52 protein-coding genes and 1 pseudogene (2 of these 53 running past the window's edge) are annotated in these 56,987 nt (G+C 63.4%); 30 read left to right on the forward strand and 23 right to left on the reverse strand.

Annotation, left to right across the window (positions count from 1 at the left end):
• The 4 genes from C7411_RS05475 to C7411_RS05490 all read right to left on the reverse strand — a co-directional run.
• Positions 1–273 carry the start of a hypothetical protein gene (locus tag C7411_RS05475; protein WP_243413055.1) on the reverse strand. Its footprint begins 666 nt before the window's first position, so 273 of the gene's 939 nt are visible here — the first part of the coding sequence; its start codon is at positions 271–273; the stop codon falls past the left edge of the window.
• A gap of 80 nt (positions 274–353) precedes the next feature.
• Positions 354–875 carry a (2Fe-2S)-binding protein gene (locus tag C7411_RS05480; RefSeq protein ID WP_243413056.1) on the reverse strand — a complete coding sequence of 174 codons (522 nt, stop codon included), beginning with the start codon at positions 873–875 and terminating at the stop codon, positions 354–356.
• Positions 872–3,601, reverse strand: coding sequence for a xanthine dehydrogenase family protein molybdopterin-binding subunit (locus C7411_RS05485; RefSeq protein WP_110383742.1), 2,730 nt, complete (start codon positions 3,599–3,601; stop codon positions 872–874). Before C7411_RS05485 ends, C7411_RS05480 begins: the two co-directional genes overlap by 4 nt.
• Before the next feature lie 37 nt (positions 3,602–3,638).
• A complete protein-coding gene (locus C7411_RS05490) occupies positions 3,639–5,018 on the reverse strand; it encodes a formylglycine-generating enzyme family protein (protein ID WP_110383741.1) in 1,380 nt (459 codons plus the stop codon).
• Positions 5,019–5,345: 327 nt separating this feature from the next.
• Here C7411_RS05490 and C7411_RS05495 point away from each other — a divergent pair, with 327 nt between their 5' ends.
• From C7411_RS05495 to C7411_RS05535, 9 genes are all read left to right on the forward strand, one after another.
• Positions 5,346–5,771, forward strand: coding sequence for a DUF4399 domain-containing protein (locus C7411_RS05495; protein ID WP_110383740.1), 426 nt, complete (start codon positions 5,346–5,348; stop codon positions 5,769–5,771).
• A 51-nt stretch (positions 5,772–5,822) separates the two neighbouring features.
• Positions 5,823–6,248 carry a DUF4399 domain-containing protein gene (locus C7411_RS05500; RefSeq protein ID WP_110383739.1) on the forward strand — a complete coding sequence of 142 codons (426 nt, stop codon included), beginning with the start codon at positions 5,823–5,825 and terminating at the stop codon, positions 6,246–6,248.
• 323 nt (positions 6,249–6,571) lie between these two features.
• The gene (locus C7411_RS05505) at positions 6,572–6,841 is read left to right on the forward strand and encodes a hypothetical protein (protein WP_243413057.1); all 270 of its coding nucleotides are present in this window, start codon (positions 6,572–6,574) and stop codon (positions 6,839–6,841) included.
• 171 nt (positions 6,842–7,012) lie between these two features.
• Positions 7,013–8,437, forward strand: a complete 1,425-nt coding sequence (locus C7411_RS05510) for an efflux transporter outer membrane subunit (protein WP_373682573.1) — start codon at positions 7,013–7,015, stop codon at positions 8,435–8,437.
• Between the two features lie 177 nt (positions 8,438–8,614).
• Positions 8,615–10,477 carry an FHA domain-containing protein gene (locus C7411_RS05515; protein ID WP_110383737.1) on the forward strand — a complete coding sequence of 621 codons (1,863 nt, stop codon included), beginning with the start codon at positions 8,615–8,617 and terminating at the stop codon, positions 10,475–10,477.
• 22 nt (positions 10,478–10,499) lie between these two features.
• Positions 10,500–11,885, forward strand: a complete 1,386-nt coding sequence (locus C7411_RS05520) for a beta-barrel domain-containing protein (RefSeq protein ID WP_110383918.1) — start codon at positions 10,500–10,502, stop codon at positions 11,883–11,885.
• 48 nt (positions 11,886–11,933) lie between these two features.
• Complete coding sequence (locus C7411_RS05525) at positions 11,934–12,686, forward strand: peptidylprolyl isomerase (RefSeq protein ID WP_110383736.1); 753 nt, start codon at positions 11,934–11,936, stop codon at positions 12,684–12,686.
• Positions 12,687–12,704: 18 nt separating this feature from the next.
• Positions 12,705–15,776, forward strand: coding sequence for a peptidase domain-containing ABC transporter (locus C7411_RS05530; RefSeq protein ID WP_110383735.1), 3,072 nt, complete (start codon positions 12,705–12,707; stop codon positions 15,774–15,776).
• Positions 15,773–17,092, forward strand: coding sequence for a sigma-54 interaction domain-containing protein (locus tag C7411_RS05535; RefSeq protein WP_110383734.1), 1,320 nt, complete (start codon positions 15,773–15,775; stop codon positions 17,090–17,092). The genes C7411_RS05530 and C7411_RS05535 overlap by 4 nt, the downstream gene beginning before the upstream one ends.
• A gap of 114 nt (positions 17,093–17,206) precedes the next feature.
• Here C7411_RS05535 and C7411_RS05540 read toward each other — a convergent pair whose 3' ends face one another.
• On the reverse strand, positions 17,207–17,965 hold the full coding sequence (locus C7411_RS05540; RefSeq protein WP_110383733.1) for a PP2C family protein-serine/threonine phosphatase: 759 nt from the start codon (positions 17,963–17,965) through the stop codon (positions 17,207–17,209).
• Positions 17,966–17,994: 29 nt separating this feature from the next.
• Positions 17,995–18,288 carry a hypothetical protein gene (locus C7411_RS05545; RefSeq protein ID WP_110383732.1) on the reverse strand — a complete coding sequence of 98 codons (294 nt, stop codon included), beginning with the start codon at positions 18,286–18,288 and terminating at the stop codon, positions 17,995–17,997.
• A gap of 475 nt (positions 18,289–18,763) precedes the next feature.
• Here C7411_RS05545 and C7411_RS05550 point away from each other — a divergent pair, with 475 nt between their 5' ends.
• Entirely contained in the window at positions 18,764–19,231 is a 468-nt protein-coding gene (locus C7411_RS05550) for a lecithin retinol acyltransferase family protein (RefSeq protein ID WP_110383731.1), read from the forward strand.
• Between the two features lie 56 nt (positions 19,232–19,287).
• A complete protein-coding gene (locus C7411_RS05555) occupies positions 19,288–19,530 on the forward strand; it encodes a hypothetical protein (protein WP_110383730.1) in 243 nt (80 codons plus the stop codon).
• A gap of 2 nt (positions 19,531–19,532) precedes the next feature.
• On the opposite strand, the gene C7411_RS05560 is transcribed toward C7411_RS05555, so the two are convergent.
• The 3 genes from C7411_RS05560 to C7411_RS05570 all read right to left on the reverse strand — a co-directional run bounded on the left by C7411_RS05560 (position 19,533) and on the right by C7411_RS05570 (position 20,505).
• Positions 19,533–19,748, reverse strand: a complete 216-nt coding sequence (locus C7411_RS05560) for a hypothetical protein (protein ID WP_133253616.1) — start codon at positions 19,746–19,748, stop codon at positions 19,533–19,535.
• Positions 19,749–19,875: 127 nt separating this feature from the next.
• The gene (locus C7411_RS05565) at positions 19,876–20,148 is read right to left on the reverse strand and encodes a hypothetical protein (RefSeq protein ID WP_110383728.1); all 273 of its coding nucleotides are present in this window, start codon (positions 20,146–20,148) and stop codon (positions 19,876–19,878) included.
• Positions 20,149–20,232: 84 nt separating this feature from the next.
• Positions 20,233–20,505 (reverse strand): hypothetical protein, encoded by a 273-nt coding sequence (locus C7411_RS05570; protein WP_110383727.1) that lies wholly within the window; start codon positions 20,503–20,505, stop codon positions 20,233–20,235.
• Between the two features lie 535 nt (positions 20,506–21,040).
• On the opposite strand from C7411_RS05570, the gene C7411_RS05575 reads away from it, so the two are divergent.
• Positions 21,041–23,125, forward strand: a complete 2,085-nt coding sequence (locus tag C7411_RS05575; protein ID WP_110383726.1) for a serine/threonine protein kinase — start codon at positions 21,041–21,043, stop codon at positions 23,123–23,125.
• Positions 23,126–23,256: 131 nt separating this feature from the next.
• Here the strand turns inward: C7411_RS05575 and C7411_RS05580 are convergent, their stop codons facing one another.
• The 4 genes from C7411_RS05580 to C7411_RS05595 form a co-directional block, all read right to left on the reverse strand.
• Positions 23,257–23,952, reverse strand: a complete 696-nt coding sequence (locus C7411_RS05580) for a phosphatase PAP2 family protein (RefSeq protein WP_110383725.1) — start codon at positions 23,950–23,952, stop codon at positions 23,257–23,259.
• Between the two features lie 288 nt (positions 23,953–24,240).
• Positions 24,241–24,741, reverse strand: a complete 501-nt coding sequence (locus C7411_RS05585; protein ID WP_165822745.1) for a DUF1488 family protein — start codon at positions 24,739–24,741, stop codon at positions 24,241–24,243.
• Positions 24,742–24,757: 16 nt separating this feature from the next.
• Positions 24,758–25,246, reverse strand: coding sequence for a hypothetical protein (locus tag C7411_RS05590; protein ID WP_116603281.1), 489 nt, complete (start codon positions 25,244–25,246; stop codon positions 24,758–24,760).
• 341 nt (positions 25,247–25,587) lie between these two features.
• Positions 25,588–27,261, reverse strand: coding sequence for a phospholipase C (locus C7411_RS05595; RefSeq protein ID WP_110383722.1), 1,674 nt, complete (start codon positions 27,259–27,261; stop codon positions 25,588–25,590).
• Positions 27,262–27,614: 353 nt separating this feature from the next.
• Here C7411_RS05595 and C7411_RS05605 point away from each other — a divergent pair, with 353 nt between their 5' ends.
• Positions 27,615–28,742 (forward strand): hypothetical protein, encoded by a 1,128-nt coding sequence (locus C7411_RS05605; protein ID WP_110383721.1) that lies wholly within the window; start codon positions 27,615–27,617, stop codon positions 28,740–28,742.
• 11 nt (positions 28,743–28,753) lie between these two features.
• Complete coding sequence (locus tag C7411_RS05610) at positions 28,754–29,377, forward strand: ABC transporter ATP-binding protein (RefSeq protein ID WP_110383720.1); 624 nt, start codon at positions 28,754–28,756, stop codon at positions 29,375–29,377.
• Positions 29,378–29,685: 308 nt separating this feature from the next.
• Here the strand turns inward: C7411_RS05610 and C7411_RS05615 are convergent, their stop codons facing one another.
• Positions 29,686–29,952, reverse strand: coding sequence for a hypothetical protein (locus C7411_RS05615; RefSeq protein WP_110383719.1), 267 nt, complete (start codon positions 29,950–29,952; stop codon positions 29,686–29,688).
• Between the two features lie 121 nt (positions 29,953–30,073).
• Here C7411_RS05615 and C7411_RS05620 point away from each other — a divergent pair, with 121 nt between their 5' ends.
• The gene (locus C7411_RS05620; protein ID WP_110383718.1) at positions 30,074–30,604 is read left to right on the forward strand and encodes an isochorismatase family protein; all 531 of its coding nucleotides are present in this window, start codon (positions 30,074–30,076) and stop codon (positions 30,602–30,604) included.
• Positions 30,605–30,623: 19 nt separating this feature from the next.
• On the opposite strand, the gene C7411_RS37335 is transcribed toward C7411_RS05620, so the two are convergent.
• The 3 genes from C7411_RS37335 to C7411_RS05630 form a co-directional block, all read right to left on the reverse strand.
• Positions 30,624–30,764 (reverse strand): hypothetical protein, encoded by a 141-nt coding sequence (locus tag C7411_RS37335; protein ID WP_165822746.1) that lies wholly within the window; start codon positions 30,762–30,764, stop codon positions 30,624–30,626.
• Complete coding sequence (locus C7411_RS05625; RefSeq protein WP_110383717.1) at positions 30,761–31,990, reverse strand: MFS transporter; 1,230 nt, start codon at positions 31,988–31,990, stop codon at positions 30,761–30,763. Before C7411_RS05625 ends, C7411_RS37335 begins: the two co-directional genes overlap by 4 nt.
• Positions 31,991–32,102: 112 nt before the next feature.
• Positions 32,103–33,023 (reverse strand): LysR substrate-binding domain-containing protein, encoded by a 921-nt coding sequence (locus C7411_RS05630; protein WP_110383716.1) that lies wholly within the window; start codon positions 33,021–33,023, stop codon positions 32,103–32,105.
• Positions 33,024–33,118: 95 nt separating this feature from the next.
• Here C7411_RS05630 and C7411_RS05635 point away from each other — a divergent pair, with 95 nt between their 5' ends.
• Both C7411_RS05635 and C7411_RS05640 read left to right on the forward strand, forming a co-directional pair.
• Complete coding sequence (locus tag C7411_RS05635) at positions 33,119–34,267, forward strand: alpha/beta hydrolase family protein (protein ID WP_110383715.1); 1,149 nt, start codon at positions 33,119–33,121, stop codon at positions 34,265–34,267.
• A gap of 395 nt (positions 34,268–34,662) precedes the next feature.
• Positions 34,663–34,884, forward strand: a complete 222-nt coding sequence (locus C7411_RS05640; RefSeq protein WP_110383714.1) for a hypothetical protein — start codon at positions 34,663–34,665, stop codon at positions 34,882–34,884.
• 123 nt (positions 34,885–35,007) lie between these two features.
• On the opposite strand, the gene C7411_RS38870 is transcribed toward C7411_RS05640, so the two are convergent.
• Complete coding sequence (locus tag C7411_RS38870; RefSeq protein ID WP_373682571.1) at positions 35,008–35,829, reverse strand: MFS transporter; 822 nt, start codon at positions 35,827–35,829, stop codon at positions 35,008–35,010.
• Between the two features lie 43 nt (positions 35,830–35,872).
• Positions 35,873–36,472: pseudogene (locus C7411_RS38875) on the reverse strand (MFS transporter); the annotation flags it as partial.
• 170 nt (positions 36,473–36,642) lie between these two features.
• Between C7411_RS38875 and C7411_RS05650 the strand changes: the two are divergent.
• Positions 36,643–37,521 carry a LysR family transcriptional regulator gene (locus C7411_RS05650; RefSeq protein WP_110383713.1) on the forward strand — a complete coding sequence of 293 codons (879 nt, stop codon included), beginning with the start codon at positions 36,643–36,645 and terminating at the stop codon, positions 37,519–37,521.
• Between the two features lie 30 nt (positions 37,522–37,551).
• Here the strand turns inward: C7411_RS05650 and C7411_RS05655 are convergent, their stop codons facing one another.
• From C7411_RS05655 to C7411_RS37810, 3 genes are all read right to left on the reverse strand, one after another.
• Entirely contained in the window at positions 37,552–39,678 is a 2,127-nt protein-coding gene (locus C7411_RS05655; protein WP_110383712.1) for a D-(-)-3-hydroxybutyrate oligomer hydrolase, read from the reverse strand.
• Between the two features lie 234 nt (positions 39,679–39,912).
• Entirely contained in the window at positions 39,913–41,013 is a 1,101-nt protein-coding gene (locus C7411_RS05660; protein WP_110383711.1) for a TAXI family TRAP transporter solute-binding subunit, read from the reverse strand.
• 59 nt (positions 41,014–41,072) lie between these two features.
• Positions 41,073–42,284, reverse strand: coding sequence for a zinc ribbon domain-containing protein (locus tag C7411_RS37810; protein ID WP_181431315.1), 1,212 nt, complete (start codon positions 42,282–42,284; stop codon positions 41,073–41,075).
• Between the two features lie 473 nt (positions 42,285–42,757).
• On the opposite strand from C7411_RS37810, the gene C7411_RS05670 reads away from it, so the two are divergent.
• The 5 genes from C7411_RS05670 to C7411_RS05690 all read left to right on the forward strand — a co-directional run bounded on the left by C7411_RS05670 (position 42,758) and on the right by C7411_RS05690 (position 48,038).
• Positions 42,758–42,988, forward strand: a complete 231-nt coding sequence (locus C7411_RS05670) for a hypothetical protein (protein WP_110383710.1) — start codon at positions 42,758–42,760, stop codon at positions 42,986–42,988.
• 116 nt (positions 42,989–43,104) lie between these two features.
• Positions 43,105–44,172 (forward strand): LacI family DNA-binding transcriptional regulator, encoded by a 1,068-nt coding sequence (locus tag C7411_RS05675; RefSeq protein ID WP_110383709.1) that lies wholly within the window; start codon positions 43,105–43,107, stop codon positions 44,170–44,172.
• A 71-nt stretch (positions 44,173–44,243) separates the two neighbouring features.
• The gene (locus C7411_RS05680) at positions 44,244–45,218 is read left to right on the forward strand and encodes a substrate-binding domain-containing protein (protein ID WP_110383708.1); all 975 of its coding nucleotides are present in this window, start codon (positions 44,244–44,246) and stop codon (positions 45,216–45,218) included.
• On the forward strand, positions 45,219–46,739 hold the full coding sequence (locus C7411_RS05685) for a sugar ABC transporter ATP-binding protein (protein WP_110383707.1): 1,521 nt from the start codon (positions 45,219–45,221) through the stop codon (positions 46,737–46,739). It begins immediately after the preceding gene.
• A 24-nt stretch (positions 46,740–46,763) separates the two neighbouring features.
• Complete coding sequence (locus tag C7411_RS05690) at positions 46,764–48,038, forward strand: ABC transporter permease (RefSeq protein WP_110383706.1); 1,275 nt, start codon at positions 46,764–46,766, stop codon at positions 48,036–48,038.
• A gap of 67 nt (positions 48,039–48,105) precedes the next feature.
• Here C7411_RS05690 and C7411_RS05695 read toward each other — a convergent pair whose 3' ends face one another.
• Entirely contained in the window at positions 48,106–48,399 is a 294-nt protein-coding gene (locus C7411_RS05695) for a BON domain-containing protein (RefSeq protein WP_110383705.1), read from the reverse strand.
• A gap of 862 nt (positions 48,400–49,261) precedes the next feature.
• Between C7411_RS05695 and C7411_RS05700 the strand changes: the two genes are divergently transcribed.
• From C7411_RS05700 to C7411_RS05730, 7 genes are all read left to right on the forward strand, one after another.
• Positions 49,262–50,416, forward strand: a complete 1,155-nt coding sequence (locus C7411_RS05700; protein ID WP_110383704.1) for a porin — start codon at positions 49,262–49,264, stop codon at positions 50,414–50,416.
• Between the two features lie 222 nt (positions 50,417–50,638).
• Positions 50,639–51,730: a LacI family DNA-binding transcriptional regulator gene (locus C7411_RS05705; RefSeq protein ID WP_110383703.1), complete on the forward strand. Its 1,092-nt coding sequence runs from the start codon at positions 50,639–50,641 to the stop codon at positions 51,728–51,730.
• A 168-nt stretch (positions 51,731–51,898) separates the two neighbouring features.
• A complete protein-coding gene (locus tag C7411_RS05710) occupies positions 51,899–53,146 on the forward strand; it encodes an ABC transporter substrate-binding protein (RefSeq protein ID WP_110383702.1) in 1,248 nt (415 codons plus the stop codon).
• A gap of 106 nt (positions 53,147–53,252) precedes the next feature.
• On the forward strand, positions 53,253–54,278 hold the full coding sequence (locus C7411_RS05715; protein ID WP_110383701.1) for a carbohydrate ABC transporter permease: 1,026 nt from the start codon (positions 53,253–53,255) through the stop codon (positions 54,276–54,278).
• Positions 54,275–55,105, forward strand: coding sequence for a carbohydrate ABC transporter permease (locus C7411_RS05720; protein ID WP_028204698.1), 831 nt, complete (start codon positions 54,275–54,277; stop codon positions 55,103–55,105). The genes C7411_RS05715 and C7411_RS05720 overlap by 4 nt, the downstream gene beginning before the upstream one ends.
• Before the next feature lie 68 nt (positions 55,106–55,173).
• A complete protein-coding gene (locus C7411_RS05725; protein ID WP_110383700.1) occupies positions 55,174–56,511 on the forward strand; it encodes a GH1 family beta-glucosidase in 1,338 nt (445 codons plus the stop codon).
• 93 nt (positions 56,512–56,604) lie between these two features.
• Positions 56,605–56,987, forward strand: the 5' portion of a protein-coding gene (locus C7411_RS05730) for an ABC transporter ATP-binding protein (RefSeq protein ID WP_110383699.1). Its footprint extends 748 nt past the window's final position; 383 of the gene's 1,131 nt are visible here — the first part of the coding sequence; it begins with the start codon at positions 56,605–56,607; its stop codon lies beyond the right edge, outside the window.

Here is a 56,987-nt window from a genome sequence, read left to right on the forward strand (position 1 = left end):
CGGGTCTTTATCGGGGCGCAGCACTTCGCGACGGCAGTACGCGGAGATTTGCGTGTTGCCGCGCGATAGATTCAGAATTTTCGAAAACGGTATGCATTGGCCTTTTGCTTCTGAAGCGGGGCTCAGCAATGAGGGTTTGTCGCATCGCGTAGGGGACGCATTCGGCCCGGGCGGTCTCCCATCGATCGTAATGGGAATATCGGTTCCGTCATTGCAGTTGAATGGCGGGATTGCGCCTATTTCTCTCACGCATTGATCGGCGTATTCGAGCAAGGTCTGCTCGTGTGTAAAGGCAACAAGCGGCACGGCGAAGAGGAAGCACAGAGCGAACAGGCGGGCGCGGACAAACATGGTCATCCTCCGCTTTTCATCTGCACTAGCGCGACTTTGCGAATCGCTTCGCGATACTTCACATAGCCGGTGCACCGGCACAGGTTTCCTCCCACCCAGGTGTCGATTTCCGCTTCGAGCTGGTCCGCGCTGATACGGTACGCCTTCACATGTTCGAGCATGGCGCTCGCGGCCATCAGAAAGCCGGGCGTGCAGTAGCCGCACTGAAACGCGAAAGACTCGAGGAACGTCTGCTGCAGCGGAGAAAGCCTGTTGCCGTCCGCGAGGCTCTCCACGGTATAGATATGTTGATTCGCGACCGCGCTCACGGGCGTGACGCACGCCAGGGTTTTTTCCATCAGCGCGTCGCGGCTGCTGCGCAGGCCCACGGTGCACGCGCGGCACGCGCCAATGCCGCAGCACACCTTGGTCCCCGTCAGGTCCATCCGCTCGTGAAGATATTCGGCGAGGCTCATGTCGGCATCGGCTGCCGGTACTGTGACGGCGCGCCCGTTCACGTGAATCTTGACGTTGGCTTCGCTCACTTCAGGGCCTCGCGTATCTTGTCGGGCGTGATGGGGGTTTCCCTGAAGCGATGCCCGGTTGCCATGGCCAGCGCGTTCACCAGCGCCGGCGCGATGGGGCACATCACGGCCTCGCCGATGCCGCGCGCGCTGCGATGGTCTCCATCCGGCGGCGGCAGCGCGATCAACTCCTGCTGCGGGACGTCGGTCATGCGCGTGATGAGGTAGCGGTCGAGATTCCACGTGCCGTTGCCGGGACCGTGATTGCCGAGCGGACACGCTTCGCTCAGCACATTGCTCATCGCCATGGCCACCGCACCTTGCGACTGGCCTTGCACGATCTCAGGACAGATCAGGCGGCCGGCGCTCAGCGTCGTGACGACATGTTCGACCTTCACGTGCCCGGTTTGGGGGTTCACGGACACCGCGACAAGCGCTGCCGAAGGCGCATAGTTCGTGCGCCCGTAATTGAACGTATCGTGTGGCGGAAGCAACTTGCCTTGAGGCAAGCCCTTGAGATTGCGCGTATCGGGGCCGACGGCTATGAAGTCGCAGTCCATCTCGAAGACGCCCGACGCGAACGTGTACTGGCTTCTCCAGAATCCGCCGGCATAGGTGACATGGGCGGCGGCCACGGTAGGCAACTGCTGGCGGTTGATCTCGTCGAGCAACGCGGGCCAACTGATTGCCGGGTGACCGGCGGCGGTCAGCTTGCCGCTCGTCCACTTGAGGTCTTGCCGGTCGACGTGCGGGTTGCGCCAGATTGCGCGCGCAGCAGGCAGCACGCTTTGCAGCATCAACGCCATCGCGGCGCGGTCTACGGCCTGAAAGTGATGGAACGCACCGAGGCAGGCGCTCGAAGAATTAAAGGGGCCCGAGATCGGCTTGCTTCGGCGATCGCCGAGGATGCCCAGCTTTGAGTAATCGAAACCCGGTATCTGAAACGCGTCGACTTCGTTCATGGTGATCTTTTGCGCGTTCTGCCCAAGGCAAGCGGCAGGCGCGAGGGCTAAAGTGGTCGCCGCGCCATTGCCCATGTCCGTGTAATGCGTGAGCACATGCAGACCCGCGTTCGGCTGAATCTGCACCATGGCGAATACGGCGTCCTTGCCGGTACCGTATGCCTGATTCGACATGGCGAGCCCCACGCCATATCGCAACCCGAGCGTGCTTCGTTGCGCGCGCACGCTTGCCCTGTTGCGCCATAACTCGTGCGCCTCGAGCCGGTTCAGCAGGTCGGCGAGTTGCAGATCGAACAGAATGGGTGCGCCAGTGAGCGTTTTGCCCTGCTTCTTGCGCAGCAGGTTATTGCGCCGGATGTCGAATGGACTTTTGCGCAGCGCCTGGGCAGCCTCGTCCATGAGCGTTTCGATAGCGAGGTAAGCCTGGGGACCGCCGAAGCCGCGCTGCGAGCCGCCGAATAAAGCGGGCGTATAACTCACGGCGCTTTGGGCAATGGCGCGCGGAATGTCGTAGCAACTCATGGCGCTCATGGCGGCAAGGTCGCCAACTGCGCCCGTGAGATTTTGCTTGCCGCCGCCATTGAAGCCGAAGGAACAGACGAGCGCCTGGAGCTTGCCGCTATCGTCGAGCCAGATGGACTCCGTGAAGTCCGTTTCCGCGCGCTTCAACCCGACCTGAAACTGTTCATGGCGCGACTGCTGCCAGCGCAACGCCCCCTTCGCGAAAGGCGCAGCGAGGGCGAGATAAACGGGAAAATTCGATTCGTCGCGGCCGCCGAACCCGCCGCCTGGGTAGCAGCTGATCACGTGAACGTGCTTGACGCTGATATTGCTGTCCTTGAACACCTTGCCTGCGGATGTGCAGTCGGCGCGCGGCGACTGTGTGCCGAGCACCAGATTCAGACAACCGGAATCCGCCTGAAACCACGCCAGTCCCGACTCCGGTTCCATGAAAACGGGATCGATTGCGGGCGTTTTGAAGGCGCCGTCGAACTGTTGCCAGGCTCCGCTGCCGACCCTGGCGCTGGCCAGATTGAGAATGTCTTTACCTATGTCGTTGCATTGAGCGGTGAATGTCTTGTCGGCGTGGCCGACGCTCTGGAGGTTCGAAAACGACCTGGCGTCGTCGCGCACATAAAGCTTGGATGCGGACGCATACAAGGTGGTCGTGGCGCTTTCCGGCACCGTTGTTCCGTAACGGATCACCGACTCGTTGAAATCGAGCCGTTTCTTTGCGCGGCGATACGTATCGAAGTCTTCGAAGATCAATAAGGCGACGGGCTGACCGTAGCAATTGGCGGGTTTGCCCTTCTGCGCGAAAAGATAGATATCTTCGTTGGCTAGCGGATCCTTCTCGGCAGCTAGAGAGATGCGATTGTCGTTCAACGTCTGGTTCGATACCACGGCGATCGGCCGAAGATCATGCGGCAGTACGCTCAGGTCGAAGTCTTCGAAATTCTTGTCGACGCAATTGCATCTCAGGGCGTAAAGCCAGTTTTCCTCTTTCGGCCAGCCGTCGAAGTCGCGCGCTTTGTAATCGCGCGCGTAGAGCTTCGCGCCGGTGACCTTGCTCACACCCTCGATGCGCCAGCGCGCCTTGCCAGGCTCCGGCGCCCAGTCGGGTGCGCCAGTCGGTGCCGGTGGCGCGGAGTGGGCGTCCGTCGCTGCACCCGCGGCTGGGCTGGCGGCCGAAAATGCGGTAATGGAGCTGACCGACATCGTGAACGCGCCGCTCCCCATGGCCTTGAGGAATGTCCGGCGAGTGATCGGAACATCGCAAGCCATGTTGCCTCTCCAGGCGAGACCCGCAGCGTAATCTGCGTTATTTCATGTCGCGCGCGACGCGAAATCCATTGGCTTCGTAGCGTACGCTGCTGTCGTATTTGAAGCGCGTGGCGGCGAGCATATAGCCCGCGCCGTCGCGCCACGATCCGCCGCGGATCACGCGCGTCTGGCAGTTGGGCTCGTCCCACGAATGGCCATCGGTCGGCGCGTTCTTGTACGAGTTGTGCCAGCAGTCGCTCACCCATTCCCAAACGCCGCCGGCCATGTCGTAGAAGCCGAACGCATTGGCCGGAAAGGAGCCGACGTCGTCGGGCGCCTCGACGTGCCACGGCGGGCCGCAGTCCTTGCAGTTCGCCGTGCCCTTGCGCATGTCGTTGCCCCACCAGTAGCGCGTTTCGGTGCCGGCGCGCGCGGCATATTCCCATTCCGCCTCGGTCGGCAGGCGGTAGGGCTTGCCGCTGACTTTCGAAAGCCATTTCACGTATTGCTGCGCGTCGTCCCAGCTCACGTCGCGCACGGGGGCGTTCGGCGAGGCGTTGTTCTCGTTCGACAGGCGCGGGCAGGCGCCGGCGGCCACGCACGCGTTCCACTGCGCCACCGTCACCGCATATTTCGCGAGCGCATAGCTATGGCTGATCGTCACGCGGTGCGCGGGCCGCTCCGAGGCGTCGTCGGTGTCGATGCCCATGGTGAAGTTGCCGGGCGTCACCGCGACCAGCACGGGACAAGATGGGCAGTCCTGAATGTCGTGCGGACCCGGCTTCGCAATGGCAGGGTTGCCTTTCGCGGCAACAGCCGCAGCTGCTGCTGCGGCCGCCGTTGCGGCGGCCGGCGGTGCGGAGGCGGGCGCTGCCTTGGTCTGCGCGGCTGGCGGCGTGGATGGCGGGGCCTCGGGGGCGGGCGGAGTCTTCGCCTGAGGCGCCGGCGCGGGAGCCGGTGCAGGTGCGGCGGCAGCGGGACTGCTAGCCGGGTGCAGGGCGGGCGTAGCGGGCGCGGCGGACGCGGCGGACGCCGCAGCGGGTTTCGATGCCTCCGCACGCAAACGCGTCAGGCGGGCCTGCGCGAGCGGCGCGAAGCGCCCATTCGGATAGGCCTTGAGATACGCCTCGTAGTCGCTCGCGTATTGACTGTCCTTGATCGAATTCCAGAACGTGATTTCGTATTCCTGGGAAGTGTCTTTCGGCATCAGGCCGACTCGCACGATCGCCACGCCATAGCGTTGCCGCGCTGCGCTGGCCGCGGCGAGGCGCTCATGTGCGGCGTGGGCGGTTGCGTCCCGGCCACGGTCTTGCTGCCCGACACGCGGCTGTTCGCGTGCCGAAGCCGGACGGTCATGCGCTGCCGGCGCGGCCGGGCGTAGCGTCGAGGTCAGGCCTGGCGAGATCAAGAGGCACACAGGCAACACTAGTCGCCACATGTTCGTTCTCCCTATCAGGTGCCACCCAAGGTGCCGGCCCAAGGCGCCAACCCGGGTGTCATGCCTTTCAATGCCGACGGTGCGCTACCCCTCAGCAGTCGCCAGCCGCGCTCGCGTGAAACGCGGGCGCACCGCCGACACAGGCATTGCTTGCGCACAACTACAAAATAGCACGCACGCCGCGCGATGCAGTAACTGGGTGGCATCCACACGCGCCGCGCCGATTTATCTCCATCCGCTTGAATCCGTCCTAAGCTGTAGAACACGCACCGAACTCCAAAGCCGCCTGCTGTCTGCCGAACAGTCTGCCGAACAAGGAGCACGAAGATGCAACGAAGAGCAACCCTGTTGGCCTTGGCAGCGGCTGTTCTGATGCCGCGCCTCGCGTTTGCCGAGCGCACCCCGTCGCCGCCCGGCGCGGAGGTCTACATCATCTGGCCGCCGGACGGCGCGACGATTCCCACCGGCAAGTTCTGGGTGCGCATGGGCCTGCGCAACATGGGCGTCTGCCCCAAGGGGATCAACAAGGCGAACACGGGCCATCATCACTTGCTCATCGACACCGACCTGCCACCGCTCGATCAGCCGATCCCGTCGGATCGCAATCATTTGCATTTCGGCGCGGGCGAGACGGAAGCCCGGGTCGAACTTCCGCCGGGCAAGCACACGCTGCAGTTGCTGATGGGCGACTACAACCACGTGCCGCACGATCCGCCGGTGTACTCGAAGAAGATCACGGTCACGGTCAAGTAGCGCAGGACATCCGTCTTTAGCCGCAGCGCAAAAGAAGCGGGAGTGCACGCCATGAACAGGTTCCTCGTTTTTGCTGCCAGCCTCGTGCTGCTCGCGGGCGGCGCGGCGCATGCAGGCACGACGCCGGCCGACCCGAACGCGCACGTGTATATCGGCTGGCCCAACGACGGCCAGGCGATGCCGGCCGGGCGGCCATTTCGCGTCTGGTTCGGCCTGCGCAACATGGGCGTGGCGCCTGCGGAGGTCGAGTTTCCCAACACGGGGCACCACCATCTGCTCGTCGATACGGACCTGCCGCCGATGGATCAGCCCATTCCATCCGATCGCAACCACCTGCACTTCGGCGCCGGCCAGACCGAAACCATGCTTCAGTTGCCGCCGGGCAAGCATACGCTGCAGCTGCTGATGGGCGATGCGCACCACGTACCGCACAACCCGCCTGTGTACTCGAAGAAAATCACCATCTACGTTAAGTGATCCATACGATCCGGTCGCGCGCCCCAGCGATATACGAACGTTTGCGACGCTTTCACGTCGCCGCGCGAAGCCCTGTTCGCAGCGCGCCAACATAAGTCGATCGACGAGTTGGCGCACGCCCGTCACAACGTACGGCGCGCGTGCGCCACGCGCCGCTCCCGAGACTCCCCGGCATTCCAGAACGATCCTTATGCAACGGGCGTTGCGCGGGCGTGCGCCCGCACGCTCGCGCAGCTGGCACGCCTCATGCCTTGTTGGACCCGAGCCCGCAACCATGCAGCTCAAAACCCCAACACTGTTGCATCCATCTCTGGAGAACTGCCATGAGCAAGCTGATGATCGCCGACCTGTGCGTCGCACAAGAACTCGACCGCCGTGAAATGAGCGCCGTGCGCGGCGGCCTGGGCCTGTGGCCCGTCTACTACCCGACGATGCCGAGTGTGAAGGTCGACTCCACCAACTTCACCGCATCGCAGTTGATCGGCCAGACGAACACCATCCTGTCCAACACGGGCAACGACGTGGCGTTCGTGAACAACCTCCACGCTTCGACCAACCCCGTGCAAACGGCTCACAACACGATCAACTTCTGATCGTGCTGCCAGCCGTGGAGGCTTATCCGCCTCCACGGCGCCGCCTTCCACCGCATCCGTTGCACACCGCTTCTGCGCCGCGACCTTCGCCGCCTTTCCCTCGAGGAGTCGATCGTGAACACACCGCACTCGTCGTCCGCCGCACATGCAGGCCGCGGCGCGTCGCACTGGCTGGCCCGCGTCGCCGGAACGGCCGGGTTGTGTGCCGTGGCGCTGTGCGGCTGCACGGATCTGAGTACGCCTGCGTACCGGCGCCCGGACATGCCTGCGAAGGACGCCTGGGCGCATACGAGCCGCACGTTTTCCGCGGCCGATACGGTCAATCCGCGGTGGTGGAAAGCGTTCGACGATCCCTACCTGAATACACTCATAGAAAAGGCGATTGCGGGCAATGTCGATATCCGGGTACTGGCTGCGCGCATTGGCGTGGCCGGCGCGCAGATCGGGGAAGTGCAGGCCGGTGCGCTTCCCACGGTCGACGCGGGCGCGGGTATCGACTATGAGAAGAGCACGGGGCTAGCGCTCTCGAAGACCTATAACGTCGCCACTCAGGTGAACTGGGACATCGATATCTGGGGCAAAGTCGAAAAAAGCGTGCAGGCCCAAAAGGCCGAGTATCACGCTAGCGAAGCGGATTGGCGTGCAGGCTATTTGACGCTCGTTGCGAATGTGGCGAGCACTTATTTCCAGATCCTCCAGTTCGACGACCAGATCCGCGATGAGGAAGACACGCTCAAAAGGAACAAGCAGATTCTCACCATTTACCAGCAGATGTACGCAAACGGCGTCGCGCCCAAAACCGAAGTGCTGCGCCAGAGCGCGGAAGTCAACGGCGTGACCAACGAACTGCTGGAACTGCACCGTGAACGCGACACGGCCGAAAACGCGCTTGCCACGCTGGTCGGCGTGCCCGCGGGCGAGTTCAAGGTGCCGTCAGGCCAGTTGCGCGAGCGCGTGAAGCTGCCGGACGTGCCTATGGGCTTGCCCGCGCAGCTGCTGGGGCGCCGCCCCGACGTGGTGGCTGCGCAGTACCGCATTCTCGAATCGTATGACGAAGTCGGCTCCGCGCGGCTCGCGCAATTGCCGACCATCAGTCTCACGGGCCGCGCCGGCACAGCCGCATTCTCGCTCTCCGATCTGTTCAAGGTATTCACGCTGAGCTTCATGCCGAGCATCGATTTCCCGATGTTCGACCCCGGCGTGCATGCCCATATCAAGACGACGGAGGCCCAGAGCAAGGTGGCCGAAGAGCAGTATCGCCAGGTGGTGTTTACGGCGTTCGAAGAGGTCGAGAACGCGCTCGTGAACCTCGACGCGCATAAAAAGCAGCGCATCGAATTGCTGCAGCAGAACGAGCGCCTGCGCACCGTCGCGGCGCAGGTCGAGGCGCAGTTGAAGGAGGGGCTCGTGTCGCAGCTCGAAGTATTGGAGTCCGAACGTTCGCTCGCTAACGCGGAACAGTCGCTTCTCGCCAACCATGAGCTGATCCTGAGCGACACCGTCACCCTCTACAAGGCGATCGGCGGCGGCTGGCCCGACGTCGATGTCGCCAACGTGGCCTCGAGTTCCGCTGTGTCGGCGGCGCCCGTCAAGTGAGCGCGTTCGATGCGACGGGCCGCGTCGGTTGTTTGACTCCAGCCAACAGTCGCCTACACTTTTCTCACATCCCGATCGCCATGTGCAAGGCGCACGGCTTCACACGGAGAGTCAGTGCGCACGCGGCGCTTGCGCCACGCGCGGCCTGGCTGACAACTGCTGATCGCTGGCGGAATCATGGTGCCTGACGCCGCTTCCATTGCCGAAAGCCAGACCTCGCTCGACCGGACGTTCGATATCGTGCTGCGGCCGATATCGCATGCGGAATTGGGCGAAATCCGCATCGACAAGGATCTTTTCGCAGTCGGGCGGACACAGCCGCCTTTTGCCGCGGCGCGGCCCGAGGTCGTGGTCGATGTCTCGCGCCGTCACGCGCGCATTTTCCGCGAGGGCGCAGCGGCGTATGTGGCCGACCTGGGCAGCAAGAACGGCACTGCGGTCAATGGTGTCGAAGTCACCCAGAAGCCCCACGTGCTCAACGACGGCGACGAACTCAGCTTTGCCGGCGCGCTCGCGTTTCGGGTGAGCTTCGCGCCGCGTACGGTGCGCGCGCCCGCGCGGGCGACCGTCGTGACGCTGACGCCCGAGCGCGCCGATCTCGGGTTGCAGCAGATCGTCGTCACGAGTTTTCCGTTTCTGGTCAGCAAGGCCGACGAGACGTTCTCGCAGTACCACGACGCGTATCCGCATCAGGTGAACTATTTGTCGCGGCGTCACGCGCACATCTACGCCGAAGACGACGCGATGTACGTCGAGGACCTGGGCAGCACCAATGGCACGTTCCTCGACGGACAGCGTCTGGATGATCACGCAGTCAAGCTCGAGGACGGCCAGCGGATCGCATTTGGCGGCGAGCACTTCGTCTACCGGGTCGGTCTCGAAAGCACGAGTGGAAGCGATGCCACCGTAACGGCGACGCGCGAGCGCCGCGCAGCGGTGCTCGCCGAAGACGCCGACCGCACGACCTTCATTGGCAGCGCGCACTCGTTTCTCGACATTTTCTGCACGCCTCCCACGCCCGCGCAGGACGACGAAATCAACCCCGATGCGCCGCAACCCGTGCCGGAACCGGGCCTCGACGCGCGCCGCCGGCGCGGCAGGATCGAGGTGTTCCTGGGCGAGCTGAGCGAAGCGCTGGGCGGCAGCGGGAAGATCAACATGGGCGCGTTCGCACGCTGGGGGGGCGGCGCGATTGCCGTGATCCTCGCGCTCGTCGCGCTGACGTATTTCCAGGGCGCGCCGCAGCGCGACATGCAGGCGTTGCTTACGAGCGGACAGTTCGAAAGCGCGGCCCGCATGGCCGATCAATATCTCACGCGCCACCCGAACGACAGCACGTGGCGCGCGATGGGGACGGAAGCGCTCATCAAGGCGAACGTGCCCGACTGGGTTGCCGCGATCAACGCGCGCGCATTCGACCGTGCGCGTGCCATCGTGGAAGACATGCGTACGCTCGCGCGCCACAATCCGGACGCCGCACCGCTCGTGGAAGACATCGGCTGGATCGGGGCGCTGCATTCGTTCGTAGAGGGACGGGGCGGCCCGCAGGCACCGATTCGCATCTATCGCGACGAAGCGCCGATTCATGCGCTGACGAGCCGCTGGAACGACGACCCCGGCGAGCATCAACGCGCATTCGACCGGATCTCGGCCTATGTGCCGGCGTTTGCCGCCGTGTATGCGGATTCGCTGAGCCACTTGCGCAAGCTGCAGAGCGACGATTCGGTATACGTGGCCGCGCTCGATCGCATCCAGCAGGCAATCGACAGTGCACTTGCGAGCGACCGCTTCGACGCGCTCACGGCGATGCTGAGCGACTATGCGCAGCGCTATCCGCGCCTTGCCGGGCTCGATGCCGTGCGCGCCGACGTCGACCAGTATCAACAGATCGACAGCGAGGCGCACGCGGGCCATGTGCAGGCGGTGCGAGACCGCCTGGCCGCCGCTCACTTCGCCACGCCGCCGTTCGCGGCGCATGCGGGCGCGCTCGAAAAGCTTGCGCTGGCGGGAGGGCATGGTGAATCCGCGCCAGTTCATTGAGCGCCTGCGCAAGGCACCCGGCATGCTTGGGGGGCATGCCGCGCCCGAGCCGCCGCGGCCGCTTGGCGAAGCGCTGGGCGACCACAGCGAGGAAGGCGTGGCGATCCTCACCGCGCGCCCGTGGCGCCTCATCGAAGCCACGATCATCACGATGGTCGCGCTCGTGGTGTGCGGCCTCCTGTGGTCGTTCGTCGGCCGCGCCGATGTCATCGTGAGCGCGCAGGGGGCGCTTGCCCCGGAATCCGAAGTGCGCCGCATTTACGCGCCGGTGGATGGGGAACTCGTGGATATCTATATCGCCGAAGGTCAGCCCGTGGAGAAGGACGACGTCGTAGGCCGCATCAACGCGCGCGGCGCGATCCAGGCGGCGACCAATGCACTCGACGCGCGCCTGAAGCTCGACGACGCCGAGCGCGACTGGAAGGAGTTCCCCGAGAAAAAGGCGCTCATGGAGCGCAAGGCCGAGGCGCTCAAGGCGCAGATGGACGTGGAGGCGCATCTGCACGAAACGCGCGTAGCAGAAGGCACCAGCAAGCTTCAGCAGGCCGAAAACGCCCAGCTCGACGAAGCGCGCGGCAATATCGACAACGCGCGCCACGTGCGCGATCTCGCGAAAGAAGATCAGGACAAGTACGAGCGCCTGTTCGCGCTGCCCGGCGGCGGCGGGGTGTCGCAAAGCCAGGTCGAGGAAAAGCGCAGCGCGTTCCTGCAGGCCGATAACAACTACCGGATCGCGCAGGCGCGGCTCAGCGAACTGCAGGCGCAAACGAGCCACGAGTTCGCCCAGGCGAAGGCGCAGCTCGAAGGCAGCGCCGGGCAGCTCACGTCGCTGCGCATCGAATACGACGCGACGGAGCGCGAAATCGCCAATACCGAGGACAAGCTGCGCCTGCAGGTGCAAACTGCCCGGCTGGCCGCCGACGCGGCGGCGCGCATCCGCTTCGAGAACATCGACAAGGACAACTTCCTGCTCGTGCTCGCGCCGGTCTCGGGCGTGATTACGGACGTGACGACGACCCAGCCCGGCGACAAGATCCAGGCGAACACGCCGCTAGGGGGCATTGCGCCGGCCAACGCCCGCCCGGTCGTGAAGGTGGCGATCGCGGAGCAGGACCGCGCGTTCCTGCACGAAGGCTTGCCCGTCAAGCTGAAATTCAACGCGTTTCCGTACCAGCGCTATGGCGTGGTGGACGGCACGCTGGAATATATTTCGCCGACCACGAAGCCGCAGGCGCAGACGAAGGAGCCGGTCTACGAGGGGCGCGTGCGTCTCGCGCGCGATCATTTTTCGATTGGGGGCGCGACGTATCCGCTGCGCTACGGCATGACGGCAACCGCCGAGATCGTGGTGCGCGAGCGGCGCCTGATCGATTTCGCGCTGGACCCTTTCCGGCAGATCGCTGGCTGAAGACGCTAACCAGTTCAGTATTCGGGAATCAGAACTCAGGGGAACGCAATGACGACAATCGTACGGATCGACGATGAAGCGATCGGCACGGATGATTTCATCCGCGTGCTGAAACTCACGGGGCAGTTCGAAAGCCTGGTCGAACAGCAGGTGCGCGACCGGCTGACAGTCATCGCCGCGAAGAAAATGGGCGTGAAGGTGGAGCCCGACGAGATCCAGCAACGGGCCGACCAGTTTCGCCGCGTGCGTGGGCTGCACCGCGCGGTGGACATGAATCGCTACCTGGACGTGTTCGGTATCAGCCTCGATGAATTCGAGCGCTTCATTACCGACACGCTCTATCAGGAGAAGACCTTCAACCTGATCTGCAACGACGAGGCGGTCGAAAGCTATTTCAAGCTCAATTCGCCGAAATTCGACAGCATCGAAGTGAGCCATATCGTGGTGGATTCGGAAGGCAAGGCGCGCGAGGTCATGTCGATTCTGGAGGACGAGCCGCAGGCGTTCGGCGAAATGGCGCGCGAGCACTCGATCGCGGACACGAGCGAGCGCGGCGGGGTGATCGGCAAGGTGCTGCGCGGGTCGTTGAAGACCGACATCGAGGCGAAGGTGTTCAATGCGCAGGTCGGCGACCTGCTCGGTCCGTTTCCCGCGCCGGACGGTTCGTTCTTCGAAATCTTCTGCGTGACGGCAAAGCATCCGGCGTCGCTCGAAGCAGACGTGTCTTCCGAAGTGCGGCGGCTATTGCGCGAAGAGTGGCTCGCGGAGCGCGCGCAAGAACATATCATCGACGCGCACTGAGCGCGCAGAGCCACGCAGATGGACACCCAGGCGCCCGCACCGGCTAGCGTGCCGTCGCTAGCGGATTTTCTCGCATCGGTCGAACCGCTCTCGCTCTTTTCGCGCGAAGAACTCGACCGTCTGACCGCTCAGGTGCAAACGCACAGCTACGCATTCGGCGACACGCTTTGCAAGCGCGGCGAGCCCGCAGCCGGACTCTATGTGATCCGCTCGGGCTCCGTGCGGCTCATCGCCGAAGAACGCGGCAAGGAAATGAGCCTCGGCGTGCGCAAGGAACGCGAAGTGTTCGGCGAAATCGCCATGCTGCGCGATTACTGGCACGAGGTGTCGGTGCGCGCTTCCGCGAAGACGGAGGTGCTTTGCATCCCGCGCGCGGCGCTCGAACCGCTGCTGGCCGCGAATCCGGCCGCGCAGTCGTTCGTGACGAGCTATGTGGCGATCAGCTCCGCAGGCGGCTTCGTCACACGGCTTTTCGACCTGCGCGGCAAGCTTTCCCGCGCCGAACTCGAAGAGTATGTGTCGAGCGTGGGCGTCAAGCGCGTGGGCGCGGGCAAGGAGATCATCCATCAAGGCGCCGGTGGCGATACGCGCCTGTATGTCGTGCGTCAGGGCGAGGTCAGTATTGCGCGCGAGGAGGACGGCAGCGTCTATCGGATCGCGAAACTCGGCGCGGGGGAGATCTTCGGCGAACGCGCGTGCCTGCTTCGGCAGGATCAGCCCGCGACCGTCACGGCGCTCACCGATGTACGGCTGCTCGTGATTCCCGAGAAGACCGTGCATTTCATGCTGGAGCGCAACCCGAAGCTGCGCGAGGTGCTGGAAGAGCGCGTGCGCTTCAACGAGCGCGAATTGCAGCGGCAGAAGAAGCTCGCCGAGCGCCGCAGCCGGCCCGTTGCCGTGGACAGCGGGGCGGACGCGGCCTTCAGCGAACGCGTGATCAAACGCTTCGTGCTGGTCGAGCAGGCCGAGGAGATGGATTGCGGCGCGGCATGCCTCGCCATGATCTGCCGGCATTACGGCATTCCCATGACGCTCGGCAAGCTGCGCGACCTCGCGAACGTGACGACGCAGGGCGCGACGCTGGACAGTCTCGCGCGCACCGGCGAGGCGCTCGGCTTCACCACGCGCGGCGTGCAGTGCACGTACGAAGCCCTGCAAGGTTTCGAGCTGCCCTTCATCGCGCATTGGGAGGGCTACCACTATATCGTCGTGTACGGCGTGTCGAAGCAATGGGTGAGGGTGGCCGACCCGGCGCTCGGCTTTCGCAAGCTGAGCGTCGAAGCGTTCGAGCGCGGCTGGAGCGGCACGTGCCTGCTGTTTACCGCGGGCGAAACCACCGGCGCGCAGGCGGCGACGCGCTCGCCGTGGGTGCGCTTCATCGGATATCTGTTGCCTTACCGGAAAATACTCGCCTACCTGTTTCTCGCGACCTTCGTGATCCAGTTGCTGGGCGTGGTGCCGCCGCTCATCATCCAGAACATTCTCGACAGCGTGATCGTTCACCAGAACGTGAGCCTGCTGCATCTCCTGATCGTGGGGCTCATTATTTCGCACGTGTTTACGCAGCTCATGACGACGATACGCGCGCATCTGGCAAATTTCATGGTGCGCAGTCTCGACTTCGCGATGATGTCGCAGTTCTTCAAGCACACCATGTCGCTGCCGTTCTCGTTTTTCGCGCGGCGTAAAACCGGCGATATCTTCGCGCGCTTTCAGGAAAACCAGACGATACGCGCATTTCTGACCGAATCGACCGTGACCACGGCGCTCAACCTGCTGATGATCTTCATCTACTTCACGATCATGTTCCTCTACAACGTGAAGCTGACGCTGCTGCTGATCGCGTTCGTGATTCCTGTCATGGCGCTCACCGCGCTTGCCACGCCGCGCATCAAGCGCTACGCGCGCGAGGTCTTTGCCGTGTCCACCGACGCGCGCTCGATGTTGATGGAGACGCTTGGCGGCGTCGAAACCGTGAAGGGCATGGGGATAGAAAGAGCGGTGCGCCTGAAGTGGGAGCGCAAGTACGCGAAGTCGCTCGAAGTACAGTATCGCGCGCAGGCGTTCAATATACTCGTCGGTCTCGGCAGCCAGCTGCTCAACGCGGCGACCACGATCGTGATTCTGTGGGCGGGCGCCACGCTCGTGCTCGATCAGGAGTTGAGCATCGGCCAGCTCATTGCGTTCAACGCGTTCATGGGCAGCGTGCTCGCGCCTCTCATGGGTCTCGTCGGGCTCTGGAGCCTCATGAACGACGCGGCGGTCGCAATGGAGCGGCTAGGCGACGTGCTCGACATCGAGCCCGAGCAGAAGCCCGCCGACCTCGGTTCGCGCGTGCTGCTTCCCGACCTGCAGGGCGACATTGAATTCGAAGGCGTGTATTTCCGCTATGGCGGCAGCGAAACGCCATACGTGCTGGAAAACATCAGCTTTTCGGTGGGGCGCGGCCAGATGGTGGCGATCGTGGGGCGCAGCGGCTCCGGCAAGACGACGCTCGCGAAGCTGCTGGTGGGCTTCTACGCGCCGACCGAAGGCAAGATCAACGTGGACGGCTACGACATGGGCGCGATCGACCACGCTTACTTTCGCGCCCAGGTGGGCTACGTGATGCAGACGAACCTCGTGTTCTCCGGCACGATCGCCGAGAACATCGCGTGCGGCGATGCAACGCCGGACTGGCGGCGTATGGAGGAAGTGGCGCGCATGGCCGATGCGCACGCGTTCATCAGCAAATTGCCGCTCGGCTACGAGCAGGTGGTGGGCGAGCGCGGCATGGGCCTTTCGGGCGGGCAGATCCAGCGCCTTTGCATTGCGCGTGCGCTCTATCACGATCCGCGCCTGCTCGTGTTCGACGAAGCCACCTCGTCGCTCGACACGCAGTCGGAAAGCAACATCCTCTCGAACATGCACGACATACTGCAGGGCCGAACTGCGCTCATCATCGCGCACCGGCTGAGCACCATCATGCGGGCGGACAAGATCCTTGTGCTCTACGAAGGGGCGATCGTCGAGCAGGGGCGGCACGAAGAACTCGTCGAGCGCAAGGGTATGTATTACCAGCTCGTTCAAAAGCAGCTGGGGGCGTCATGAAACTCTTCGACCCGCACGGATTCGGCAGCTCGGTTGTGTCATATGCGGGGCTGCTCGAAAAGATCGAGATCCTGCGCTCCACGCTGCGCTGGGCGCCGCGGCTCGAGCGCACCGACATCGAAAAGCTCTTGAGCCAGTCTAACGCGCTGCGCGACGAAGTCATGCAACTCTCGCGCAAGGAGCGCTTCGTCGAGGCGGCGGCCGAGGCGCCTGAAGCGCTCGATGCATTGGCACGGCCGGACGCGCTCACGCCCAGCGCACACCGGCGGCGCGAGGCGTTGATGGAGCGCAGTTTCATATTCGAGGGCATATTCGGCGACAACCCGAAGCTGCTCGCCGCGCTGGAGATCGCGGAGAAGGCGGCGCCGACCGACTTGCCTGTGCTGATCGACGGCGAAAGCGGTACGGGCAAGGAGTTGATGGCGAAGGTGATCCACGCCAATGGCGCACGCGCCGACCGGCCATACATCTCGGTGAACTGTGGCGCGATCCCCGAGAACCTGCTCGAATCGGAGCTGTTTGGGCATCGCAGAGGGGCGTTCACAGGGGCGTCGAGCGATCGCAAAGGGAAGTTCGAAAGCGCGCATACAGGGACGATCTTTCTGGACGAGATCGGCGAGTTGCCCCTTCAGGGGCAGGTGAAGCTGCTGCGTGTGCTCGAATCGCACGAGATTCAGCGCGTGGGCTCCGATGAACCGATTGGGGTCGACACGCGCATTGTTGCCGCGACGAATCGAAACCTGCGCGAACTTGCGGCGCAAGGACAATTTCGCGAGGATCTCTTTTATCGGCTGAGCGTGATTCATGTCACGCTGCCTGCGCTGCGTGAGCGCAACGATGAAATTCCGCTGCTCATTGCCTATTTCGGCGATGAGGCTGCCGGGCAGCTTAAACGCCGGCCTGTGAAGCTCACGCCCAAGCTGCGTGATTTCCTGCTGACATATGCTTATCCGGGGAATATTCGCGAGCTGCGCAATCTGGTTTATCGGATTTCGTGCCTTGCGGGTGAGACGGCCGATATCGAGCATCTGCCCGATGATATTCGGCCTAAGCCTGCTGCGCTGGCTTTACGGGTGGTGGAGGCTGAGGCGGCCGGCGTGCCGCTGTCGCTGAGCGATGCCAAGCGCGCGGCGAGCGATGAGGCCGAGCGGGCGTTTCTCGAGCGCGGGTTGCAGGAAACGGGGGGGACAGTGGCGGAGCTTGCGAGGCGGTGCGATATGAATCGGTCGCATTTGCAGATGCTGCTCAAGAAGCATGGGATTCACTCGAAGGATTTTCGGCATGCCGAGAAGGCGAGTCATGCGAAGGAGTCTTGAAGACTTGGTCTTTGGTTGGGTGTTTTTTTGCGGTTCCTCCGCGGTTTGGGTTTTTCTTGAATTCGCGTCCCGACGCGAATTCAAGGAAAGGCCAAAAGCACAAAAAAACAAACCCTACCGCCCGACAGCAGGATTAACAAGCGTCCGATCCGACGCCCCGGGATCATCCACCCTCACGACCACAGCAGTGATGTTATCGCGCCCCCCCGCCTGCAAGGCCATCTCAACGAGCAAATCAGTTGCATGCAGGCAATCCCCACCCTCGAGCGCACGCGCTATCTCAGGCGCCTGCACTTCATTGCTCAGGCCGTCGCTGCACAGCAAAAAGAGGTCTCCGTCGCGCACGACGATGCGGCCTTCGTCGAGATCGAGCCAGTCCGCCGCACCGACGGCCCGTGTTATCAAATGCTGCGATGGATGGTGGCGCGCCGCTTCGGCGCTCAAGTGCCCCTGCGCCTGCAGCTCCGCAACGTAGCTATGGTCCGTCGTGAGCGGCTCGAGCTGCGCATCGCGATACAGATAGATGCGGCTGTCGCCCGCCCATAACCAGCCAAATTCGCGCCCCTTCGCCATCAGCACGGCAACGGTGCTGCCTATCATGCGAACCCCGCGCCGCGCCGCTTCTTCGCGCAACTGGTGATTCACCGTCTGCAGCGTGGCGCGCGCGGTGGCCGTAAAGCTGGTGAGCGTGTTGGGCACGGCAAAGCCCCCGAGCGCGCGCACGATCATGCCACTGGCGAGATCGCCCGCCGTGTGCCCGCCCATGCCGTCGGCCACTGCCCACAAGCCCTTCTGGGGCAGATCGAGACACGCATCTTCGTTGAGCGCCCGCACACGGCCTACGTCCGTACGCGATGCCGAGCTCCATAACATTCCGCCTGTCACGGTCGAGCCCCCATAGGCTACGCGACGAGTCCGTTATTCTTGCCGTTCTGGCCCACGCTCACGGTCACGTTCGAGTTCGATGCCGAATTGGTCACGTCAAGCGTCTGGTACTGATTGACGACCTGATTCGCGTAGAACGTGTTGTTGGTCTGGTAGAGGTTGATGACGGGGCCGAGCGGCGAAGGCTGCGCGGGCTCGTAAGGCTGTATCCAGCCGAATACCCACGGCGCGCCCGCGCCCCGGATGAACGACATGGCCTTGCGGTCGAGATCGCATTGCAGGTGAAGGTCGGTGATGGCGAGCGAGGTCATGACAGGTCTCCGTCAAGATGATGGCCGCGGGCGCGCGGCGTTCCGACCACATCTTGCAAGCAGCATGCCATTTTTCGGCGAATCGCGGCGCTCGCGCGCCATAGCCCCGTGAGGCTTGTCCCACTGACGTCGCACTCGCGCAGCGCCTTGTGCGAGTACCGGGCCGCGCGGGGACGCGGCGCCGTGGTCGTGCACTCGCCAACACGTTGGGTGCCCGTCGTCATCAGGACTCCGACACACACGCAATCCCGCTTCGTGAGCCGGTTTGGCAGCGAACCGATGGTTCGGCACCGACACAATCGAAGCGTTCGAGTTGGTGCCCCGCCGACACACGCGCTCCTCCGGCACGCAAGTTCTCACGCCAAGCCTTATACCGCCGCGATCGGCAGCCTGGCATGTCTGATGCAGGGTAGTTGGCAACCGGCAAACCGTTAGGCAGCGCGGGAAGCCGGCAACCAGCCAGACGGATGCAGCCATGAGCCCCGACCTCCAACCGACGATGCAAACAGACGAACCGCCGCTCGGTGCGCATCTCGTGTCGCGTCGCGCGGGCTACAGCCATCACGGTATCTACGTAGGCGGTGGGCGCGTCGTCCACTACGCCGGTTTGTGCGTGTCGCTGCATCGCGGTCCGATCGAAGAGGTCACGCTCGAACGTTTCGCGGCCGGCTACGAAGTCGCTGTCGTCGCGCATCCGTGCGCGGCCTTCGTGGGCCGCGAAGCCGTGGCGCGTGCGCGCTCGCGTCTCGGCGAAGACCGCTACCGCCTGCTCAGCAACAACTGCGAACACTTCTGCACCTGGTGCGTGGACGGCAAGGGCCGCAGCGACCAGGTCCGCACGTGCATTGCCCACCCGCTGGCCGGCTTGCGCGTGGTGCGCGCGCTGGTTCACGCGCGGCGCATGCAGGCCAGCCGCGACGCGTACGCCGCTCAGGCAGTGTGAACGCCGTTTCCAGTCGAGACCCTGGACACGCATTGCCACCCGCATCGGAGACCATCATGAATTCCGCCGAAACCTCGTTGCGCACCCTCGTCGACAAGTGGCTCGCACCCAACGCGCACGTGCCGGCCCGCGTGGTGCGTTTCAGCCGCACGCAGGAGCAACGGCAGCGCTATGTTTGCGTAGAGGCGGTGCATCCCGCGCGCACGATTGCAATCTTCTTCTTCCGTCACGACGATGGCACGTGGTGCGTATTTCCGCCTGCCAGCACGCGTCCGGCCATGACCGCGCATGCCGCGTGAACTCAACGCAGCAGCGTCGGGCGGGGCCGCGCCGTCGGGACGGTTGCCGGCCCTCGCTGGGCGGGTGAGCCGTCGATCTCCACACGAACGCCGATGAACGGCCGCGGCACGAGTAGCGTGCGTTGCGAGGCGACGCGGGCGCCGCCCACGATCGCGGCCATTGCCTGTCTGTCCAGTTCCACGCTTTCCGGAAGGTCCTTGATGACGATAATGCTCATGGTCTGCTCCACGAGAGCGAATTTGGCTTGTGGGGTGTCGTTTGAGTATAGGCGGTGGCGCGCGGCGCACACAAACAGGCAGACGGCGCCTCGTGGCGCCGTCTGCATTCTCCTGTCGCGGCAGCGGCTAGAACGTCACGCCGGTGTTCGCGTATTGCGAGGGATTGACCTTGAGGTTCAGCGGCCCGAAGCCAGCGCCGATATAACCGACGTTGTTGAGCGCGGCGACGTCGACGATCTGAACCTGCGAGATGTTCTGCACGATGTTCGGCGAGACGGTGATGTTGGCAATCGAGCCGTAGCCGCCGTAGGAACTGCCGTTGCCGCCGCGTACGGCTGTCATGGCGCGGCGGTCTAATGCCGTTCCGGGAGCCAGTTCGCGGATAACGAGGGAACTCATGATGAGCCTCCAGTTGCTGATGAACCCCGGGCAGGCGCGGCACGCGAGTGAACGCAGGGCGCGGCCGCGCCGCCGGCGGGACGATCAGAAGTTGATCGTGTTGTGTGCCGTCTGCACCGGGTTGACCGTCGCGTGGATGTTCTGCGCGAAGGCGACGTCGTTGCCCACGTTGTTCTCGATGGTGTTCGTCTGGCCGATCAACTGCTGGGCGTTGAAGTTCGTCGTGTCGTATTTGAACGACGGCGCCGGGAAGTAGCCGGGCCAGAGGCTCAGGCCGCCACCGCCGCGCACGGCGCTCATTGCCTCGCGGTCGAGTTCTTGCGCGACGCTCAGGTCGGCGATCATCAGCTTGCTCATGACAGTTCTCCAGAAGGGCAGTACAAGGTAGTTGGCAATTGAGCTGCAGTATCTTGCGGGCTCGCTCCTCTTGATGCACAGGCTGTGCCAGCGGCTTCGCGCTTGCCACGCGAACTGCTCGACGCCTTGTGCGACGGGGCTTTGCGGCAAGCCGCCGGGTCTGTGCAGGAGAGGTTGCTGCGCTCGCGCGCGAAAACGCTGATGGTGCAAGCCCAACAGCACGCGGCGAGGCCGTTGGATCCGCCGCAACACGTGCGAGCCATTGAGGGCCTGGTTCAGGCACCGATTGCACTGCGCGTTGCCGCAGATTACTCTTTCATCAGACCTTGTTGCATGGTGGCAAGCGCGTGCGCCGGCTGAGATCACGGTGCGCGCAGATCCGGCGGCGACTCTGTATGCTTTAAAGATGACGAGACCGCGCTGCAGCGGACTCGGCGGGGATCGCGGCAGCAGCCACACGCGGGCGCGATCGTGCGCCGGGAACGTGTGACGCAAAGCGCCTCGGCCATCCTGAAGCTGAGTTGAAGGCATACGAATGATGAGCCTTGCGCAGCTGATCCAGACATTCCAGAGCGGGGCGCTCTCACGCGAGGCGTTCTTCGCCGAGATCGACCACGTGCTCGCGGTCGACGCGGCCAATTGCGCTCGTTTGCGCGAAGCGGTGGACGCGACGCAAACCGTCCATCCGCTGCCCGATGCCGTGTATGCAGAGGTCCTGCGCCGCATCGAACATCGCCAGGACAATGCGGAGGCTGTGGACGACTCCACTCGCATTCACGAAGCCCTCGCCGCCGCGCGTTCCGCCACCACGAGCGACGACGCGGAACACGTGAAGGGGATCGGCGACACGCTCAACGGCCGCTTCGTGCTCGAGGAATGTCTGGGTGTGGGTGGCATGGGCACCGTCTACAAGGCGCTCGATCTGCGCAAGCTGGAAGCTTCGGACCGCAAACCTTATATCGCAATCAAGGTGCTGAATGTGCAGTTCCGCGGTCAGCCGACGTCGCTGATCGCGCTGCAGCGCGAGGCCCGCAAGGCGCAGACGCTCGCGCACCGCAATATCGTCACGGTGTACGACTTCGACCGCGACGGGCCGCTCGTCTACCTCACGATGGAATATCTGTCGGGCAAGCCGCTCAGCAAGCTGCTGCGCGCACCGGGCTTCGCGGGTATGCCATTCGAAAAGGCGCGGCCCATCATTGCGGGGATGGGGCAGGCGCTGGCCTATGCGCATGAGCGCGGTTTCGTCCATTGCGACTTCAAGCCCGCCAACGTATTCCTCACCGATGGCGGCGATGTGAAGGTGATCGACTTCGGCATTGCGCGCGTGTTCCAGCGGCCCGAAGAAGATCCCGACGTCACCGTGTTCGATCCCGCGACGCTCGGCGGCATCACGCCCGCCTATGCGAGCCCGGAGATGTTCGAGCATCGGGAGCCGGACCCGCGCGACGATGTCTATGCGCTTGCCTGTGTGACCTGCGAACTCTTGACGGGCAAGCATCCGTTCAACCGCAAATCGGCCACCCAGGCGCGCAGCGACAAGATGCGCGCCGAGCGGCCGCCGGACCTCGATCGCGGCCAATGGCGCACCTTGAGCGCGGCGCTTTCGTTTGACCGCGCCTCGCGCACGGCGAGCGTCAGTCAGTTTCTCGAGGGCATGGGCGTGCTCACGCATGCGCCTGCTTTTCCGGGCGCCCGGGTCGGTGCCATTGGCGCGGGGGCGGTCGTCGTCGCTGCCGGGCTATGGGTCGGGTATCGAGTGCTTTCCGGACATGGGCAAACGGGCGCAGGACCCTCCATGGTCGCCATGGCGCCCGCTAGTGCGCCGAAGGCGGCTTCGGAGGCGCCGGCCTCGCCGGTGCTTGCTGCCGCGCCGGCAGCGGTCGTCGCGAGCGTGCCTGCAGCGGTTCCTGCATCGAGCGCACCGGTGGCCGACGCGGCGTCGGTCGCTGCGCTGAACGCGACGCTCGCGCGTATTCCGTGCTCGGCGCTTGCCGCGTCGCTACCCGGGCACGTGGTCCAGGTGCGTGGCTTTGCCAATACGGGGGAGAACATGGCGCACGTTCACGACGCGCTCGCGCAAACGCCTGGAGGGCAGGCCGCAAAACTCGACGTGACTGCGGTGGAGAACCACAATTGCGAAGTGGTGAGCGCATTCGCGCCATATTGGCGCGCCAACCATCTGGCGGGCGGCGGTGCGACGATCCATACCCGGCCACTCGACGCACGCCTGACGCAGGGCATGCCGCTCATCGTCGATATCACGACGCCGCATTACGAGTCATACGTCAACGTGGATTATTTCGCGCTCGACGGGAGTGTCGTCCATCTTGTTCCCAGCAACGTCGAGCGCGACAACCAGGCGCCGCCCGGGTTCTCGGCGACGGTCGGAGGATCGGGATACTGGCTCGTGGACAAGCCGTTCGGCACGGAGATGATCGTCTTGCTGATTACGCCGGCGCCGTTGTTCGACGGGCTGCGTCCGGCTTCGGAGTCCCGCGCGGCCTATCTGGCGGCGGTGGAGCAGCAGTTGAAGCAGATGGAAGCGCACTACGGCACAGGGCATATCGCTGCCGATTTCGTGCAGATCACCACGCATGCGCGCGGTGAACCGCAGTAGTGCACCACAAGGGTCGTCACTTTCCCCTGACCGAACCGATCGAATCACACAGCAGTCTGAACGAAGCCGGCGTCTGCGTCGCGACGTGGGCTACATCAGCGAGAATGTGGAATCCGGGGCGTCGGCATCCGTCATGTCGCCGTGTGCAGCACCGAATGGGCGAGGCGCAGAAGATCGTCAAACTGCGTGACCAGCTCGAAACAGAGCAGAAAACCGACCGCCGCGACCGGTCCTGGGTAGCGCATGACGTAGCGCATGAAGGGCTTGACCGTGCGCCTTCTCACGGCTCTGCGCGTCATGATCCAGGTAATCACAATGCCGATCAGTGCGCCGGCGAGCAGATCCGTCGGGTAGTGATAACCCAGGTACGCGCGCGGAAAGCAGACGAATGCCGCGACAGACAGGAACGCAAGTATGCCGATGCCTCGCCAGACGAGGAAGATCCCCATTGCCACCGCCGTCCACAGCATCGCATGATCGCTTGGAAAGGAACTCCAGTGCATCAGCCCGGCGAGCTGCACGGGCGACGAGGCAAAATGCAGATTCAGCCCCGGTGTGAACAACGGCCGTTCCCTGTAGGGCAGCATGCGTGCAAGGAGGCGCCCAACCGCCAGTGCAATCAGGCCGCTCGCCAGCGTGGCGAGTACGATCTCGCGGCGCCAGCCGCGCCGCTCGTGTGGCTGGAACCAGATCCACCACAACAGGGGGATCAACAGATAACCCTTGAACGTATAGAAGTCGGCAATTACCCCAATGGCGTAATTGACCTGGGGAGGAAGCTGGAGTTGGGTGAGGGCTCCCAGAATGACGGTATCGAAGCTGTTCATTATTGTGGCCATCCCGCTGACAAATTCATGAGAAGGGCGGTCTCGAACAAAATCCTCAACCGCCTCCGTGCCACATACGCAAGGCGTTCTTAATCTTCATTTCAAGCCGGCGCACACGGTGAAAGCAGTTCGCAGCGGCAAGCATGCTGCGATGCAATCCCGAACGTGCGCATATAGCGTGCCTTCGATCACACTGCAGTGCGTCAAGGACCCGGCGGCATTCGCATTCAGGGGAATGACATCGCTGAGCGCACCTTCACCTCAACGAACTTCACGCATCGAGAGCCTTCATGTCAGAAGGCATGCACTCGTGATTGCCATCTCATCGCGTCGGGTAGCCTCGACGTTTTCCCTGTTGTGCCCGATGTCGGTTTCGTTCTTTCCAGGCTTGTACAAACAGTCTCGCAAGAAAATCTGGCAGCGTCCAGCAGAGATCCGGTGGGGAAGAATTTGTCTTGTGATTGATTCGATCTCCTTCCTATGTGCCGAGAATGCTGCCAGCAGGCCAGCGCGGCCCGCGTGCGCACGAAAATAGTCTTCGAGGGCCTCCGGAGATATTTCGCACATGACCCATGTGCCGTCGACGACAGCGCGATACCGGATCGCGCCATACGCGTAGTAGAAGGCATCTTCATCTGGAAATTGTATGAGCACGATGGCTACCTCTGTGACTTCCGGACCTGCCTTCCAGCAACCGGTGTTCCTCGCTAGTCTGATGAAGTCTGAAAGCGCGCATCGTGGGTTGCCGATTGAAATGAAATCGATTCCCAAATCGTTCACAGTCAACATGTTGGGGCGAGTCTGCTTAATCGGATGACGTGCTGCTGTTGTGGGGCGCAGATAGCGGTCCGTAGCGCAGGTGTTGCGCCACCGACATGGGCACTTTGGGCGGGAACATGCCGACGATCGTGAGCGCATAGACGATTGCCGCGACGCCGGCCACAACGCGAACCGGACGGGCGATCGTCGTATTGCCGACGACGATGTTGAGGTAGAACCAGATGCCGAGTAAAGCGAGCAGCAGCAGGCGCGGCATGGGCTTCCACCCGTCGCGCCCGACTTCGGAGATGGACCAGACGAGCGCCGCGACGAGCGTGAAAAAGACGCTCCATAGCCCTGCCGATCGGCTTCGCACCATGAGGGTACCCGAGCCAATCAGCGCGAGGCCGGTGACGACGTAGTAGGGCGTGGAACCCATTGCGACGAGCCAGCCGCCAAGCACAGCGAAGGCGGCACCCACCAGTACCAGGACCTCCCCCGTCTCGGCAGGAGAGGTCTCGTGTCGGTTCGACATAGAAGAGCCCCCGCTCATGCAAGTGTCTGGCATCGCGTTGCGTAGTTCCGAAAACCGTCTGGGCCTCTGTGGGTCATCTGGCAATCACCGTTCACGGCAACGCGCCTCGCTTCGTAGCGCAAGCGCCGTACCCCCTCGATCGTCAGAAAAATTTACAGGGGGCCGTGTAAGGGATCTGGATTCCAAATCAACGATATGAACATTAAGGAAGCCGCAATACAAGGGCATGGCAAGTCAGGACGCGTTGACATATCTACAAGCGGTCGTTGTAGAAAAGGCGCGCTACGCCGTTTGTCCTTACCTTGAATCGAAATCAGAACTGGAATCTCGAACTCCCGAATCTAGACCTTCGGAGGCTTCTCGACTGGCAGGCCCGTCGACGGATCCAGAAACAGCCTGCGTTGCGCGAGGTCTTCGCCACGACGGCTGAAGTCGAACATGCCCATGATGCTGCCTCCCTTGCTGTCGAACGATCCGCCGCCGATACGTTGTCCGTCGAGCCAGTTGTCCTCGATGAAGCGAACGACCGACGACTGGTCGATCAACGTATGGTCGACGTAGTTCTCCTTCGCCCAGGGAGAAATGACGAGAAACGGAATGCGTGTACCCGGGCCGCAACGGCCGTTTACGGGTTTTCCTTTCACGCCGTCCTGCGCGGATCCGGTACCGCATCTTCCCTGGCCGTTGAGGTGGTCGGCGAGCGAATCGTATGACGCGCTCGTTGGCAATGCGTAAGCGTGGTCGTACCAGCCATCCGAGTCGTCCCACGTCACGACGATGGCGGTGCTGGTCCACTCCGGCTGGCGCTGCAGGAAGTTGACGACCTTCGCAACGAAAGCCTGCTCATCGAGTGGATCGGAATAGCCAGCGTGACCATCCTGGAATGCGGGGGCCTTGAGGAAGCTCACGGACGGGAAGTTGCCGGCGCTTACCGCGCTAAAGAAGTCGTCGGAATCATACTGATGATTGGCGGGGTCAGGCGTCCGGCCATCTCTTTCCAGGGTGTGTCCGATCGCCTCGATGGAACTCGGACGCAGATGCTTCGGATTCGACGTCGACGCGTAATACTGGAACCAGTTGTGGTGCGGCACGTAGTCGGCAGTGGCCGCGCCGACGACTGCCGATAGCGTGCTGCGCCTGCACGCGGTCGTGCCATTGCTGTTCACGGTCTCGAGGTTGAAGCCGCCCATGAAGCCGCCCCACGAAATATCGCGTGCGTTCAAGAGGTCGCCGATATTCCTGCCCGTCATCATGACGGTGTCGTGCTGGCTCGAGCATGTGTCGAAGGCCGGATCGACGTCGTCGATCAACGTGAAGCCGCCTTGTCCGTCGTTCACGTAATAGGAGCCCGGCACCGAAGGCTTTTTCGTCGTGAGCACGGGCCTCACGCCGTTGGTTTGACCCGAGACCACCTCCAGGGCGCCCGGCGTCGAGGGCCCATAGGTCGATGACCAGGCGTTGTCGCTCATCGCGAAGCGCTGCGCGTAGTTCCACAGCGCGGTGACTGTGTTGCCGTCGTAATAGCCCATTACTTCGCCATTGTTTCCGGATTCACCGGCGCCGTCCCCCGTACCTTTGCCCGTGTATTTCGGGAACAGGTCGACCGCGCCGTTGTCGTAGGCTTGTTGTTCTGCTGCATAGGCGTGATCCTGGTCGGCGGTGGCCGCCTGCGTACGGTCGATGCGGAAAGGGTTCGCTGCACCCGCGCCGTTAGCCGGATTCGTTGCATTTGGATTTCTGGAGAGGAGGGGCCCTGAGAGACCATTCACGCTGGGGGTACCGGGCAGTGCGTTGAACGCCGGTTCGTCTGAGGGATTCGCCGCGTGCGGATAGGTGGCGAAGTAGTGATCGAACGAGACGTTCTCACCATAGATCACGACCAGGTGCTTGATCGGGGTGGCAGTACGGAGGTCGTCAGGCCGATTCATCTGCGGGTAGTCGCTCGCACCCCATGCAATCGGTAATGAGAAGGCTACGGCCATGAGCAAACCAGGCGCTAGATGACGCCAATGCATGTCGGGCTCCTGTAAGTTGCGCTCCTTCGTGGCGCAATGGGAGTTCCCGGCTGGCGCTACCGTGGCTCAGGCAAGCGAACGCCAGTCCGTGCGGGCCTTCGCCGGGCGACAGCACGCGCATGCCGCAGTCTCCAACCGGCATCACGGCTTGATCGACGGAGGGTATCGTACCTTTGAAGTGCACAAGCGGGGCGCGGTTGTCGCATCGCAGCCGGCATGGCACGATATCGCGTCTGTCCAATGCACGATTTCGCGACTGCTCAAGGGAAGTTGAAAACATGATGTTGTCCTGCCGACTACGCTGGTATGCCCTCGCGACGTCTCGCCTGTTGCACAGGCACTGGCAGGCCCTAATGCTTTCGGTCCTCCTGTTGCTGCCGGCGATGCCTGTGTTTGCGCAGACCCGGATTCTCGGTGCGCCGATACTCGCTGCTCTCGCGCCTTCGCACGGCATTGAATGGCGGTTCGTGTGGGTGCATATGCTCGAAGCCGTCGGCATGCTGTGGGTGCTCGCGCAACATGGCGCCGTCACCGGCGGCGCGTTCGCCACCTTCCTCGATTCGTTGCCCACTTCCCATGGCCGCCGCCGCGCCGTCGATATCGCTGTCGTGCTCGTCGCGAATACGCCGCTGTTTTTGCCCGTGCTCGCCGCCGCGGTTGCACTGGCCTTTCTGCCGCAGAAGGTCGCCAACTATCTGTTCGTTCTCGATCTGCTGCTGATTACGCTTGGATGGCAATTGGCTGTGCTGTCGCGCAGCGCGCGCAACGCGACTCCGTTGGCCGTCGCCAATGTCATCCTCGTCGGCGCGCTGCAGACCGGCGAGACGATCAGGCCGGCGCTGCTGGTCTTACCCTTGCTGCTCGCAGCATTCGCGATCGCTCATACGCCGGCTGGTTCGACTTCACGGTCCGGATGGCGTGGCGCGCGCTCGCGCCGCGTCCTGGGTTGCGCACGCGCCTATGCTGGACAGGGTCTTTCGCCAGTGGCCAGGCTGCAGATCGGCATCGTGAGGGATCGCGCCGCAGGCGTCTTCGCGCGCTGCCTGATGATGGGTTCCGTCACGGCCTCCACGTGCTTCCTCCTCGGGCTCTGGAATTTCGACGCGCGCGCCGTTCCCCTGGCGTCGATTTCGCAGGCCGCGATTGCGCTGATCGCCGCCGCGACCTATCGCGATTTGAGCGCGGCGCACCTTCGCGCCGGGCAGTTCATGCGATCGCTGCCGATTGCAGCGGCGGCGCAGCCTCGTGCCGATATACTGACGATCGCCGCGCTGGCGCTGCCGTTCGCATGCGTTGCGCCGCTGCTGCTGGTCGCACACGGCGTTTTGCCATGGTGGTCGGCAGCAGCTCTTTTGTGTTCGGGTGCGCCGCTGCTTGCCTTGCTGTATCTCCCGCAACGTTACGCGCCACGGCAATCCGTCCTGCTCGGTACGATGCTGGCCGCCATCTGGGTCGCTGTCGTCTGGCAGTTGTTCTCCTGATTGATTCCACCATGCTTCGATTCGAAAACCTCAGCAAGCGCTTTGGCGAGCGCGTTATCTTCCAGGGACTGCATTACGCGAGCGGCGCTGGATGCGTGGCACTATGCGATGAAAACGGCAGCGGCAAGTCCACGCTGCTCGGCATCCTTGCCGGCGCGATCGATGCCGACGAAGGCGAGGTCTGGCTCGACGGTCATTCGCTGCGTACCGATGCGCTCAAGGCAAAATCCGCGCTGGCCTACGTGCCCGACGACTGCATGGCGTATCCGTTCCAAACGGGCCGGGCGTTTCTCGAACTCGTGGCGTCTGCGAAGAAAACCTCCGTCGACGCCCGCACGCTCGATCTCGCGCATCGCTTCGGCCTCGCGCCGCACCTCGATAAGCGCTTCGAGCAGATGTCGCTCGGCACGTGCAAGAAAATATTCCTGACTGCGACGATGCTGGGCGAGCCCGCCGTCGTTGTCGCGGACGAGCCGGGCAACGGACTTGACGCCGCCGCGCGCGCTGTTCTCATCCAACTGTTCAAGGATCTGGCCAAAGACTGCGCGGTCTTTTTTTCGAGTCACGATCTGCAGCTTGCGCGAGCTTGTGAGGCAAAAGTCACGAGTTTTGCGGAGCTTGGCGTGGATGTGTGAAGCGCAGTCCGTCGGCTGACGCCGACGAATGGACGCATGTCATAAGGACGTCGAACGGATGGAATTGTGCAGTGAGCACATACGGTAGCTGAACGCACGCGCAAGGCGCGCGTCATTCGCGCCGTCGCTGCGTGCGTTGCTGTACCCCGCGCTGCAGGCGGAGCCTTGTACAGACGATAAGGTTTGCTAACCAGTCGTTTCGCCAGTCCCGACCAACGGCAAGCCGCGCCTCAGGAACCTGCTGTTTCCAGCAGGCTTCCATGCGAGCAACGACAGCGGACCGTTTGGCGGGACGGCGCGCGGGCTAGTTAGTGCCCATGCGCCTCGCGGAATCCGGCGTCCTTTTCGAGTCGGCGGCTGTGGGTGCCGACGTGGAATCCCGCTGAAATCACAAACAGGACTCCGGCGAAAGGCCAGATATAGATTGCCAGCGAGAAGCAAACCCAAATGGCTTCCTGTGGCGGATACGCCTGGAGTGCCCAGACAAGACAGGCAACGGGAAACAGCATCAGACACAACGCCGACCGGGTGAGAAAAGTGGCGGCCCTGGCTTTCTTTAGCGTCTCTGCTTGCATGCCTGGCTCCATAGGGAATGGCATTGGAACATAGAGTCGCACGGCGACCATTTGTCGCATACTTGGTACTATCCCTGACAGATGCCATTTTGCGCACTGCAATCTCCGAAAAGGATGCGTGATGCTGCATAGCCTTTCCGAATCGATCGTAGTTCTGATCGACTTGCAAACGGGACTGGTGCCTGCGATTCGCGACGGCGAATCCATTGTCGCTCAAGCCGTTCGGCTCGGGCGGATTGCCCGGGATCTCGATGTTCCGGTCATCGGGACAGAACAAAATCCGGGCGCGCTTGGCGAGAACGCGAAGGAAATAAAGGACCTGTGTTCGATCACTGTTGCAAAGCACCATTTCGATGCCACCGCCGACGGTCTATTCGAGGCGCTGCCGCGAGGGCGCACCCGGGCTATCGTCGCGGGATGCGAGGCGCATGTCTGCGTATTGCAGACGGCAGTCGGATTGCTGCAGCGCGGTCTATCGGTCACTCTCGTTACCGATGCGATGGGTTCACGCAAAGTCGTCGACAAAGAGGTGGCCATTTCGCGGCTGAACAATGCGGGCGCTGAAGTGGCGACGGTCGAGATGGTCGCGTTCGAATGGCTGCGCTCGAGCCGGCACCCGCGATTCCGTGACATTCTGCAGTTGATCAAGTAAGCGGCCACCAGCGGCGCGATCATCCGCAAAACGCGGCGCCAGTGAGCAAGGCAAGCATCGTCGAAGGCGCGAGATACTCGACAAACGTCCAGACAATAAGCGATCCGAATGAAACGGCCAGCACGACCTGCACGATGCGCACGGCCAACACTTCGCTCACGAAGGCTGCCCGGCGATCATGGCGCGCGGTACGACCTGCTCGTCGTCGATCGGCAAGTGCATCAATCCTGCAATGACCCCGAGCGCAATCGAACCCTGCCAGAGCAGGCCGTAGCTATGCGTCGCGTCGAACACGACGCCGCCCAGCCAGACGCCAAAGAAGCTCCCGATCTGATGCCCGAGAAAAACGAAGCCGAAGAGCGTCGAGATATAACGCACGCCGAACATCTGCGAAACGATCCCGCTCGTCAGCGGCACGGTGCCGAGCCACATGAATCCCATCGCGAACGCGAATACATAAAGCGTGAGGGGCGAGAGAGGCAGGGCGAGGAACAGCGCCATCACGCCAGCCCGTGCGAAGTAGATAGCCGAGAGCAGATACTTGCGGCGCAGACATCCCCCCGCGTAGCCGCATAGAAACGTGCCCGCCGTGTTGGCCAGCGCGATCAGCGCGAGCGCCAGACTGGCTTCGCGCGCGCTCATGCCTTTGTCGAGCAGATACGCCGGCAGGTGTGCGCCGATGAACGCGAGCTGGAAGCCACACGACAAAAAGCCCAGATTGAGCAACCAGAAGCCGCGATGCGCGAATGCCTTTCCGATCGCACGGCGCAGGGTGTCGTGCGTATCGATCGCGCCGCTGCGCGCCACCGGAAGATCGCGCAGCCATGCCGCGAGCGGCGTGCTGGCGAGCATGATGGCGGCGAGGGCGAGGATCGCGGTGACCCAGCCGAATCTGCCTATCATCCCTTGCGTGAGCGGCACGACGCAGAACTGCCCCAGGCCGCCGAACATGCCCGCCACGCTCAGCGCCCAGCTGCGCTGAGCGTCTGCAAAGAGCCGCGAGAGTGCGCCATAGACGGCGCCGAACGCCGTTCCTGACAACGCAACGCCGAGCACCACGCCCACGCCGAACGTGTAGACGCCAGGCGTAGCGCTCAGTGCCATCATCGCGAGTCCGGGCGCGTAAAGCAGGGCGCCCGCGAAGATCACGCGTGCGGAGCCGAAGCGGTCGGAGATCATGCCCGTGAGCGGCTGTGCAACGCCCCACAGCAGGTTTTGCAGCGCGAGCGCAAGGCCGAACGTCTCGCGCGACCAGCCGCGATCGAGCGTGACGGGCAACAGGAAAAGCCCCTGCACGTTGCGCACGCCGAGCGCCGCGCCCATCACCACGCCACCTGCGATCACGGGCAGCCAGCGGCGGCGCCATGCATCGTCCATGCCGGTCATCGTTCGCCTCCTCGCGATGGGCGCTTCGCAGTCGCGCCGTGTTGCGCCTAGTAAAGCGCGGGAAGGCGAGTTGGCTCAAGCGAGTTTTTGGCACGCTTCGCATGCGTGTAGCTCATGCGATCTGGCTTTGGCGAGCCTGTTCGACGATCCAGTCGATGACGGCGCGCACGTCGTCGCGCGGCGCTTCGTCGGCCTGATGCAGCCAGTAGGCGTAGCCGGTCGGGCCCTCGGCGCGCGCATTGCCGACGGCGGCGAGCCTGCCGTCGGCAAGCAGCGGCTGCACGAGGGCGAGGCGTCCGAGCGCGATACCCCGGCCGGCAGTGGCGGCCTGAATGACCTGGTCGTACTGGTTGAAACGCAGCATGCCGCGAAGCGGCGCGCCGTCGATGCCGCGCGCGCCCAGATGGTCCGCCCAGCGAAGCATCGGGCGGCGCACGCCTTCGAATTCGAGCAGCACGTGGCGCGCGAGCGTGGCCGCGTCGAGCTTCTTCACATTCAACGAAGGATGCGCGACCGGCAGTACGTATTCGTCGTACAGATGCACCGATCGGTTCGCTGCCTCGGGCGCCATACTGGCCGGTGCATAGCGCAGAGCGAGGTCGATGCCTTCGGCGCGCAGATCGAGCACCTTCTCGGAGGTCGCAAGGCGCAGATCGATATCGGGATGCACGCGTTGCAACTCGCCGATCCGCGGCAGCAGCCACAGCCCGGCGATGCCGATGCTGGCCGTGATCGTCACGGGCTGGCGCACCTGGGGCGCAGCCAGTGCGCCGACGATTTCCTGCATCTGCTGCACCGCGCTGTCCGCCACGCGCAGCAGGCGCTCGCCTTCCGGTGTGAGCGAGATCGAACGATAGCCGCGGTTGAAGAGGCGCACGCCCAGCGCCTCCTCGAGCGCAGCGATCTGGCGGCTCACCGCGGATTGCGTGACGCACAGGTCGTCGGCGGCGAGCGTGATGCCCATGCGCCGGCCCACCGCAACGAACCCGCGGATGAGGTCGAGAGGAGGGAGTTTTACGAGCGGTACTGACATGCGTCTTCCTCATGCGAAAGCTGCGCAAAGATTGATTGAAGCCGCGGCCGAGGTCAAGTGAAATCGACATTCCCGTCTCTTCATGGAGCACGTTCATGCACTCAGCCGATCCGGGCGAGGCGCGTCCTCTCGCCGTCGCCATCACCGCCGCCGATGGCTTTACGCTTTGCGCCTATGTGTGGCGTCGACACGCGCTGCTGAACGCGGACGCGTCGCGTGCGGTGGTCATCGTCAATTCGGCCACGTCGGTGCGCTGCCACTACTATTTCCGCTTTGGCGCATGGCTGTACCAGCAGGGTTTCGACGTGCTGGTCTACGACTACCGCGGCATTGGCGCTTCTCAGCCCGTTGCGCTCGCAACGCTCGATGCGAGCTGGCTGGAATGGGGCGAACGCGATTTCGAAGCGGTGCTGCGCTACGCGCGAAGCATGTTCCCCGGACAGCCGATCGACGTCGTGGGGCATAGCATCGGCGGCTTTCTGATCGGGCTCGCGCCGTCGAATCATCTCATTCGCCGCGTCTTCACCGTCGGCACACAGTACGCATACTGGCGCGATTACGCGCCGCGCAGCATGCCGCTCATGCTCTGGAAATGGCACGTCGTGATGCCGGTTTTAACTGGCCTGGTGGGGTATTTCCCCGCATCGTGGTTCGGATGGATGGAGGACACGCCGCGCGGCGTCGCGAAGATCTGGAGCCGGGGCCGCGCCCGCTTTGAAGACACGCTGAGCAAGGGGTCGCTCGCACGCACGCCAGCGCAGCGCGCGGACATCGTCGCCCGCTTTGGCAACATGCATGCGCCCATTCTTGCCGTCAGCTTCCCCGACGACCCGTTCGGCACCGTCCGCGCGATCGAACGCACGCTGCGCTACTTCACACACAGCGAGTCGACGCATGTACGCATCGCACCTGCCTCAATTGGCGAACGCCGCATCGGGCACTTCGCGTTTTTTCACTCGCGATTCGAGCGCAGTCTGTGGCCGCTCGCGCGGCATTGGCTGGCCGACGGCAGCGTCATCGCAACGACGCCGGCAACCACGCACCCGAGTCCCGGCCACGCCGAGGTCGAGAGCGATTCGCCGAGCCACGCAATGCCTGTCGCCATGCCGATCGGCACGCGCAAACAGGCCTGCGCGGTTGTGCCAATCGGGCCGGGCGTCTGGACGATCCGCAAGTCCGTGACGAACGCGACCGCTGTGGAAAAAAACGGCGAGCGCGATCAGCGCTGTGATCGATTGCAGTGACAGATGAAGCGTCCACGGGCGGTCTACGGCCAGGCTCACGGGGACCAGCAGGATTGTGCCGGCGATGAGCGGCCCCGCAGCAGGAGCGGGGCCGGACTCGCGCGCTGCAATCGCGCGACAGATACTGCAGGCGCATCCTTTCACCTGGTGCGGCGCATCAGCCAAGGCCGCATGATGCGGCTGGACGCGCGTTTCCCGGTTTCGGCTGCTTTGTTGCTATCTTGCTGAAATCGATGCTGCGAAGGGTTTTTCTGGCTATAGTTAAAGTGCTTTCTCAAACGCTTGATGCGATGCGGTAAGCATTGCGCCTTGCATCAAGAGCGTTCGGTTTGTGCAGGGTGTTTCGCGGTTTCCGGTGAAAACCTGCAAAACTGACCGATCTCTGGGAGGACCAGATGAGACGCACGAAAACGCAGTCACTGCGTTATCAGGTCGAAAAATGGCTCGCACCTACTACACCGGTGCATGTCACCGCGTTTGGCCATACTCCTTCGGGCAGGGCGCGCTATGTGTGCGTGGAGACGCGTCAGACAACGGGATTTCACGCGCTGTTTTTCTTTCAGTATGACGACGGTTACTGGAATGTATTTCCTCCCGTGGGTGACCAGGCTTGGTGAGGCGGAAATATAGCTGGATATCCAATATAGGAGAAAGTGCTTCGCTGCCTCTCCGCTTTCTGGATGCAGGAGAGAAGGCGCGAGGCTGCCGAGATGACAGGATAGAAAGGAATCCAGAGCAAATCACGGCATGCCGGAGCCGTTCGCATGCATGCGCCGATGCAGCGGTCCCAGCGCCATGGAGAGCAATGCGCAAGGCAGCAGGATTGCGACGAGTGCGAACATCGTCGTCCTGAACGCATGTGCGTAATCGGTCATGCCGGGCGCCGCGCCGAGCGTCGAGAAGAACAGGCCGCCTAGCGTCGCCGCGCCGACGGCCGCGCCGATCTGCAGCGTTGCCGTGACCATGCCCGAGGCGGTGCCTGCGCGCTCGGGCTCCACTTCGGCCAGCACGATGCGCACGACGGAGGGCAAAATGAGCCCCTGGCCTATGCCGATCGCGGCGAGTCCCAAGTAGAATCCGGCGCCGGGCTGTGCCACGCCCGCAAGCCCGGCCGCAATCGCAAGCCCGCCCGCGAGCAGCAAATAGCCCAGTGTCAGCACGCGATAGCCGCCGAAGCGATGCACGAGGCGCGGCATCAGCAGCGGGCTGGAAAGAAAGCCGATGCCAAACGGCAGGATCCCGAGTCCCGAAGCAAGCGGCGTCCAATGCAGGCCGCCTTGCAGATAAATGCCGTAGGTCAGGAAGAACGCGCTCATCGTATAGAAGAGGAACGCCAGCACGAGACCTAGCGCGATGACCGGATTGCGGAAGAGGCGCACGTCGAGAAGTGGATCCTTGCCGTTGACCAGGCTGCGCCATTCCACGCGCAGCAGCAGGCCGAGCATGGGCAGCGAGCCGGCGAGGCAGACGCGCATCCAGAGCGGCCAGCCCGACTCGCGTCCGCGCGTGAGCGGATAGACGAGCATCAGCAGAAACAGCGACAGCAGCAGGGTGCCCGGCACGTCGATGCGCTTGCCGCGCGGCGGCCGGCTTTCCGGGATGAAGCGCCAGGCCGATGAGCGCGAACACGCCAATGGGCAGGTTGACAAGAAAGATCGCGCGCCAGCCCAGACCGAACGGGTGCAGGCTGATGAGCGCGCCGCCGCCAAGCTGGCCGATCACGGCGGCAATGCCGAACACGAAGGCATAAAGCCCCATCACGCGTACCTGCTCGTGAGGCGCGAATACGCTGCGGATCGTGGCGAGCACCTGCGGGGCGAGGGTCGCGGCGAACAGGCCTTGCAGGATGCGCCCGGCGACGAGCGCCGTGCCGCCGGTGGCCAGGCCGCAGAACGTGGAGGCGACGACGAAGCCCGCCATGCCCGCCATGAAGATGCGTTTGCGGCCGTATAGGTCGCCGAGGCGGCCGCCCGTGATCAGCATGACGGCATTCGCGCACGCGTAGGCCGAGACCACCAGCTGGAGTTCGGACGCGTTCGCGCCGAGTCCGTCGCGAATGGCGGGCAGCGCGAGGTTCACGATGAAGTAGTCGAGTGGCGGCAGAATTGCGCCCACCAGCAAAACGGCCAGCGCCCAGCCGTGATGGCCGTGGCTGGCGGCGGCACGGGGCGCCGCGGCACAGGCGGCGTATGTATTGTCAGACATGAGTGTGCTCACTGATAAAGGGCCGGACTTCGTCAGGCCGCGCTATCCAGCACGCGCGCAGCTTGAGCGCCCAGTTAGCGTCCAGTCGGCATTGTGATCGACCTCTATCTGACGGAAAAGCGGGAATTGATGGTACTATCCATCGAGTTATTCGATGGATGTGGAGTGTCATGCGTGGCTTCGAATTCGACCAGTTGAAGACGTTCGCGGCGGTGGCGAACGTGGGCAGCCTTTCGGCGGCGGCGCCGCTGCTGCATCTTTCGCAATCCACGATCAGCGAGCAGGTGCGCAAGCTCGAGGTGCGCGCGGGCATGCCGCTTTTCGTGCGCAGCAAGCGCGGCGTGGAGCTCACGCCCGCGGGCACGCGTCTGCTCGAACACGCGCGGCGTCTCGTGGCGCTCAACGAAGCCGCCTTCGACGACGTGCGCGGCCAGGCCATCAAGGGAGAGCTGCGCGTGGCGATCACCGAGTACTTCCGTACTAACGAGGTGGCCGGTTTGCTCGTGCGGCTGCGCGATTGCTATGCGCAACTGAGCTTGCACGTGAGCGCGATGAAGAGCGCCGATATCGAGGTCGCGTATGCGAAGCGGCAGATCGATCTCGGCGTGGTCATGCACCTGTCGAGCGGCCCGTTCCGGCCCGCCGCCACCGACGCGGACACGCGCTGGGAGTTGCTGCGCGAGCCGCTCTACTGGGTCGCGTCGCCGATGCTCGCCGAGCAGTTGCCGCAAGCGTTGCCGCTCGTGCTGCTGCCGGGCGACTGCATGATGCACCAGGTCGCGGTGCGCTCGCTCGAAGAAAATGACATTCCCTACGTGCTCGTTCACAGCGCATCGGGCGTGGCCGGGCTGCAGTCCATGCTCGCGGCCGGTCTGGGCGTGGGATGCCTGTGCGCATCGGCGATCGGGGAGGGCCTCGTGCGGCTCGGCCCGAAGCACCGGCTGCCGGCCTTGCCCGATGCCGTGTTCTCGCTCATGCCGCCGCATCCCGGCGAAGGGGACACCGTGACACAAGCGAGAGAGGTGCTGGCGCGGCAACTGCTGGTGTGACGCGTTCGCCGCGCCGGCGTGCTTCGCGCCTCAATGCGGCACGTTCACGACTCCGTCACCCGTGCGAATCGCATTGCTGCCGGGATTCTCCACGATGGCCGGCAGGTTAGCGAGACCCAGCGGCGGCGCGGCGCCCGGGCTGCCGCCGCGCGGGATCGTGCGGATGACCTGGGAAGGCGGCAGCGGCGTGCCATTTTTCAGATGATTCCACATCAGATTGAGCGCCGCGATGTTGTAGTAGTGCACCGGCACGAAGTGCGTATCGAAGCCCGGTACGGCGAGGAACGCATCGAAGTGCTGCCCGTTCATCACCTCGTACAGCGACAAGCGGCTGCGCGAACCTTCCCGTTCGCTGTTAGCCGCGAGATACGCGCGCGACGCATGATTGATCGGTACGAGCGCGTCGCTGCGGCCTTGCACGATGATCGCGGGCTTGCCGTGCAGGTTCGCATTCACGCTGATCGCCTGCACGCTCTGGCGCATGCGCGGATCTCCCTTCGTCCACAACGCGCGCAGACATGCCGCGCCCGCGAAGCTGGCATCGGGCGTGGCGAGCCGATGGTCGGCGCCGCCTGGCGGCGTGAGGTTGTAGACGAGATTGACGCCATTGGTCGGCGGCACACCGTTGCCTACGCCAAAGAGGGTGAGCATTGGCGAAACGGCGGGCGCAACGCCCGCAGCGCCCGTCGAAGCGTTCGTCGTGCCGAAGCTGAAGCCGCACAGGTTGTCGAGCACGCTCGAGCGCGTGTAGGCATCGGCATAGGTCACCGCAACAGCCGGGACGGCCTGTGAATCCCACATCGGCGCGTGCAGCAGATCGGAGTCCGCTTCATAGCCGGCCTCATGCAGGCGTGCGAGCGCGTCGTTCGCCTGCGCCTGCGTGTCGCCGCCGTGGATGTAGCCTGCCGCCGCGAGCGATGCGCAGCGCGCCTCGCGAATGGCGGTCGTGGTCGCCACGGGCAGCGCCGTGAGATAGGGCGCGCCGGCGGCGGCGTCTGCGAGCGCGGCGCAGGGTTGCAGCAGGTTCGCGAGCGTCATGTAGTCGGCCAGCGGTTTGCCGGCCGCGGCAATACGCTGACCGCCTTCCCTGACTTGCGCGTCGCCGGGCATGCGCACATTGATCTGCGGTTCGCCGACCACGACCGCCGTGATCCACTTGCCCGTGTCCTGTTCGGCTGCCGCGAGCGACGCGCCGCCGCCGTTGCTCACGGATGCGGCGATCGTCGTGATGTCGCCGGGCGCGTAGCGCACACCCCGATTCGATGCGTCGACGCGCGGCGCGAACTGCTGGTTGAGCACCCAGTACGCGAACTGGACCGCTTCGAGTGTGTCCTTGCCCCAGTCCGCTTCGGGGTTCAACTGCGAATGCGCGTGCTTGAACGCATAACGGTTCGGAAACTTCTGGTTGTAGGCGGCGAGCGCGCCAGCCGGCACGTTCGCGGTGAACAGGCTCGTGCGTCCGGCCGTTGCGGCGTTGGCCGTGACGCCATCGATCAACGTCACGAGGCCGCTCATCAGTTCCTGCGCACCGTTCCCCGTGCCCTTGTCGCTATAGGCAACCGCACAGCCGCGCTTGAGTCCCCACTCGCCGGCCGCCGAGATTGCGCCGTACACGCCGCGCGAGCCCGACGACGTCGCTGTCACGATGCACGGGTTCGCCGGATCGAAGCTGGTCGGCACCTGCACGAGCAGGCTGACGTTCTGGCGGCCGCTGCCGTCGTCGGCAAACGCGAGATATTCGGTGCCGGCAATTTTGCCTTCCCCCAGGGTGTCGTTGCCGTAGACATCGACGTTGGGCCCCCAGAAGCGGCCATAACCGCCGTTCGCAGTGGTATCGACAAGCGCGCGATAGTTCGACCAGATCGCGAGCCTGCGCAATTCTGCTGCCGTCAGGGCCGCTGGGTTCGCGATGGCCGGTTGCGCCCCGGCAAGCCCGGTTTTACCGAGTCCGGCGGTCAACAGATCGTCGCTCACGCCATCGTAACTGGTGGTTTGCAGACTGCTCGCCACCACGAACGACGGCAGTCTGTTCAATGCCGGGTGGCTGGCGTGACTTTCGGCAGCGTGTGCGCCGGGCACGAGCGCCGCGCCTGCGATGGCGATTGCGGCGCTCACGCGCGCCGTTTTACGCCGGACTGCGAACGGGGTATCTCTCATGGGTGTCTCCTTGTTTGTTGTTAGCGTAGGACGCACTGCATCGGGAAGACCGTTTCGACGTGCCGGCATCGCGGCACCCATGGACATTAGGACATCCTGAAAGCAGATACCAGAAGAGAATGCATGCGGGCACAAGGGGATCGCCTTCCATGCCGTGCCGGCGCCGGAAGGGCGAACTTGCCTGCAGTTCGCGCGCGTCGGGGATCGCGTTCCCTTGGCAGCTTCCTTGCGGGGTCATTTGCAGAGCAGGAGCAGGCGCTCCTGATCCGGGCATGGCCGTCCGTCGGCTCTCTGCGCGGCGGCGGCACCTTGTGCCGCGGTCGAACCCGTGGCGGCCTGCATCGCGGCGCGATGCGCGAAACACGCCTTCAGACGTCGCTCGACGGGCGGATAGTATTGCCAGCCTTTGCCGAGGCCCGGCAGTTCGAGCTTCACCTGCTTCCACTTCGGATGGCCGTGCTCCTGCAGGTTGGTGAAGTTCTCGCAGAGCGAATCGGCAAAGCGCCTCAGGTTGCCGACTGTATCGCGCAGGTTGTAGTCGTAGGTGACGAGAAAGGCCTTGACCGTCCACGTCGGCACGTCTTCCTTGAGCCAGTTCGGGTAGCTCGACACGTGGATCGTTGCGGGATAGTAGGTTTGCTTTGCACGCGCTGTTTCTGGCGCGTTCGGATCGACGCGCAGGAAGCGGATCTGCTGCAGCAGTTCGGGGTTCATGTCGGTAAAGAGCTTGGCGGGCTGCCCGGCGACGATGATCGCCACATCGATCTTCTTGACGATGAGCGCAGCCAGCGCGTCTTCGTTGCTCAGGTGCTGCGCGTTCTGCTCGGGAATGGGCTGGCCGAACATGAGGCGGTACAGCGTCGTCGCCGACTGCGCGGTGCCGCTGCCGATCAGGCCAACGCTGATCACCTTGTCCTTGATCTCGTTGATCGTCTTCATCGGCGAGTCGTTACGCACGACGAAGTAGATCTCTTCGTCATAGAGCGGCATGATGAGCCGCAGCGGCCTGATCAGCGTGCCGGCCTCTTCGTTGCCGGAATTGGCCATGTCGACGTAGGCCTGATAGACGTCGGACTGCACGAGCGCGAGCTTCACGCCGGGCTCGAACCGCATGCGCTGCACGTTTTCCGCCGAGCCTTTCGACGGGATCACTTCGAGATCAATGCCGGCTGGCTGTGCGACCCATTTCGCCAGGTCCTGGCCGATCTGAATGTAGGTGCCGCGTTCCGGTCCGGTCACGATCCGGTAGTGCGCGTCCACCTCGGCGGCGATGGCGAGCGCCGGGAAAAGCAGGGCGATCAGCGCCGCCACTCCCGCCAGGGTCTTTTTCAGCATGGTCTCTCTCCCGCCTTGTTTGGATGTACAGCAGATTTCGATGTGTTCTGGAATCCTGTTCAATGCGTGGCGCCCGGCGGCGCGGCGCGCTTCCAGCCGTTTTGCACGATCGCGCGCTCCTGCGCGTCGACGCTGTTGTCGCCACCGGCGGGACTGGCGGCCGTCGCGACGTTCGCCGCGTTCCCGGCATTCGTCGCGTTCGCAGTGTTCATCGCGCCGGGCAGTGGGGGCGGCGATGCGCCCGCATTCCAATCCTGCGACGACGGCAGCCGCACGCTGTTCGCGCCGCGCGGCAATGCCGTTGCTGCGTTCGTTTGCGGGGCGCCATTGGGTGGGCTTAGCGGCTTCCAGGCCGACGCTACGATGGCGCGCTCCATCAACGACTGCGCGGCTTGACTGCTCGAGTCGATCGCGAGCGCTTCCGACGCCTGTTGCTGCACGCAGGCCCAGGCACGCTGCGCGACGCAGCGGTCTGCGTTTTGCAGCGCGCTATCGCGCCGTTGCTCGCGCGCAGCAATATCGCCTTGCAGGGCGCGCGCCTCCTCGTTGTCCGCGTCGCGCGCGAGCACGGCACTGGCCGCGGCCTTGGCGTCGAACAGGTTATTCTCCGCAAGGCTGGTCCGCGCGACACGCAGGCCCTCGGCCACGTCCGCGAATTGCGGCGCCGGGTGCGCATTGCGCGAGGGCGATTGCGGCTGCTCGCTCATCTGCTTGCCATCGGCAGCGGACGTCTCATCAGCCTGCTGCGCAGACGCATGGGTCGAAACCGAACCGCCCGAAGAGTGCAGGGTCTCTTCGCCGGCTGTGCCCTCGCGCTGCCGGCTCGTGCCGAGCAGCAGATACGTGCCGTACGCGAACGCAAGAATGAGTGCGAATATGAACAGGCCCCTGGGAAAGAGCCATTGCCCCATCTGCGAAATCCGCAACCCGTGTGCAAGCGCCAAGGTGTGCTGCGCGCCGTGCTGATAGCCGGTGTCGAGCGACGGCTCGTCGGTCGCGGGCGCGACCGCTTGCGCGAGCTTCGCGGCCGCAGGGGCAGGGGCAGGGGCAGGGGCAGGGGCAGGGGCAGGGGCAGGGGCAGGGGCAGGGGGCGCCGCCGCCGTGGCGCCGAGGGGTGTCAGTGTGGCTTTCGGATGGGTGCCCAGCGCGACTTTGTCGAGAGGACAATCCGTGCCGCAGTAAGGACAGAATTCGAAGTTCTCGTACAGCAGTCCGCCGCAACGCTTGCACGCTGCGGGGAAATTCTGGTCGCGACCAATCTGAGCGGACATGATGTCGTCCCACCGTTATGGCAATGCCATTTCGGCATGCTCAGAATCGTCGTTGAAGCGAGGGGCAAGGCCTCGCGGAACTCACGATCTGCATGCACAGTAAAGCGACGGGGCCGGACCGAGCGCAGCCGTCTGGTCAAAATATGGTTGATTTCGCACAGCGCGTCAATCTCCGTTGTTGCCCAGCACACATATGCGCGATGGCTGTGTTCCGGTAAAAATCGTTCTGCGGAATGGATTAACATGCGGGATTTTTATTTATGAGAGTAGCTAAATGAGCGGATGTCCTGCTTCATCGTTCCGCATCCGGACTTTCGATTAACGCAATGCTTCGCTCTTTCACTGAATAAGCGCGAAAGTGGCCGCGGCGATTGAGTTCGGCATTTCCGGTGCATGCACGGCGTTGCACGGCAGCGGCAGGGCCAATGGTACGCTTGGGCTTCTCGACATCACGTGGCTGGAGATTGCCTATCATGAAGCGAACGTGCTGCGCAGCGTTCCTTGCCATATTCGTTACCGGCTGTGCTTCGCCGCCGCCCGTTGCCGACACCAACACCTACATGCTGCACACCCCCGATGGCGCGAAGCCCGGTTCATCCACCTCGAAGCCGCCGAGACTCACCGTGGGCGTAAGCGACCCCGACACGCAACTGATTCTTCCGTGGTTCCTCAACGACATCATCAACTTCGTGAATTACCGCTAGGGCCCGCGACCCGGAAAAACCCTCCCTTGAAGCCTCAAGATCCATTTCCTACTCTATGAAACGTTTCAGTTCGGGCAGATAACCTCAAGTACATCACGTCGGGCGGACAGACCAGCATGGACGACCGCAAGAAGAGTGCCAGTACGCTGAAGGACGTCGCGAATGCGGCGGGCGTCTCGCTGGGCACCGCGTCGAAGGTGCTCGCAGGTGCCGCAAGCGTGAGCGAAGCGCGCCAGCGGCAGGTCTGGGAGGCGGCCCGCAAGCTCGGCTACCGGCGCAACAGTCTGGCCGCCGAATTACGCAGTTGCCGCTCCACGTCGATTGGATTTGTCGTGCCCGACCTGACCAATTCGTTCTTCATCGAACTGGTCTGCGCACTCGAAGACCACGCACTCGAATCGGGTTACCGGCTCATCCTCGCGCACGCCCAGGAGGACCCGGAGCGCGAAGCGGAGCGCATCCGCTTCGTCCTCTCGCGCCAGGTGGCGGGCATGATCATCATTCCATGCCACGGCTACGAGCATGCGATCAGCGAACTGCGCGAGTGCGACGTGCCGCTCGTGATGGCCGATCGCGTGGACAACAGTTTTCCCGCCAACACGGTCACGACCGACAGTCATCGCGCGGCGATGGACGGCACCGCGCATCTGATCGCGCTCGGCCACCGCCGCATCACGTTCATCGTCAACGCGCTCGACCTCGTGAACAGCCGCGAACGTGCCCAGGGCTACCAGGATGCGATGCAGCGCGCCGGGCTGGCGCAGCACGCCAACGTCGTGGTGTGTGGCATGAGCGATACCGAAAGCCATGCAACGACGCTCGGCGTGCTCGCCGCGCGCGAGCGCCCCACGGCGCTCTTCACCGGCGCGAATGTCGCGACGCTCGGCGCGCTGCGGGCGATCCGCGACGCGGGCCTGCAACTGCCGGACGACATTTCTCTGCTTTCCTTCGACGACGCACCGTGGATGTCGGTGCTGCGTCCCGGCATCAGCTCGATTCGTCAGCCTGCTGAGGCGATTGCCCGCGGCATCTGGCATCTCCTGCACAAACAGTTGCAGGGCGAGAGCCCGGAGATCGTGCATCTGCGCATGCGTGCCGACTTGCGCGTGCGCGATAGCACTGGCCCGGTGCGGAATGGCGAATGGGGCGAAGCGGCACGCGCCGCCGCCGCGCGGCCGCTATAACGTTCTATTTTTGCGGTACCCGAGGCTGGCCGCACGTGCCGCCCGGTTCAGACAACAAAGGAGACAGGGCAATGGACAGTCAACGACGCATTCTGATTGCGGGACTGGTCGCCGCGCCGCTTGCCGGCGCAGCGGGTCTTCTCGGGACGCTCAGCGCGCCCGCGTTCGGGCAGCAAAAGAAATACCGCTTCGGCTTCTCGCAGGTGACCACGGTCGAGCCCTGGCGCGTGCAGTTCAACAAGGACATGAAAGCCGAGGCCGCGAAGCATCCCGAGGTCGATCTGATCATTGCCGACGCGGGTGACCGTACCGACAAGCAGAATGCCGACATGGAGAATTTCATTGCCCAGAAGATGGATGCGATCTTCATTTCGCCCAAGGAGTCGGCGGGGCTGACCGGCGTGGTGGAAAAAGCCTATAAGGCGGGTATTCCCGTGTTCGTGCTCGATCGCGAGGTGAATGGCGAATCCTATACGCAGTTCATTGGCGGCGACAACGTGCAGATCGGCCGCGAAGCCGGCGCGTTCATCGTCAAGTTGATGGGCGGACCGGGTCACGCACAGGGCAATCTGGTCGAGGTTTGGGGCGGCTTCGGCGCGCAGCCGGCGCACGACCGTCACGACGGCGCGGTGAGCGTGATCGGCAAGGAGCCGGCCATCAAACTCGTGGGCGAACGCGTGGACTGCGACTGGAAGCAGGACAAGGCCTACGAGTATATGAAGACCGTGTTGCGGGTGAATCCGAAAATCGATGTCGTCTACGGGCACAACGATCCCATGGCCTATGGCGCCTATCTCGCGGCCAAGGATGCGGGGCGCGACAAGAGCATCAAGTTCGTGGGCATCGACGGCCTGCCGCAGGAGGGGGCCACCTGGGTCTCGCAAGGCCTGCTTGCCGGCACGTTCATGTACCCCACGCCCGGCGCCGAAGGCATACGCCAGGCGCTCAAGCTGCTCCGCGGCGAAAAGATCCCGAAGAAGGTCACGTTGCCGACCCAGGGCATTTTTGCCGGCAACGCCAAAGCGTATATTGCTAGCCACTCCTGAATGAATGCCACTGCCACCGTGCCGCTCATCGAGGCGGCAGGCCTGTCGATTTCGTTCAACGGCAGCGCCGTGTTATCGAGCGTAGACTTCGATGTCGTGCCGGGCGAGGTGCATGCGCTCGTCGGCGAGAACGGCGCGGGCAAATCGAGCCTGATGAAGATGCTGGGCGGGCTGTATACGCCGGACAGCGGCACGATACGCGTGCGAGGCGTGCCCACGCGCCTCGCGAGCGTCAACGACGCAATCGACGCAGGGATCGCGGTCATTCACCAGGAGCTGAACCTTGTCGACACGCTCTCCGCGGTCGACAACATATTCCTCGGCAAGGAACCGCGCACGCGCTGGGGCTTTCCCGACCGGCGCGCCATGCGCACGGCGGCGCGCAGCGTACTTGGCCAACTGGGCTTTCGCGCGAACCCCGACAAGCTGGTCGGGGCGCTGCGGGTGGGCGAAAAGCAACTGGTGGAAATTGCCAAGTCGCTGGTGGCCGAAGCACGGGTGCTGATCATGGACGAGCCGACCTCGGCGCTCTCCGACGCGGAGACGCACGCGCTCCTCACGCTCACGCGGCAACTGCGCGAACGCGGCATGGGCATCGTGTTGATCAGCCACCGGCTGGGCGAAGTCTTCGCCGTGGCCGACCGCGTGACCGTGCTGCGCGACGGCCGGCGCATCTCGACGCTGCCGGTCGCGCAGGTGGAGTCGTCGACCGCGCTCGTCTCGATGATGATCGGTAAGGACTTCGCGCCGCCCGAGCGCGGCGCGGACGAGGCGCCGCGCGCTCGCAGCACGAGTGTGGAAGTGCGCAATCTCTCGCTGTGGGGGCCGGCTCGCGCGATGGTGCGCGACGTATCGTTTGCGGTGCACGAGGGCGAAGTGTTCGGCCTGTCGGGCCTGCTCGGCGCGGGCAAGACCGAAGTGCTCGAAGCTATCTACGGGATCTCGGCCTACCGAAAGGAGGGGGGCATTGCGATTGCGGGGCAGCGGCGTTCGTTCAGGCATCCGAACGAGGCCGCGGAAGCGGGTCTTGCCTTCGTGACCGAAGACCGCAAGAAGGATGGCCTCGTGCTCGACCAGTCGCTGGAAGCGAATTTCGTGCTGCCGTCGTTGCCGCGCGTGCCCGGCTTTCCGTTCTACCGGCGGCGCAGGCTGTGCAGCTGGGCCGCCGAGCAGGCGCGCGTCTCGCGGGTCAAGCATCGCAGCCTCGCGCAAAGCGCCAATAGCCTGTCGGGCGGCAATCAGCAAAAGCTCATCATCGGCAAATGGCTGATGACGAGGCCGCGCATCCTCCTGCTCGACGAGCCGACGCGTGGCGTGGACGTCGCCGCCAAAGCGGAGATTTACCGGCAGATACTCGACGCGGCTCGCTCGGGCGTGACGGTGCTGATCGCCAGCTCGGAAATCGACGAATTGACTTTGCTGTGCGACCGCATTCTCGTGCTGTGCGAAGGGCGCGCCAAACAGATCGTGCCGCGCAGCGATTTTTCCGGCGACCTGCTGATCAATCTCGCTTCGCCGTGAATCGACACTGACTGGGGGCTGACCATGCTGCACGTGCAGGACCATGTCGCGGAGCCGGATGCGCCAACGCGCAGGCGTCAACTCAGCACGCTCATGACGCACCTGAAGTACTACCTGGGGCTGATCCTGTTGCTCGTGGTGGGCGCATTCACTTCGCCTCACTCGACCGATGGCGGCAACATCTTTCTCTCCAGCGCCAATATCTCCGACGTGTTCCGCGAGGTTGCCAACGTCGGCGTGATGTCGATCGGCATGACGCTCGTGATCATCACCGCGGGCATCGATCTTTCCGTCGGGGCGATCATGGGGCTGGGCAGCGTGCTGACCGCCATGCTGCTCACCACGGAGGGCTGGAACCGGGCGACCTACGCCTCGCTCGTGCTCAGCACGATTGCCGTGTTCTCGATCGTGTTCATCGTGTCGGGCGCCTGGCGCAGACAGCAGCGTTTGCACGGCATGCATACGGGCGCCGCGCGCGCGGTGCGCGGCGGCATTGCGCTGCTGTGCGCGGCGCTGGCGTGCCTGTATATCGTGTTGCACGCGGCGCACCGCATGCCGCTTGCAGGCGTGCTCTGGATCGTACCGCTCGCGGGCTTCACCGTGGGCAGCATCAACGGGTGGATCATCACGCGCGGGCGCATGCAGCCGTTCATCGTCACGCTCGCGGCGATGGTCGGCGTGCTCGGCGCCGCGCGGCTGATTGCGGGGCAGGACACCGCCGTCTATTCGATTTACAGCGGAACGAACGCGACTGCCGATATCGAAAATTTGCGGGCACTGCTGTTCAATCTGATTCCCGTGCCTGCGCTTTTCTTTCTCGTGATCGCGCTCGTATTCAGCTTCGTGATGAATCGCACGGTGTTCGGCAAATATCTGTATGCGATAGGCGGAAACGAGAAATGTGCCGTGGTTTCAGGGCTCGACGTCAACCGCTACAAGATGATGGCCTATGCCATTTCCGGTCTGCTTTCGGCGCTGGTCGGCGTGCTCTATGCGGCGCAGTACCGCCAGGGAAAGGCCGATGCCGGAACCGGCTGGGAACTCGATGCAATTGCCGCCGTCGTGATTGGCGGGACGAGTCTGGCCGGAGGCGTCGGGCGGATATCGGGCACGGTGGCGGGCGTGCTCATATTCGGTTTCCTCGGCAACATTCTGTTGCTCAACGATATCGACAGCAATACCCAGTTGGTCCTCAAAGGTCTGATCATAGTGATTGCCGTGTTTCTGCAGCAGACCGACTACGGGCGCGGCGGCTGGATCAAACGGATCAAACATGTCGTTGCGCAGCGCGATCGATAAATAAAGAACGGCGCGCGGACGAGGCAGGCGCCGTCCGCGCGCGGCATTTCATTCGATCTCATTGGCCTCAGCGTCCGCGCGCAAGCCAACTGTCCACCGATTGCACGCCTTCGACCGAAGCCGCGGTGCGCTCGGCCAGCGCGACCTGTTCGTGCGCGTCTACCCATCCGAGCAGCGTGACGGCGCCTCCCCGGGCAAAGACAAATACATGAGAAGTGTTGACGCCATTGCGCGCGAAAGCGACCCGGACGCTGTGCGCGAGTTGCGAATCGCTTGCGCCCGAGCCGGTTTGAGCCTGAACGGCCGGCACCATGGCGCCGGACATCAGCAATACGAGCGTGGAAGTGATGACGGCTTTCACGATACCTCCTTGCAGTGTGGCAAAAGTGCCGGTCAAAACCGGCAGCAAGTCTTCCGGTCCTGCTTCAATGCAGGGCCGCGGAAGTCAGAGGGCAAACCGGCCCGCGCGGTGCGCGGCGTAGTAGTCACCGAGACGGCGCGTCGAGGGTGTTGCCGGCCGGGTCTGGAACGGCGCTGCCGTCGCCCGGCAAAAGTTGGGCTGGTGCGTGCTGGTGCATTGCGTTCGGACGGGACGTCGCGCGCGCGACGTGGCGGGGAACAGCGGGAGTCGAGGCGCGACGTCTTGCGTGGCGCGATGGTCTGGAGCCGGAAAGCCCGCGGAACGGATTCAAAGTCCTGCGCTGAATGTGCTTACCGGAGAATCTCGACTCGTTGCCCGGCAGGGTATACCTCGATGATAGTCGCTATTGCCCGGGCCTGCTGGTGACAGCGCTGTCAGCAGAACGGCGACGCAGCACACACAACGGGCAAAAAATTTTCGTGTTGTCGTTGCAACTTCACAACATCACGCCAGCGCGTTTGAAAGCGCTGTCAAGCGCGATTTGGCCGCTGTAGCGCGGTTGTTCGGTGCATTTCCCTCGCTGAGCATATTTTCCCTCACGACCGCAAACGGAGTTGCGAGCTTTGTGACCATAACGGAATGGTCACAAGGCAGGGGCCTACTCCTGGGCCGCACTGCGTGCAACTGTTATCGGTAACAGAGTTTTCCCTGGCCCGCCGGTTCGGTACACGGCGCAGGGGCGTCCCTATAATCGCCTCGAAATGTGATCTGGAACATTTCAGTGAGGCAGCCTGGTAGGGAACGTGTAGAGCGCACGCAACCTGCGCGGTTTGGAGACGCCAAAATATATATAGGATATCTAATGAAAAAGAAGCTTATTGCATTGTCGGTGATGGCAGCTGCGACGACGATGGCGCACGCGCAGAGCAGCGTCACCCTGTATGGCCGTATCGACAACGGCGTGCAGTACGAAACCGGCCTGCCGGGCGGTAGCAGGTTCTCGGCACAGAGCGGCGACTGGGGGTGCTCCTGGTTCGGCCTGCTGGGTTCGGAAGATCTCGGCGGCGGCACGAAAGCGGTGTTCCAGCTGGAAGGTCAGCTCAATACGATGACGGGCGCTTCGGCGGGCAACCTGTTTGGCCGTCATGCCACGGTGGGCTTCTCCAACGACCGCTTCGGTCTGTTCAAGATGGGTAACCTCGGCGCCGGCGAACTCTCGCAGGACAGCTGGGGCGCGGACCCGCAGCTGATGCAGCGTTACGCCATCTCGACGCTCGTGCGCGGCCGTAACTGGGCGAGCACGAGCAACGGCGCCGAATACGATTCGCCTACGCTTTTCGGCGGCCTCGTGTTCAAGGGCCAGTATTCGCTGACCAACAACACGAGCTGGAACTCGGCGCCGGTCAACGCGCAGGGCGTGCCGACCGGCCAGGGCCGTACGAACGCGGTCGAAGGTATCTACACGTGGGGCAGCGGCGATTTCCGCGTGATTTATGACGAAGTCCGCGGTGCAAACGGCTCGTTCAACAACGTTTATTCGGCGTCGCGCTCGATTCTTGTTGGCGGCACGTACGTGATCGGTCCCGTCAAGCTCTATGCCGGGTACCAGCACTTGAGCGCACCGGACGCCACCAACGCAAGCATGGGCGTGACCGACGCGTCGCAGCCGGCTGGCGTGAGCGCACCCACCTCGGTGAACCACGAGTGGATCGGCGCTGGCTGGCAGGTGAACGACGCTTCGGCGATCACGGCTGCCGTGTTCCACGCGAACGCAAACAACGGCAACGGCAACGCCACGCTGTTCACGCTCGGCACGACGTACAACCTGTCGAAGCGCACGTTCCTGTATGCGGAAGCCGGCTACGTCCACAACAGCTCGACGTCGAACATCAACCTCGGCAACGGTTCGTACGGCAACAACAACTTCGATGCGGCGACGGGCACGTCGTCGAACGACAACCCGAACTATGGCCACAGCCAGACCGGCGTGTTCGCGGGCATCATGCACATGTTCTGATCTGACTTCGTTTGACCTGTAGTTGTTGTGATCTCTTTGTGTTAGGTACTGCTTAATTCTCTTGCATAGAGAGGCCGGTGCGATCTCTCCTCCACCCTGGTCGCACCGGCTGCTTTTTCTGTGGTTCTTTTTGCAGTTCTCTGTTAGTCACTTCGAATTCGTATCTGGAAGCGTTTTTTTAGTGTTTGAAAGCGCTTTCATGAAAATGTCCAGGCGGAACTCATGACCGATGGCACCAACGAAGCACCCGGCGCGCCTCGTGTCCAGAGCGGACCCACTCCGGGTCCCAACGTGACGCTGGAAGAAATCGCGCGCGCAGCCGGGGTGTCTCCGAGCACGGTGTCGCGCATCCTGAACGGCACCGCGCGTGTTCTCCCCGAAAAGCAGCGCGCGGTGGAAGAGGCGATCGCGCGGTTCAACTATCGTCCGAACGTGTTGGCGCGCAGCCTTGCGAGTGGCCGCACCGAAACCATCGGCGTCCTGACGCAGGCCGTGTCGAGCCCGTTTTACGCCGAGTGGCTGCGCGGTATCGAGGAGGCGCTTTCCGAGCCGGGCTTCACGCCGATTTTCGTGAGCAGCCGCTGGAATGTCGTCGACGAAAAAGCGCGCCTCGAGGAATTCATCGCGCGCCGCGTGGACGGCATCATTCTGTTGCATGCACAACTCGACGAACCGACGCTCACTGAATATTCGCGCTACGCGCCCATGCTGGTGCTTGGGCGCTCAGTGCAAAACGGCACGGCGCTGGCGGGCTTGCCGATCGACAACCTGCAGGGCGCACGCGACGCGACCCGTCATCTGATCGAGCAGGGCCACCGCGAGATCGCGTTCATCGCCGGCCCGGACAGTCACGAGGACGCGATCGAGCGTCTCGACGGTTACCGCATCGCACTGGAGGACGCGGGTATCGGTTTCGACGCCGATCTGGTCGAGCAGGGCGACTACCTCGAAACAGGCGGGCTCGCGGCCATGGAGCGGCTGTTGGTGCGCCGGCCGTCGTTGAGCGCGGTGTTCTGCGCGAACGACCAGACGGCGTACGGCGCACGCCTTGCGATGTTCCGCCGCGGCGTACGCGTGCCCGAGGATGTCTCGCTGGTCGGTTTCGACGATCTGCCGACTTCTTCGTACATGACGCCGCCTCTGACGACGGTGCGCCAGCCGACCTATGAAATCGGACGTCTCGCCGCGCAAGGCATCGTGCAGATGATCCGCAAGCAACCTGTCGCGCTGAGCCCCATTCCGCTCACGCTGGTGACGCGCGAGACGACGCGTCGCATCGGGCCGTCGGTGAGGCCGGGCAACACGGATGCATAAGGTTCGCGTCCAGATCGGGCTTTTTTTGGTTTTGCGGTGAAAGCGCTTTCAGGCAACGGGGCGCGGCAGGGCGTAGTGCAGTGCGAATCAATACAACAGGGGAAGTAGTTCGTAGCAGCAGGGGAGCATTTGAACGTCACTCGTAAACGTTTCATCAGGAGACATGTAATGAAATTCCGTTTTTCAGGCACCGCCGCGGCCGTTTTGCTGAGCCTGGCTACCATGGCTGCGCATGCCAACACCACGCTGAGCGTCGCGGTGTTTCCGAAGCTCGACCAGGAAATCAAGGACGCGATTCCGGCATGGAAGAAGCTGCATCCGGACGTCGACATCAAGGTGTCGTCGCTTGCGATCGGCGATCACCATAACGCCATGACCACCGCGCTCGCAACGAGCTCGGACCTGCCCGACGTGATGGCCGTCGAAGTCGGCTTTATTGGCCGCTTCGCCGCGGGTGGCGGTCTCGAAAACCTGGCGAAGCCGCCTTATAACGCCGGTCAGTACAAGAGCCAGTTCATCAACTACACGTTCGCGCAGGCCACCACGCAGGACGGGCAGATCGTCGGCATGCCGGGCGATATCGGTCCGGGCACGCTGTTCTATCGCAAGGACATTCTCGACAAGGCAGGTGTGACCGAAGCCGATCTGACCAGGTCGTGGGACTCGTATCTCGCGGCCGGGCAGAAGATCAAGAAGGCGACGGGCGCGTACCTGATGGCGTCGTCGCGCGATATCGAAGACATCTATATCCGCGCCGACCTGAAAGAAGGCGACGGCGTGTACTTCGACAAGGCGGGCAATCCGGTCGTGACCTCGCCGCGTTTCGTGAAGGCATTCGAGCTGGCGAAGAAGGCGCGTGATCTCGGTCTCGACGCGAAGATCACGCCATGGTCGAACGAATGGGCCGAAAGCTTCAAGCGCGGCACGGTCGCCACGCAAATGATGGGCGCATGGCTCGGCGGCCACCTCTCGTCGTGGATCGCACCGGATACGAAGGGCCTGTGGCGCGCCACGAATCTGCCCGGCGGCGCTTATGCATCGTTCGGCGGCACGTTCTGGTCGATTCCGGTGAAGGCCACGCAAAAGCAGCTGTCGTGGGAATTCATCAAGTTCCTGACGACGCGCACGGACGAGCAGCTCGCTTCGTTCCGCTCGATCGACGCGTTCCCCGCGCTGCTTTCCGCGCAGCACGACGACTTCTTCGCGCAGCCCGTGGCGTTCCTCGGCAACGAGAAGGCTCGCCTGATCTGGCGTGACGCCGCCGCGCATATCCCGGCGATCCAGCGCAGCAAGTATGACCAGGTTGCCGAAGAGGCGGTTCACTCGGCGCTCGACAAGGTGGTCGACAGCAACGAGGACATCCACGAGGCGCTGCAGGAAGCACAGGCTGAGATCACGCATCGTGTCCGCCGTTAAACGGTTCCGATGAAACGGCGCGGCATGCACTGCCGCGCCTTGAAGCCCGCTGCAACAGCGTGGCCGGCCGCCCCGGCCGGCCACGCCCGAATGGACGGAATTATCGATGAACTCTCCTCTGCCCACAACTGAACAGGTCTCCGTGGAAGGGCTCGTGCGCGATCCGCTCGCGCCGCTCGCCCACGCTCGTGGAAAACCGCGGCTCAATCCGGTCAAGGTCGCGCCATACCTGTTTCTCGCGCCGTTTTTCCTGCTGTTCGCCGTGTTCCTGGCCTTTCCGCTGCTGTTTTCGCTGTATCTCTCGTTCCAGAGCTGGGACGCGACGGCGGGACTGGCGAGCATGAAGTGGGTGGGTCTGTCGAACTTCACGTTCACGCTGACTGACCCGTGGTACTGGAAGTCGCTCTACAACACGGCTTCGATGGCGGTCATGTCCGGCGTGCCGCAGCACCTCATTGCGCTGCCGCTTGCGTTCTTTCTGCAAACTGCATTTCGCCGCTGGCGTAATTTCGTCGTCGGGCTGTATTTTCTGCCCTTCATCACCTCGAGCGTGGCGATCGCGCTGATTTTTTCGTCGCTGTATTCGACCGAGTTCGGCATGATCAACCTCGCCATTGCCGAAATCGGCAACATTCCGGGGCTGCACTGGATCGTGCCTTCGAAACCGATCGAGTGGCTGTATAACCCTGCGAATGTGAAGCCGGCGGTTTCCGTCGTTGTCTTCTGGCGCTATGTGGGCTGGAATACGGTGCTTTATCTGTCCGCGCTGCAGACCATTCCGAAGGACATTTACGAAGCGGCGCGCATCGACGGCGCCAACGGCTGGCAACAGTTCACGCGCATCACGATTCCGCTTCTCAAGCCGATGATCTTCTTCGCGGTCACGCTTTCGATCATCGGCGGCCTGCAACTGTTCGAAGAGCCTTTCATCCTGCTGCCGAACGAAGGCATGGGCACCAGCCAGTCCGGCCTGACGACGGCCGTCTACATGTATCGCACGGCATTCCACGACGGCGACTTCGGCACGGCCAGTTCGATTGCGTGGCTGCTCTTTATCACGATTTCCGCGCTGATGTGGCTCAACACGCGCATTTTCCACCGCAGCGGCATGAAAGAAGAGGCTCAGCGATGAAACTGTCGAAAAACAAGGCGCGTTATACGGGTTATGCCGTCGTGCTGGCGGGTGCGGTGCTGATGTTCTCCCCGTTCTGGTTCATGTTCGTCTTCGCCACGCACACGAGTTCCGAGATTTTCTCGATGCCGCCGCCGCTGTGGTTCGGCAATGCGTTTCTCGACAACATGGCGTCGCTCATGCGCCACATTCCGTTCTGGCGCAATCTGGGCTGGAGCTTCTACACGGCGACGATCCAGACCGTGCTGACGCTGCTCGTCACCTCGATGGCCGGTTATGCGTTTGCGATGTACGAGTTCCGCTTCAAGAAAACGCTCTTTGCCGTTGCGCTCACGGCCATGCTGGTGCCGCCGTTCCTCAGCATGATTCCGACCTTCATGACGATGAACCTGCTCGGCTGGATCAATCAGCCGCGTGCACTGTATGTGCCCGGCGCGGCTGCCGCGCTCGGCGTGTTCCTCATGCGCCAGTACATTGCATCGGCCATTCCGTCCGACCTGATCGAGGCGGCGCGCATCGATGGCTGCGGTGAGTTCCGTATCTACTGGAGCATCGTGCTGCCGCTGCTGGGGCCGGCACTGGGCACGCTTGGGCTCATCAGCTTCATTCAGGCCTGGAACAACTTTCTATCCGCGCTCGTGGTACTGCGTTCGCCGTCGATGTACACGCTGCCCCTCGCGCTGCGCATTCTGCAAAGCCCGACCAATTCGGACTGGGGCGCGGTGATGGCGGGCTCCGCGGTCGCCGTGGTGCCGCTGCTGGTGCTGTTCGCGTTCACCTCGCGGCGCTTGATCGACGGTTTGACGACCGGCGCGGTCAAGGCCTGAGTTTCCCTTCATTCATATCATGTCCGCTCACACAAAAGCGGACGCCACTAATCAGGATATCTATTGTTATGTCGACGTTTCGATTCAAGGAAAATTTCATCTGGGGCGTGGCCACCAGTTCATATCAGATCGAAGGCGCAGCCCGCGAAGACGGCCGTGGCGAGTCGATCTGGGACACGTTCTGCCGCGTGCCCGGCAAGGTGGTGAAAGGCGAGAGCGGCGATGTGGCCTGCGACCACTACCATCGCTTCGAGGAAGATCTCGATCTGATGGCGCAGATGGGCGTCAATGCCTATCGTTTTTCGATTGCATGGCCGCGCGTGCAGCCCGATGGTCGCGGCGCGTATAACGAAAAAGGCCTCGCGTTCTACGAGCGTCTGGTCGACGGCTTGCTCGAGCGCGGCATCCAGCCGTTCGCGACGTTGTATCACTGGGACCTGCCGCAAGCGTTGCAGACGCAGCAGAACGGCTGGGAAAGCCGTGACACGGCTTATCGTTTCGCCGACTACGCCCGCAAGATCGGCAGCGTGCTGGGCGACCGCGTGGCGTCGATCGCCACGCACAACGAGCCCTGGTGTACCGCATGGCTCGGCAATGCAACGGGCTACTTCGCGCCGGGCAACGCCGACCTGAAGAAGGCGGCGCACGTTGCGCATCATCTGCTGCTTTCGCACGGCCTTGCCGTTCAGGCCATGCGCGCCGATGGCGTGAAGGCGCCGCTCGGCATCGTGCTCAACCAGTCGCCGGCACACGGCGCGACCGACGCGTCTGAAGACCTCGCTGCCGCATCGCTCGAATATGCGAAGTTCGTGCGCTGGTACATGGACCCCATCTTCAAGGGCGAATATCCGGCCGAAGCGCTGCAATGGTATGGCGAGAACGGCCCGCAAGAGGTGATTCGAGAAGGCGACTTCGACATCATCGGCACGCCGCTCGACTTTCTCGGTATCAACTATTACACGCGCATCTTCGCTAGCGCTTCGGGCGACAAGCGTCCGCCGGGCGTGCACGGCTTCACGGACATGGACTGGGAAATCTATCCGGAGGGCCTGACCGAACTGCTCACGAAGCTCAATGCCGAGTACAGGCTGCCGCCGATTTTCATCACCGAGAACGGCTGCGCGTCGAAGGACGTGCTCGAGAACGGCCGCGTGCAGGACACCGGCCGCATCCACTTCCTCGATCTGCACCTGGCTGCGCTCTCGGAAGCCGCACAACAGGGTGTGGACGTGGCTGGCTATTTCGCGTGGAGCATGCTGGACAACTTCGAATGGGCGTCCGGTTACGACAAACGCTTCGGCATGGTGTACGTCGACTACGAGACCCAGCAGCGCACGCTGAAGGACAGTGCGCACTGGTATGGCGAGGTTATCGCGGAGCATGCTGCCGAAGAGGCCGCACGCTAACGCGGGCACACAGACAGCACCGCCCGCGCGAATTGGGAAGAAACGCCTGTCTCGCGCGGGATCGCAAGCAAGAGCACCAGGGAGGACGTAACAATGGGCGAACTCGTATTGCGCAACGTCGTGAAGACGTATGGCGAAGGTCCGCAGATCATTCAGGGCATCGATCTTCATATTCCCGACGGACAGTTCACGGTATTCGTCGGGCCGTCGGGTTGCGGGAAGTCGACCATGCTGCGCATGATCGCCGGTCTCGAGGAAGTGAGCGGCGGCGACATTCTGATCGACGGCGTACGCGTGAACGATCTGCAGCCTGTGGATCGCGGCGTGTCGATGGTGTTCCAGAGCTACGCGCTCTACCCGCATATGACGGTTGCGGAGAACATGGGCTTTTCGCTGAAGCTCTCGGGAAAATCGAAGCGAGAAGTGCGCGAGATCGTGGGCCGCGCCGCCGAAATCCTGCAGATCACGCACCTGCT

The sequence above is a fragment of the Paraburkholderia silvatlantica genome (assembly GCF_003096715.1).
In the GTDB taxonomy this organism is placed as follows: domain Bacteria; phylum Pseudomonadota; class Gammaproteobacteria; order Burkholderiales; family Burkholderiaceae; genus Paraburkholderia; species Paraburkholderia silvatlantica.

Excerpts from the sequence above, each read along its gene's own strand:
- C7411_RS05485 (WP_110383742.1), bottom strand. The coding sequence starts at position 3,601 with ATGGCTTGCGATGTTCCGATCACTCGCCGGACATTCCTCAAGGCCATG.
- C7411_RS05490 (WP_110383741.1), bottom strand. The coding sequence starts at position 5,018 with ATGTGGCGACTAGTGTTGCCTGTGTGCCTCTTGATCTCGCCAGGCCTG.
- C7411_RS05495 (WP_110383740.1), top strand. The coding sequence starts at position 5,346 with ATGCAACGAAGAGCAACCCTGTTGGCCTTGGCAGCGGCTGTTCTGATG.
- C7411_RS05500 (WP_110383739.1), top strand. The coding sequence starts at position 5,823 with ATGAACAGGTTCCTCGTTTTTGCTGCCAGCCTCGTGCTGCTCGCGGGC.
- C7411_RS05505 (WP_243413057.1), top strand. The coding sequence starts at position 6,572 with ATGAGCAAGCTGATGATCGCCGACCTGTGCGTCGCACAAGAACTCGAC.
- C7411_RS05515 (WP_110383737.1), top strand. The coding sequence starts at position 8,615 with ATGGTGCCTGACGCCGCTTCCATTGCCGAAAGCCAGACCTCGCTCGAC.
- C7411_RS05520 (WP_110383918.1), top strand. The coding sequence starts at position 10,500 with ATGCTTGGGGGGCATGCCGCGCCCGAGCCGCCGCGGCCGCTTGGCGAA.
- C7411_RS05525 (WP_110383736.1), top strand. The coding sequence starts at position 11,934 with ATGACGACAATCGTACGGATCGACGATGAAGCGATCGGCACGGATGAT.
- C7411_RS05530 (WP_110383735.1), top strand. The coding sequence starts at position 12,705 with ATGGACACCCAGGCGCCCGCACCGGCTAGCGTGCCGTCGCTAGCGGAT.
- C7411_RS05535 (WP_110383734.1), top strand. The coding sequence starts at position 15,773 with ATGAAACTCTTCGACCCGCACGGATTCGGCAGCTCGGTTGTGTCATAT.
- C7411_RS05540 (WP_110383733.1), bottom strand. The coding sequence starts at position 17,965 with ATGTTATGGAGCTCGGCATCGCGTACGGACGTAGGCCGTGTGCGGGCG.
- C7411_RS05545 (WP_110383732.1), bottom strand. The coding sequence starts at position 18,288 with ATGACCTCGCTCGCCATCACCGACCTTCACCTGCAATGCGATCTCGAC.
- C7411_RS05550 (WP_110383731.1), top strand. The coding sequence starts at position 18,764 with ATGAGCCCCGACCTCCAACCGACGATGCAAACAGACGAACCGCCGCTC.
- C7411_RS05555 (WP_110383730.1), top strand. The coding sequence starts at position 19,288 with ATGAATTCCGCCGAAACCTCGTTGCGCACCCTCGTCGACAAGTGGCTC.
- C7411_RS05560 (WP_133253616.1), bottom strand. The coding sequence starts at position 19,748 with ATGAGCATTATCGTCATCAAGGACCTTCCGGAAAGCGTGGAACTGGAC.
- C7411_RS05565 (WP_110383728.1), bottom strand. The coding sequence starts at position 20,148 with ATGAGTTCCCTCGTTATCCGCGAACTGGCTCCCGGAACGGCATTAGAC.
- C7411_RS05570 (WP_110383727.1), bottom strand. The coding sequence starts at position 20,505 with ATGAGCAAGCTGATGATCGCCGACCTGAGCGTCGCGCAAGAACTCGAC.
- C7411_RS05575 (WP_110383726.1), top strand. The coding sequence starts at position 21,041 with ATGATGAGCCTTGCGCAGCTGATCCAGACATTCCAGAGCGGGGCGCTC.
- C7411_RS05580 (WP_110383725.1), bottom strand. The coding sequence starts at position 23,952 with ATGAACAGCTTCGATACCGTCATTCTGGGAGCCCTCACCCAACTCCAG.
- C7411_RS05585 (WP_165822745.1), bottom strand. The coding sequence starts at position 24,741 with ATGTTGACTGTGAACGATTTGGGAATCGATTTCATTTCAATCGGCAAC.
- C7411_RS05590 (WP_116603281.1), bottom strand. The coding sequence starts at position 25,246 with ATGTCGAACCGACACGAGACCTCTCCTGCCGAGACGGGGGAGGTCCTG.
- C7411_RS05595 (WP_110383722.1), bottom strand. The coding sequence starts at position 27,261 with ATGCATTGGCGTCATCTAGCGCCTGGTTTGCTCATGGCCGTAGCCTTC.
- C7411_RS05605 (WP_110383721.1), top strand. The coding sequence starts at position 27,615 with ATGCTTTCGGTCCTCCTGTTGCTGCCGGCGATGCCTGTGTTTGCGCAG.
- C7411_RS05610 (WP_110383720.1), top strand. The coding sequence starts at position 28,754 with ATGCTTCGATTCGAAAACCTCAGCAAGCGCTTTGGCGAGCGCGTTATC.
- C7411_RS05615 (WP_110383719.1), bottom strand. The coding sequence starts at position 29,952 with ATGCAAGCAGAGACGCTAAAGAAAGCCAGGGCCGCCACTTTTCTCACC.
- C7411_RS05620 (WP_110383718.1), top strand. The coding sequence starts at position 30,074 with ATGCTGCATAGCCTTTCCGAATCGATCGTAGTTCTGATCGACTTGCAA.
- C7411_RS05625 (WP_110383717.1), bottom strand. The coding sequence starts at position 31,990 with ATGACCGGCATGGACGATGCATGGCGCCGCCGCTGGCTGCCCGTGATC.
- C7411_RS05630 (WP_110383716.1), bottom strand. The coding sequence starts at position 33,023 with ATGTCAGTACCGCTCGTAAAACTCCCTCCTCTCGACCTCATCCGCGGG.
- C7411_RS05635 (WP_110383715.1), top strand. The coding sequence starts at position 33,119 with ATGCACTCAGCCGATCCGGGCGAGGCGCGTCCTCTCGCCGTCGCCATC.
- C7411_RS05640 (WP_110383714.1), top strand. The coding sequence starts at position 34,663 with ATGAGACGCACGAAAACGCAGTCACTGCGTTATCAGGTCGAAAAATGG.
- C7411_RS05650 (WP_110383713.1), top strand. The coding sequence starts at position 36,643 with ATGCGTGGCTTCGAATTCGACCAGTTGAAGACGTTCGCGGCGGTGGCG.
- C7411_RS05655 (WP_110383712.1), bottom strand. The coding sequence starts at position 39,678 with ATGAGAGATACCCCGTTCGCAGTCCGGCGTAAAACGGCGCGCGTGAGC.
- C7411_RS05660 (WP_110383711.1), bottom strand. The coding sequence starts at position 41,013 with ATGCTGAAAAAGACCCTGGCGGGAGTGGCGGCGCTGATCGCCCTGCTT.
- C7411_RS37810 (WP_181431315.1), bottom strand. The coding sequence starts at position 42,284 with ATGTCCGCTCAGATTGGTCGCGACCAGAATTTCCCCGCAGCGTGCAAG.
- C7411_RS05670 (WP_110383710.1), top strand. The coding sequence starts at position 42,758 with ATGAAGCGAACGTGCTGCGCAGCGTTCCTTGCCATATTCGTTACCGGC.
- C7411_RS05675 (WP_110383709.1), top strand. The coding sequence starts at position 43,105 with ATGGACGACCGCAAGAAGAGTGCCAGTACGCTGAAGGACGTCGCGAAT.
- C7411_RS05680 (WP_110383708.1), top strand. The coding sequence starts at position 44,244 with ATGGACAGTCAACGACGCATTCTGATTGCGGGACTGGTCGCCGCGCCG.
- C7411_RS05685 (WP_110383707.1), top strand. The coding sequence starts at position 45,219 with ATGAATGCCACTGCCACCGTGCCGCTCATCGAGGCGGCAGGCCTGTCG.
- C7411_RS05690 (WP_110383706.1), top strand. The coding sequence starts at position 46,764 with ATGCTGCACGTGCAGGACCATGTCGCGGAGCCGGATGCGCCAACGCGC.
- C7411_RS05700 (WP_110383704.1), top strand. The coding sequence starts at position 49,262 with ATGAAAAAGAAGCTTATTGCATTGTCGGTGATGGCAGCTGCGACGACG.
- C7411_RS05705 (WP_110383703.1), top strand. The coding sequence starts at position 50,639 with ATGACCGATGGCACCAACGAAGCACCCGGCGCGCCTCGTGTCCAGAGC.
- C7411_RS05710 (WP_110383702.1), top strand. The coding sequence starts at position 51,899 with ATGAAATTCCGTTTTTCAGGCACCGCCGCGGCCGTTTTGCTGAGCCTG.
- C7411_RS05715 (WP_110383701.1), top strand. The coding sequence starts at position 53,253 with ATGAACTCTCCTCTGCCCACAACTGAACAGGTCTCCGTGGAAGGGCTC.
- C7411_RS05720 (WP_028204698.1), top strand. The coding sequence starts at position 54,275 with ATGAAACTGTCGAAAAACAAGGCGCGTTATACGGGTTATGCCGTCGTG.
- C7411_RS05725 (WP_110383700.1), top strand. The coding sequence starts at position 55,174 with ATGTCGACGTTTCGATTCAAGGAAAATTTCATCTGGGGCGTGGCCACC.